This is a genomic window from Streptomyces sp. NBC_00258, assembly GCF_036182465.1.
In the GTDB taxonomy this organism is placed as follows: domain Bacteria; phylum Actinomycetota; class Actinomycetes; order Streptomycetales; family Streptomycetaceae; genus Streptomyces.
The window spans coordinates 2,350,508-2,407,115 of the sequence record NZ_CP108081.1 but is presented as its reverse complement, the minus strand read 5'-3'; the positions used below and the strand labels follow the sequence as shown (position 1 = coordinate 2,407,115).

At 70.5% G+C, this 56,608-nt stretch carries 53 protein-coding genes (2 of these 53 cut by a window edge); 27 read left to right on the top strand and 26 right to left on the bottom strand.

The features are described 5' to 3' along the window. Together OG718_RS11080 and OG718_RS11075 are read right to left on the bottom strand one after the other, a co-directional pair. Positions 1-300, bottom strand: the 5' portion of a protein-coding gene (locus OG718_RS11080; protein WP_328844042.1) for a squalene/phytoene synthase family protein. 627 nt of this gene lie to the left of the window's left edge; 300 of the gene's 927 nt are visible here — the first part of the coding sequence; the start codon lies at positions 298-300; its stop codon lies beyond the left edge, outside the window. Positions 301-361: 61 nt separating this feature from the next. Next, complete coding sequence (locus OG718_RS11075) at positions 362-1,276, bottom strand: lytic polysaccharide monooxygenase auxiliary activity family 9 protein (RefSeq protein WP_328844041.1); 915 nt, start codon at positions 1,274-1,276, stop codon at positions 362-364. Between the two features lie 138 nt (positions 1,277-1,414). Here OG718_RS11075 and OG718_RS11070 point away from each other — a divergent pair, with 138 nt between their 5' ends. Genes OG718_RS11070 through OG718_RS11060 form a run of 3 tightly spaced genes read left to right on the top strand, consistent with a single transcriptional unit; the run spans position 1,415 to position 3,715 of the window. Next, complete coding sequence (locus tag OG718_RS11070) at positions 1,415-2,095, top strand: ABC transporter permease (protein ID WP_143634788.1); 681 nt, start codon at positions 1,415-1,417, stop codon at positions 2,093-2,095. Next, positions 2,092-2,757 (top strand): ABC transporter permease, encoded by a 666-nt coding sequence (locus OG718_RS11065; RefSeq protein ID WP_328847732.1) that lies wholly within the window; start codon positions 2,092-2,094, stop codon positions 2,755-2,757. The genes OG718_RS11070 and OG718_RS11065 overlap by 4 nt, the downstream gene beginning before the upstream one ends. A gap of 22 nt (positions 2,758-2,779) precedes the next feature. After that, a complete protein-coding gene (locus OG718_RS11060) occupies positions 2,780-3,715 on the top strand; it encodes an ABC transporter substrate-binding protein (protein ID WP_328844040.1) in 936 nt (311 codons plus the stop codon). 93 nt (positions 3,716-3,808) lie between these two features. Here OG718_RS11060 and OG718_RS11055 read toward each other — a convergent pair whose 3' ends face one another. From OG718_RS11055 to rhaI, 7 genes are all read right to left on the bottom strand, one after another. Next, positions 3,809-4,963, bottom strand: a complete 1,155-nt coding sequence (locus OG718_RS11055; protein ID WP_306936220.1) for a betaine/proline/choline family ABC transporter ATP-binding protein — start codon at positions 4,961-4,963, stop codon at positions 3,809-3,811. A gap of 22 nt (positions 4,964-4,985) precedes the next feature. Next, positions 4,986-5,633, bottom strand: a complete 648-nt coding sequence (locus OG718_RS11050) for a LutC/YkgG family protein (RefSeq protein ID WP_328844039.1) — start codon at positions 5,631-5,633, stop codon at positions 4,986-4,988. Further along, the gene (locus OG718_RS11045) at positions 5,630-7,111 is read right to left on the bottom strand and encodes a LutB/LldF family L-lactate oxidation iron-sulfur protein (protein WP_328844038.1); all 1,482 of its coding nucleotides are present in this window, start codon (positions 7,109-7,111) and stop codon (positions 5,630-5,632) included. The genes OG718_RS11050 and OG718_RS11045 overlap by 4 nt, the downstream gene beginning before the upstream one ends. 49 nt (positions 7,112-7,160) lie before the next feature. Beyond that, positions 7,161-7,916 (bottom strand): (Fe-S)-binding protein, encoded by a 756-nt coding sequence (locus tag OG718_RS11040; protein ID WP_143634796.1) that lies wholly within the window; start codon positions 7,914-7,916, stop codon positions 7,161-7,163. A 165-nt stretch (positions 7,917-8,081) separates the two neighbouring features. After that, a complete protein-coding gene (locus OG718_RS11035) occupies positions 8,082-9,521 on the bottom strand; it encodes a rhamnulokinase (RefSeq protein WP_328847731.1) in 1,440 nt (479 codons plus the stop codon). A 23-nt stretch (positions 9,522-9,544) separates the two neighbouring features. Continuing rightward, positions 9,545-11,584 carry a bifunctional aldolase/short-chain dehydrogenase gene (locus OG718_RS11030; protein WP_328844037.1) on the bottom strand — a complete coding sequence of 680 codons (2,040 nt, stop codon included), beginning with the start codon at positions 11,582-11,584 and terminating at the stop codon, positions 9,545-9,547. Between the two features lie 146 nt (positions 11,585-11,730). Next, entirely contained in the window at positions 11,731-12,891 is a 1,161-nt protein-coding gene (gene rhaI / locus OG718_RS11025) for an L-rhamnose isomerase (protein WP_143634802.1), read from the bottom strand. Positions 12,892-13,198: 307 nt separating this feature from the next. On the opposite strand from rhaI, the gene OG718_RS11020 reads away from it, so the two are divergent. The 10 genes from OG718_RS11020 (at position 13,199) to sigJ (ending at position 24,081) form a co-directional block, all read left to right on the top strand. After that, positions 13,199-14,716 (top strand): sugar ABC transporter ATP-binding protein, encoded by a 1,518-nt coding sequence (locus OG718_RS11020; protein WP_143634804.1) that lies wholly within the window; start codon positions 13,199-13,201, stop codon positions 14,714-14,716. Beyond that, positions 14,713-15,753, top strand: coding sequence for an ABC transporter permease (locus OG718_RS11015; RefSeq protein WP_143634806.1), 1,041 nt, complete (start codon positions 14,713-14,715; stop codon positions 15,751-15,753). Before OG718_RS11020 ends, OG718_RS11015 begins: the two co-directional genes overlap by 4 nt. Further along, a complete protein-coding gene (locus OG718_RS11010; protein WP_306936217.1) occupies positions 15,746-16,738 on the top strand; it encodes an ABC transporter permease in 993 nt (330 codons plus the stop codon). Before OG718_RS11015 ends, OG718_RS11010 begins: the two co-directional genes overlap by 8 nt. Before the next feature lie 96 nt (positions 16,739-16,834). Further along, positions 16,835-17,920: a rhamnose ABC transporter substrate-binding protein gene (rhaS, locus tag OG718_RS11005; RefSeq protein ID WP_143634811.1), complete on the top strand. Its 1,086-nt coding sequence runs from the start codon at positions 16,835-16,837 to the stop codon at positions 17,918-17,920. Between the two features lie 28 nt (positions 17,921-17,948). Continuing rightward, positions 17,949-18,269 (top strand): L-rhamnose mutarotase, encoded by a 321-nt coding sequence (locus tag OG718_RS11000; protein WP_143634813.1) that lies wholly within the window; start codon positions 17,949-17,951, stop codon positions 18,267-18,269. Positions 18,270-18,348: 79 nt separating this feature from the next. Beyond that, positions 18,349-19,770 (top strand): BNR repeat-containing protein, encoded by a 1,422-nt coding sequence (locus OG718_RS10995; RefSeq protein WP_328844036.1) that lies wholly within the window; start codon positions 18,349-18,351, stop codon positions 19,768-19,770. Positions 19,771-19,848: 78 nt separating this feature from the next. Next, a complete protein-coding gene (locus OG718_RS10990; RefSeq protein ID WP_143634817.1) occupies positions 19,849-20,874 on the top strand; it encodes a LacI family DNA-binding transcriptional regulator in 1,026 nt (341 codons plus the stop codon). Between the two features lie 138 nt (positions 20,875-21,012). Then, positions 21,013-22,314 (top strand): alpha/beta fold hydrolase, encoded by a 1,302-nt coding sequence (locus tag OG718_RS10985; protein ID WP_143634819.1) that lies wholly within the window; start codon positions 21,013-21,015, stop codon positions 22,312-22,314. A 109-nt stretch (positions 22,315-22,423) separates the two neighbouring features. After that, a complete protein-coding gene (locus OG718_RS10980) occupies positions 22,424-23,158 on the top strand; it encodes a PIG-L deacetylase family protein (protein WP_143634821.1) in 735 nt (244 codons plus the stop codon). Continuing rightward, the gene (gene sigJ, locus OG718_RS10975; protein WP_260694966.1) at positions 23,155-24,081 is read left to right on the top strand and encodes an RNA polymerase sigma factor SigJ; all 927 of its coding nucleotides are present in this window, start codon (positions 23,155-23,157) and stop codon (positions 24,079-24,081) included. Before OG718_RS10980 ends, sigJ begins: the two co-directional genes overlap by 4 nt. Before the next feature lie 14 nt (positions 24,082-24,095). On the opposite strand, the gene OG718_RS10970 is transcribed toward sigJ, so the two are convergent. Then, positions 24,096-24,293, bottom strand: a complete 198-nt coding sequence (locus tag OG718_RS10970) for a DUF5999 family protein (RefSeq protein WP_143634823.1) — start codon at positions 24,291-24,293, stop codon at positions 24,096-24,098. 197 nt (positions 24,294-24,490) lie between these two features. Between OG718_RS10970 and OG718_RS10965 the strand changes: the two genes are divergently transcribed. Continuing rightward, on the top strand, positions 24,491-25,330 hold the full coding sequence (locus OG718_RS10965) for a pentapeptide repeat-containing protein (protein WP_328844035.1): 840 nt from the start codon (positions 24,491-24,493) through the stop codon (positions 25,328-25,330). Here OG718_RS10965 and OG718_RS10960 read toward each other — a convergent pair. Next, positions 25,298-26,821, bottom strand: coding sequence for a cytochrome P450 (locus OG718_RS10960; protein ID WP_328844034.1), 1,524 nt, complete (start codon positions 26,819-26,821; stop codon positions 25,298-25,300). The genes OG718_RS10965 and OG718_RS10960 overlap by 33 nt on opposite strands. A 108-nt stretch (positions 26,822-26,929) precedes the next feature. On the opposite strand from OG718_RS10960, the gene OG718_RS10955 reads away from it, so the two are divergent. Both OG718_RS10955 and OG718_RS10950 read left to right on the top strand, forming a co-directional pair. Further along, complete coding sequence (locus OG718_RS10955; protein WP_143634829.1) at positions 26,930-27,538, top strand: TetR/AcrR family transcriptional regulator; 609 nt, start codon at positions 26,930-26,932, stop codon at positions 27,536-27,538. A gap of 97 nt (positions 27,539-27,635) precedes the next feature. After that, on the top strand, positions 27,636-28,361 hold the full coding sequence (locus OG718_RS10950; protein WP_143634831.1) for a DUF2470 domain-containing protein: 726 nt from the start codon (positions 27,636-27,638) through the stop codon (positions 28,359-28,361). A 34-nt stretch (positions 28,362-28,395) separates the two neighbouring features. Here the strand turns inward: OG718_RS10950 and OG718_RS10945 are convergent, their stop codons facing one another. Together OG718_RS10945 and OG718_RS10940 are read right to left on the bottom strand one after the other, a co-directional pair. Beyond that, positions 28,396-29,466 carry a hypothetical protein gene (locus tag OG718_RS10945; protein WP_143634832.1) on the bottom strand — a complete coding sequence of 357 codons (1,071 nt, stop codon included), beginning with the start codon at positions 29,464-29,466 and terminating at the stop codon, positions 28,396-28,398. An 85-nt stretch (positions 29,467-29,551) separates the two neighbouring features. After that, a complete protein-coding gene (locus tag OG718_RS10940) occupies positions 29,552-30,799 on the bottom strand; it encodes an FUSC family protein (RefSeq protein ID WP_143634834.1) in 1,248 nt (415 codons plus the stop codon). A gap of 261 nt (positions 30,800-31,060) precedes the next feature. Between OG718_RS10940 and OG718_RS10935 the strand changes: the two genes are divergently transcribed. Next, positions 31,061-32,392: an erythromycin esterase family protein gene (locus OG718_RS10935; protein WP_328844032.1), complete on the top strand. Its 1,332-nt coding sequence runs from the start codon at positions 31,061-31,063 to the stop codon at positions 32,390-32,392. A gap of 13 nt (positions 32,393-32,405) precedes the next feature. On the opposite strand, the gene OG718_RS10930 is transcribed toward OG718_RS10935, so the two are convergent. Beyond that, positions 32,406-32,900 (bottom strand): FBP domain-containing protein, encoded by a 495-nt coding sequence (locus OG718_RS10930; protein WP_328844031.1) that lies wholly within the window; start codon positions 32,898-32,900, stop codon positions 32,406-32,408. A gap of 97 nt (positions 32,901-32,997) precedes the next feature. Between OG718_RS10930 and OG718_RS10925 the strand changes: the two genes are divergently transcribed. After that, positions 32,998-33,882 carry a DUF3626 domain-containing protein gene (locus tag OG718_RS10925; RefSeq protein WP_328844030.1) on the top strand — a complete coding sequence of 295 codons (885 nt, stop codon included), beginning with the start codon at positions 32,998-33,000 and terminating at the stop codon, positions 33,880-33,882. On the opposite strand, the gene OG718_RS10920 is transcribed toward OG718_RS10925, so the two are convergent. Both OG718_RS10920 and OG718_RS10915 read right to left on the bottom strand, forming a co-directional pair. After that, on the bottom strand, positions 33,879-34,529 hold the full coding sequence (locus OG718_RS10920) for a PAS domain-containing protein (protein WP_328844029.1): 651 nt from the start codon (positions 34,527-34,529) through the stop codon (positions 33,879-33,881). The two genes, OG718_RS10925 and OG718_RS10920, sit on opposite strands and share 4 nt — an antisense overlap. Positions 34,530-34,531: 2 nt before the next feature. After that, positions 34,532-34,912, bottom strand: a complete 381-nt coding sequence (locus OG718_RS10915; RefSeq protein ID WP_143634844.1) for a hypothetical protein — start codon at positions 34,910-34,912, stop codon at positions 34,532-34,534. A 254-nt stretch (positions 34,913-35,166) separates the two neighbouring features. Between OG718_RS10915 and OG718_RS10910 the strand changes: the two genes are divergently transcribed. Beyond that, the gene (locus tag OG718_RS10910; RefSeq protein WP_328844028.1) at positions 35,167-38,340 is read left to right on the top strand and encodes a bifunctional cytochrome P450/NADPH--P450 reductase; all 3,174 of its coding nucleotides are present in this window, start codon (positions 35,167-35,169) and stop codon (positions 38,338-38,340) included. A gap of 60 nt (positions 38,341-38,400) precedes the next feature. Continuing rightward, on the top strand, positions 38,401-39,369 hold the full coding sequence (locus tag OG718_RS10905; protein WP_328844027.1) for a phosphotransferase family protein: 969 nt from the start codon (positions 38,401-38,403) through the stop codon (positions 39,367-39,369). A gap of 71 nt (positions 39,370-39,440) precedes the next feature. On the opposite strand, the gene OG718_RS10900 is transcribed toward OG718_RS10905, so the two are convergent. The 4 genes from OG718_RS10900 to OG718_RS10885 form a co-directional block, all read right to left on the bottom strand. Further along, entirely contained in the window at positions 39,441-40,799 is a 1,359-nt protein-coding gene (locus tag OG718_RS10900; RefSeq protein WP_328844026.1) for a GH1 family beta-glucosidase, read from the bottom strand. Between the two features lie 47 nt (positions 40,800-40,846). Beyond that, positions 40,847-41,686 carry a carbohydrate ABC transporter permease gene (locus OG718_RS10895; protein ID WP_143635137.1) on the bottom strand — a complete coding sequence of 280 codons (840 nt, stop codon included), beginning with the start codon at positions 41,684-41,686 and terminating at the stop codon, positions 40,847-40,849. A 73-nt stretch (positions 41,687-41,759) separates the two neighbouring features. Next, a complete protein-coding gene (locus OG718_RS10890) occupies positions 41,760-42,749 on the bottom strand; it encodes a carbohydrate ABC transporter permease (RefSeq protein ID WP_328844025.1) in 990 nt (329 codons plus the stop codon). 7 nt (positions 42,750-42,756) lie between these two features. After that, positions 42,757-44,073: an ABC transporter substrate-binding protein gene (locus OG718_RS10885; RefSeq protein WP_143634854.1), complete on the bottom strand. Its 1,317-nt coding sequence runs from the start codon at positions 44,071-44,073 to the stop codon at positions 42,757-42,759. Positions 44,074-44,239: 166 nt separating this feature from the next. On the opposite strand from OG718_RS10885, the gene OG718_RS10880 reads away from it, so the two are divergent. Further along, the gene (locus tag OG718_RS10880; RefSeq protein WP_143634856.1) at positions 44,240-45,532 is read left to right on the top strand and encodes an ROK family transcriptional regulator; all 1,293 of its coding nucleotides are present in this window, start codon (positions 44,240-44,242) and stop codon (positions 45,530-45,532) included. A gap of 138 nt (positions 45,533-45,670) precedes the next feature. Then, positions 45,671-45,937 carry a hypothetical protein gene (locus OG718_RS10875; RefSeq protein WP_328844024.1) on the top strand — a complete coding sequence of 89 codons (267 nt, stop codon included), beginning with the start codon at positions 45,671-45,673 and terminating at the stop codon, positions 45,935-45,937. 116 nt (positions 45,938-46,053) lie between these two features. Here the strand turns inward: OG718_RS10875 and OG718_RS10870 are convergent, their stop codons facing one another. Together OG718_RS10870 and OG718_RS10865 are read right to left on the bottom strand one after the other, a co-directional pair. Next, a complete protein-coding gene (locus OG718_RS10870; RefSeq protein ID WP_143634860.1) occupies positions 46,054-47,043 on the bottom strand; it encodes an SDR family NAD(P)-dependent oxidoreductase in 990 nt (329 codons plus the stop codon). Positions 47,044-47,422: 379 nt separating this feature from the next. After that, positions 47,423-48,466, bottom strand: coding sequence for a PHP domain-containing protein (locus OG718_RS10865; RefSeq protein WP_328847730.1), 1,044 nt, complete (start codon positions 48,464-48,466; stop codon positions 47,423-47,425). 179 nt (positions 48,467-48,645) lie between these two features. Here OG718_RS10865 and OG718_RS10860 point away from each other — a divergent pair, with 179 nt between their 5' ends. From OG718_RS10860 to OG718_RS10840, 5 genes are all read left to right on the top strand, one after another. Next, complete coding sequence (locus tag OG718_RS10860; RefSeq protein WP_055617312.1) at positions 48,646-48,882, top strand: hypothetical protein; 237 nt, start codon at positions 48,646-48,648, stop codon at positions 48,880-48,882. A 318-nt stretch (positions 48,883-49,200) separates the two neighbouring features. Next, on the top strand, positions 49,201-49,566 hold the full coding sequence (locus OG718_RS10855; protein WP_306936197.1) for a hypothetical protein: 366 nt from the start codon (positions 49,201-49,203) through the stop codon (positions 49,564-49,566). Between the two features lie 3 nt (positions 49,567-49,569). After that, positions 49,570-50,310 (top strand): hypothetical protein, encoded by a 741-nt coding sequence (locus tag OG718_RS10850; protein WP_328844023.1) that lies wholly within the window; start codon positions 49,570-49,572, stop codon positions 50,308-50,310. A 2-nt stretch (positions 50,311-50,312) separates the two neighbouring features. Then, positions 50,313-50,684, top strand: coding sequence for a peptidase inhibitor family I36 protein (locus tag OG718_RS10845; RefSeq protein ID WP_186001096.1), 372 nt, complete (start codon positions 50,313-50,315; stop codon positions 50,682-50,684). Positions 50,685-50,918: 234 nt separating this feature from the next. Further along, complete coding sequence (locus OG718_RS10840) at positions 50,919-51,380, top strand: hypothetical protein (RefSeq protein WP_306936195.1); 462 nt, start codon at positions 50,919-50,921, stop codon at positions 51,378-51,380. 199 nt (positions 51,381-51,579) lie between these two features. Here OG718_RS10840 and OG718_RS10835 read toward each other — a convergent pair whose 3' ends face one another. From OG718_RS10835 to otr(A), 4 genes are all read right to left on the bottom strand, one after another. After that, a complete protein-coding gene (locus OG718_RS10835) occupies positions 51,580-52,851 on the bottom strand; it encodes a ricin-type beta-trefoil lectin domain protein (RefSeq protein ID WP_328844022.1) in 1,272 nt (423 codons plus the stop codon). 234 nt (positions 52,852-53,085) lie between these two features. Then, positions 53,086-53,709 (bottom strand): VanZ family protein, encoded by a 624-nt coding sequence (locus OG718_RS10830; protein ID WP_143634870.1) that lies wholly within the window; start codon positions 53,707-53,709, stop codon positions 53,086-53,088. Between the two features lie 302 nt (positions 53,710-54,011). Beyond that, positions 54,012-54,662 (bottom strand): DUF4230 domain-containing protein, encoded by a 651-nt coding sequence (locus OG718_RS10825; protein WP_143634872.1) that lies wholly within the window; start codon positions 54,660-54,662, stop codon positions 54,012-54,014. Positions 54,663-54,836: 174 nt separating this feature from the next. Next, positions 54,837-56,608, bottom strand: partial view of a tetracycline resistance ribosomal protection protein Otr(A) gene (gene otr(A), locus OG718_RS10820; RefSeq protein WP_328844021.1) — the 3' portion only. 166 nt of this gene lie beyond the right edge of the window; 1,772 of the gene's 1,938 nt are visible here — the last part of the coding sequence; the start codon falls outside the window, past its right edge — the gene reads right to left on this strand; its stop codon occupies positions 54,837-54,839.

The following is a 56,608-nucleotide window of genomic DNA, read 5'->3' as shown; positions in this document are numbered from 1 at the left end:
ATGCGCGGCGGTTCCCGTACTCAGTGCCGTACGCACCTGCTCGGCCCACGCGTCGTAGTGCCGCGTGCGTTCCTGGACCGTTCCCCGGTCGCAGACGTCGTCGGTGAACGACGCGAACGCGTACCCGGCCAGCACATGAGGCTGATGGGAGGCGGGCACCAGCAGCCGCACCGCCAGAAATCCGGCCGGCTCCCGCCGCTGCATGAACCGCGCGACCTTCATGTAGTCGTCACGCAGAGCGCCCTGGTGCGCTCCTGCCGATTCCAGACAACTCCGCCAGGTCCGCACGTACGCTCCCACGCGATGGTTCCTTTTTATAACTAAAGAACGCGCAGGCTATCAGTCACGGTTTTCGAGCTGCTCACCGGCGGCGGCGCAGGGTGAAGGCCGCGCCCGCCGTGATCAGCAGGCCGGCCGCACCGCCCGCGACAAGGGGCAGGGCCAGGGCCTGGTTGTCGTCGCCGGAGTCGGGCGAGGAGACCGCCTCGCCGGCCGCGTCGGTCACGGCGACCGACGGTTCCACGGGGGCGCTGGTGACATCGGCCGGGGACGCCGACGGTGTGGGAGTGGGCGCGGCCTTGGTGGGCGCGGCGTTCGTCGGTGTCGCCGCGGGCTTCTTCGACGCGGACCCGCCTTCCCCGGCCCCCGTGTTCTCCTTCGCCGCGGGGAAGACCACGTCCGAGCACGAGTAGTACGTGTCCGGTGTGCTCGTGTTCTGCCAGATCGTGTAGAGCAGATGGCGTCCGGTGCGGTCGGACGGCAGCTTGGCCTTGATCCGGTAGGCGCCGTTCACGAGCGCCGGGTCGGTGGCCGTGGCGAAGGGCTGCGACGGCAGGTCGGACCAGGTGAGGGGCTTCGTCGGGTCGTAGCCCTCCTTGGTCAGGAACAGCTTGAACGAGCCCGTGTGCGGAATCGTCGACCGGTAGGTGAGTGTCATGTTCGCCCCGCCGGTCAGTCTGGTCGACGGCCAGTCGGCGCGGGCCAGGTCGAGGCCCCGGTAGGCGGCGATGCCCCCGCTGCACAGCTTGCCGTCGGGGACGACCTGGCGGTCCCGGCCGTTGACGCCCGCGAGGCGCAGATTGTCGAAGGCCGCGATGCCGGAGGAAGCGGCCGCCCGGCACGCCGCCGACTGCGACTGCTGCCCGCCGGGGGAGCAGGCCACCACCCGGCTCACGGGGTCCGTCGGCGCGCCGTGCGCGGCGGCGGGCCCGGCGGCCCACACCGCGAGCAGGAGCGGGGCCGTCCCAAGGAGGGCGGCGGTGCGGTGTGCGGTCATGGGTCGGGTCCTCCTAGCACGGCAGACGGGTCGGGCCCGCTGCCCCTGAAGTACGGGGATCACGCGAGGCCCGTTCAACGCCCCCCGTACGGGCGATCAACACGCGCCCCCCGGCGCCCGCCCGGCTGGAATGGACCCGTGACCGCGCCCCCGGACGACTGCCTCGCGCGCAACGAGTGGATCTGCGGCGAATACCTCAGCACCCGCCGCGACATCCTCCTCGACGCGGTCGGCCAGCACCTCCAGCTGACGGCGCTCTCCGTCCTCATCGGGCTGGCCCTCGCCGTGCCACTCGCCGTGCTGGCGCGCCGCTGGGGCTGGGCCGCGGGCCCGGTGCTCGCCGTGACGACGATCCTCTACACGATCCCGTCGCTCGCCATGTTCTCGCTGCTCCTGCCGGTCTACGGGCTGTCGGCGGCCCTCGTCGTCGCCGGCCTCGTCCTGTACTCGCTGACCCTGCTCGTACGGAACATCCTGGCCGGACTGCGCGCCGTGCCCGAGGAGACCCGGCAGGCGGCCCGCGGCATGGGATACGGGCCCATCCGGCTGCTGCTCACCGTGGAGCTGCCGCTCGCCCTGCCCGCCGCCATGGCCGGGCTGCGGATCGCCACCGTCTCGGCGGTGTCGCTGGCCACGGTCGGCGCGATCGTCGGCTTCGGAGGGCTCGGCAACCTCATCTACTCGGGGATGAACACCTTCTTCAAGGCGCAGGTCCTCACCGCGTCCGTGCTGTGCGTCGTCATCGCCGTCGCCGCCGATCTGCTGCTGCTCGGCGTGCAGTGGCTGATCACCCCGTGGACGCGGGCGGCCCGGGCGTGAACACACTGGCCGACGCCTGGGACTGGCTCACCGACCCCGCGCACTGGGCGGGCGACGACGGCGTCTGGCACCGGCTCACCCAGCATCTCGTGCTGACCGTGGTCTGCCTCGTCATCAGCTGTCTGATCGCGCTGCCGGTCGCCCTCGTCCTCGGCCACCTCGGCAAGGGCGGTGCGCTCGCGGTCAACATCTCGAACGTCGGCCGCGCGATCCCCACCTTCGCCGTGCTCGTCCTGCTGCTCCTCACCCCCATCGGCAAGTGGGGCGAGGGCCCGACGGTCGTCGCGCTCGTCCTTTTCGCCGTGCCGCCGCTGCTCACCAACGCGTACGTCGGGATGCGCGAGGTCGACCGTGACGTCGTGCGGGCCTCGCGCGGGATGGGCATGACCGGGCGGCAGATGCTGTGGCGGGTCGAGGTGCCGCTGGCGATGCCGATGATCCTCAACGGAGTGCGCATCGCTGCCGTGCAGCTCGTCGCCACCGCCACGATCGCCGCACTCGCGGGCGGCGGCGGTCTCGGGCGGATCATCACGGCCGGGTTCAACCTCGCGAGTACGCCGCAGGTCGTCGCCGGAGCCGTCCTCGTGGCCCTCTTCGCGCTGCTCGTCGAAGGAGTCTTCGAGGTGGCCGAGCGACTGGCACCCAAGAGGGGCGCGCGATGAGGCGGAGCGAGAGGAGCGCACGATGAGGCGGTGCGCCGCCCTCGCGGGCCTGCTCCTGCTGACCGGCTGTGCCTCCGGTCCGTCCCTGGAGACCCAGGGCGAGGTCACCGCGCCACCCGGCGACAGCAAGCAGCTGACCATCGGCTCGGCCGGCTTCACCGAGAGCGATCTGCTCGCCACCATGTACGCGTTGCTGCTGAACCGGGCCGGCTACAAGACGTCGATGCTCACCGTCGCCAACCGCGAACTGTACGAACCCGCCCTGGAGTCGGGGCAGATCGACGTCGTCGCCGAGTACGCGGCGACCTTCGCCGACTGGCTCAACGCAAAGACCAACAGGGCGGACGCGCCGGCCGTCGGCTCGCCCGACCTGAAGGCCACCATGACCGCGCTGCGGAAGCTCGCCGCCCCGCGCGGGCTCACCGTCCTCGACCCTGGCAGAGCGGTCGACCAGAACGCATTCGCGGTGACCGCGGCGTACGCACGGCAGCACGACCTCAAGACCCTGAGCGACCTCGGGAGGTCCGGCCTGGAGGTACGGCTCGCGGCGGGCGACGAGTGCGTACAACGCCCTTACTGCGAACCGGGGTTGAAGAAGACATACGGCATCGACATCACCGGTGTGGACCCGAAGGGCGTCGGAACTACGCAGGCGAAACGGGCCGTGCAGAACGGCCAGGACCAGATGGTGCTCACCACCACGACGGACGCGACGCTCGACGAGTTCGGACTCGTCCTGCTCGCGGACGACAGGCATCTGCAGAACGCCGACTACATCGTGCCGGTCGTGAACCGCTCCCGGGCGGGCAGCGAGGGCGTCACCGGGGCACTGGACAGGCTCAACGACGTACTCACCACTGCCGATCTGGCGTCCATGAACGAGCAGGTCGACAGCTGGCGCCGTCTGCCGGAGGACGTGGCGCGTACGTACCTGAAGGACAAGGGCCTCCTCAAGTGACGGGTCTGTGCTCGGCAGCGGTCTCGTTGGGCTCAACGAGCGGTGGGCGTACGGACTGGTCGGGCGAGGGGCCACCGCACGCAAGGGCCGCGGTCAGGCGTCCGCCACCGAGTCGAACTCCACCTGACCCCGCGCCACACCCAGGGCGTCCGCGTCCACCGACCGCCGTAGCGCCTCGTGCAGCTTCGCGGGGGTCAGTACGCCGAGGAACCGCGCACCCTCCAGCACGGCCACCCACCCGGCGTCGTGCTGGAGCATCACACCGAAGGCCTGCTTCAGCGGGGCGCCCACCGGCACCCAGGAGTTCATCCGGTGGGCCAGGTCACCGACCGTGCCGCCCGCGGCCAGCTCGTCGACACCCACCCAGCCGTGCAGATCGCCGCCGGAGTCCAGGACGACGGCCCAGCGGGCGCCCTCCGTGTCCAGCCGGGCGGCGGCCCGCTCGGCCGGCTCGTCGAGGCGCGCGACCGGGGGCTGCTCCAGGTCGTCGGGCTCGATCTCGGTGACCGACAGCCGCTTCAGACCCCGGTCGGCGCCCACGAACTCGGCCACGTACGGAGTCGCCGGGGTGCCCAGCACCGCCCCGGGCGTGTCGAACTGCTCGATGCGCCCCTGCCCGTACACCGCGATGCGGTCGCCGAGCCGGACGGCCTCCTCGATGTCGTGCGTGACCAGCAGCACCGTCTTGCGCACGGCGGCCTGCATCCGCAGGAACTCGTCCTGCAACTGCTCGCGCACCACCGGGTCGACCGCACCGAACGGCTCGTCCATCAGCAGCACCGGCGGGTCGGCAGCGAGCGCCCGCGCCACGCCGACGCGCTGGCGCTGACCGCCCGACAACTGGTCCGGATAGCGCGAGCCGAACGTCTTCGGGTCCAGACCGACCAGGTCGAGCAGCTCAGCCGCCCGCGCGCGGGCCTTCGCCCTCTTCCAGCCCACGAGCGTCGGCACGGTCGCCGTGTTGTCGAGGACCGTCCGGTGCGGGAAGAGGCCCACCTGCTGGATGACGTATCCGATCCGTCGCCTGAGCTTCACGGGGTCCACCGCCGCGATGTCCTCGCCGTCCACGAGGATCCGGCCGGACGTCGGCTCGATGAGGCGGTTCACCATCATCATGGTCGTCGTCTTGCCGCAGCCGGACGGGCCCACGAGCGTGACGAGTTCGCCCTCGGACACCTCGAACGAGAGGCCGTCCACGGCCGTCGTGCCGTCCGGGTAGCGCTTGGTGACCTGCTCGAACCGGATCATGACCTCACGCTAACCGCGTCCGTCACTCTCCGCTCACCAGCACCACCTCCAGCGTGCGCGGACCGTGCACCCCCTCCACCCGGTCGAGCTCGATGTCACTGGTGGCGGAGGGGCCCGAGATCCAGGTCAGCGGGCGGGCCGGGTCCAGGCGCTCCAGCCCCTGGGGCACGGAGGACACGACCTGGCCGGGGACGCGTACGACACAGATGTGGTGGTCCGGGACCAGGGTGATCCGGCGACGGCCCTGGTCCGGGCCGCCGTCCAGGACGATGGTGCCGGTCTCGGCGATCGCGACCGCACACGCGGTGACGACGCTGTCGACGCGGTCCAGTTCGGCCGGGGTGCTGTCGAGCCGGTCCGGAACCCGCGTCACGTCGGCGGCCGCAAGCCACTCCGGGTCCAGGCCCGTCGGCGTGACGACCGACGTCGAACCCCGCTCGGCCAGCAGCCGGGCGATCGTCTCCGCCAGCCCGTCGGCGTCACAGCGGTGCACCCGCGCCCGGTAGTCCGCGAGGTTCTCCGCCAGCAGGTCCACCGTCTGCTCGACACTCCGGTCCCCGTGCTCGCGCAGATACCCGCGCTCGAAGGCCTGGTCGTACGGCGTGTCGTCTCGCGGTACGTCCGCGATCGCGCGCCGTACCCGGGCCAGGATCAGATCCCTGCTGCTCACTTCGACGCGTCCTTTCCACCGTGCGTCCGCTGCCACCAGTCGCGGAACGGCTCCGCGGGAACCGTCGGCAGCGCCCGGGTCTCGCTCCAGGCTTTACCGGGACCGGGCAGGGTCCGCGGATGGAAACGGCGGGTCCGGGAGGCGAATCGCTGGCCGGTGCGCAGCGCGCCCGGATGACCGAAGGCCCACCGCGCCGCGCGCATCGCCGCCCGCTCGGCGGCATGCCCCTTCGCGGGCTTGAGCACGACCTTGGCGCCGTCCCGGGTCACGACGCCGCCCTCGACGACCCGCTCCCGTAGATGCACCAGCACCTCCGGGATGTCGATGGCCACCGGGCAGACGTCGTAGCAGGCACCGCACAACGAGGAGGCGTACGGGAGCGACGCGTCGATCTCGCTCTGCGTGCCCCGGAGTTGAGGGCTGAGGATCGCGCCGATCGGGCCCGGGTAGACCGAGCCGTACGCGTGGCCGCCCGCCCGCTCGTACACCGGGCAGACGTTGAGGCACGCCGAACAGCGGATGCAGCGCAGGGCCTGGCGGCCCACCTCGTCGGCCAGCGTGTCGGTGCGGCCGTTGTCGATGAGGACCAGATGGAAGGTCTGGGGACCGTCCTCGTCCGTCGTGCCGGTCCAGGTGGAGGTGTACGGGTTCATGCGCTCGGCCGTGGAGGAGCGGGGGAGCGTCTGGAGGAAGACCTCCAGGTCCTGCCAGGCCGGCACGATCTTCTCGATGCCGACGACCGAGATCAGCGTCTCGGGGAGGGTCAGGCACATCCGGCCGTTGCCCTCGGACTCCACGACGACCAGCGTGCCGGTCTCGGCGACCATGAAGTTGGCGCCGGAGACACCGACCTTGGCGCGCAGGAACTTCTCGCGCAGATGCACGCGGGCGGCCTCGGCCAGTTCGGCGGGCGTGTCGGTGAGACCCTCCGGCGCGGGGCGGCCCCACTCGCTCATCTCGCGCGCGAAGATGTCACGGATCTCGCCGCGGTTGCGGTGGATGGCCGGCACGAGGATGTGGGAGGGCCGGTCCTTGCCCAACTGCACGATGAGCTCGGCGAGATCGGTCTCGTAGGCGTTGATGCCCTCGGCCTCGAGCGCCTCGTTGAGACCGATCTCCTGCGTGGCCATCGACTTGACCTTGACGACCTCGCTCTCGCCGGTCGCCTTGACGAGATACGTGACGATCCGGTTGGCCTCGTCCGCGTCGGCGGCCCAGTGCACCGTGCCGCCCGCCGCCGTGACCGACTCCTCCAACTGCACGAGATACCGGTCGAGATGACGGAGCGTGTGGTCCTTGATCTGTTTGCCGGCCTCGCGCAGCTCGGCCCAGTCGGAGACCTCCGCGACCGCGTTCGCGCGCTTGGCGCGGATGGTGTGGGTGGCGTGGCGCAGATTGCCGCGCAGGGTCTTGTTGTTGACGGCCTCGTGCGCGGCCTTGGGGAAGGACGGCATCCCGACGAAAGTCCCACCGCTCATGCGCTCGGCTCCTCTCCGCTGTGGCTGTTCATGCCGACGAACGTCCCGTTCATGAGAGGGGCTCCTCCTCCGTGCTCGCGAGGATCTCCGCGATGTGCACCGGACGCATGTCCGTCCTGAGCCGGGTCATGGTGCCGCCGATGTGCATGAGGCAGGAGTTGTCGGCCGCGCACAGCACGTCGGCGCCCGTCGACTCGGCGTTGCGCACCTTGTCGGCACCCATCGCCGCCGATACATCGGAGTTCTTGACGGCGAACGTGCCGCCGAAGCCACAGCACTCGTCCGCGCCGGGCAGCTCCTTCAGCTCAAGTCCCTTGACGGACTGGAGCAGTCGGCGCGGCCGGTCGCCGAGCCCGAGGCTCCGCAGCCCGTGACAGGTGGGGTGGTACGTGACGGTGTGCGGGTAGTACGCGCCCACGTCCGTCACCCCGAGCACGTCGACCAGGAACTCGGTGAGCTCGTACGTCTTCGGCACGACCGGCGCGAGCGTGGCTGCGAGGGTGTCCCCGCGGCCCTCGGCGCGCGCCCGCTCGCCCATCCGCGGATACAACTCCCGCACCATCGCGCCGCACGACCCCGATGGGGTCACGATCGCTTCGTACCCTCCGAAAACATCGGAGAAATGCCGGGCCATCGGCTCGGCCTGGTGACGGTAACCGGTGTTGTAGTGCGCCTGCCCGCAGCACGTCTGCGCCATCGGGAAATCGACGTCCACGCCCAGCCTGGTCAGCAGTTTCACCACGGCGCGGCCGGTATCCGGGTAGAGCGTGTCGTTGACACAGGTCAGGAACAGAGCGACACGCATCGCGGCTCCTTGGGATCGATCATCGGATGAGTGCAGCGTACGCGGCGATGCGCTTTGCTGGAATGAGGTGCGCTGACTGTTGGTTGTCGGCTGCCGGTCGGAGGTGGCCGGTCGCGCAGTTCCCCGCGCCCCTGTGGGGCGTCTGTGCTGGGGCGGGGATACATGTCATCGGCCTGCCGGGCGAGTCTCGGCCGCCTGCCATGCCGACGTGGTGCCGCGGGGTTCGTAGCGGGTCAACTGCTGGGTGCGTGCCAGTAGTTCGCGCATCGAGGTGCGGTCGCCGACCAGGCCGTGGGTGCGGGCCTGTACGAGGACGTTGCCCAGGGCCGCCGCTTCCGCGGGGCCCGAGACGACCGGGAGGCCGCAGGCGTCGGCGGTCAGCTGGCACAGGAGGGCGTTGCGGGTGCCGCCGCCGACGATGTGTACGACGTCGACCGGGTGGTCGGCCAGTTCCTGGGCCTGGGTGATCGCCCGGCGGTGGGCGAGGGCGAGCGAGTCGAGGATGCAGCGCGTGATCTCGGCGGGCGACTCGGGCACGGGCTGCCCCGACTCCCGGCAGGCGTCGGCGATCCGGGCCGGCATCCGGCCGGGAGCCAGGAAGGCGGCGTCTCCCGCGTCCACGACGGACCGCAGCGCCGGTACCTCGGCCGCGGCCGACAGGAGGTCCCCCAGATCGGGGTCCCCCCATTCCCGTACGCACTCCTGGAGAAGCCACAGGCCCATGATGTTCCGCAGATAGCGGACCGTGCCGTCCAGGCCGAGCTCGTTGGTGAAGTTGGCCGCGCGGCTCGCCTCCGTGAGGACCGGCGCCTCCAGTTCCAGGCCGGCCAGGGACCAGGTGCCCGTGCAGATGTACGCGAAGCGCTCGCCGCCCACGGCCGGAACAGCGGCCACCGCGGAGGCGGTGTCGTGCGAGCCGACCGTCGTCACCGGGACCGGACCGGTCAGCCCGGTCTCGTCCAGCACGCTCTGCCGGAGCAGCCCCGCCGGATCCCCGGGCCGCCGCAGGGGCGCGAACAGCCCCAGGTCGATGCCGAGGCGCTCCGCGACGCCGTACGACCAGTCGCGGGTCCGCGGGTCGATGAGCTGGGTCGTGGAGGCGTTGGTGAGCTCGGTGCCGGGCTCACCCGTGAGCCAGTACGTCAGCAGGTCGGGGATGAGCAACAGGCGGCGTGCGTGCGCCAGTTGGGACGACGAGCGGGCCGCCACCAGCTGGTACAGCGTGTTGAAGGGCGCGTACTGGAGCCCGGTCGCCGCGTACAGCTCGGCGGCAGGCACGGTGGCCCACACCTTCTCCGCGACGCCCTGGGTGCGGGTGTCGCGGTAGTGCACCGGGTTGCCGAGGAGCGCCCCGTCGGTGTCGAGCAGGCCGTAGTCCACGGCCCAGCTGTCGATGCCGACCGAGTCGACCTGCCCTGCCGCCCGCAGCCCGTCGAGGACGCCCGCGTACAGCGCGAGGATGTCCCAGCGCAGCCCTTCGGGCGTCCGAACCGGCCGGTTCGGGAAGCGGTGCGCCTCCGTCAGCTCCAGCGAGTCGGGGCCCACGCGGCCGACCATGACGCGCCCACTGGACGCGCCGAGGTCGACCGCGGCGTACGACTTCACAGCCGCCTCCTGAGTCACGTTCGTCACCGGAGGAACGCGGCGGCGACACCGGCGTCGACCGGGACGTGCAGACCGGTGGTGTGCGTGAGATCGCCGCCCGTCAGAGCGAAGACGGCGTTCGCGACATGCTCGGGCAGCACCTCGCGCTTGAGGATGGTCCGCTGGGCGTAGAACTCGCCCAGCTTCTCCTCCTCGATGCCGTACGTGGCCGCGCGCTGAGCACCCCAGCCGCCCGCGAAGATCCCGGAGCCGCGCACGACCCCGTCGGGGTTGATGCCGTTGACCCGGATCCCGTGCTCGCCCAACTCGGCGGCCAGCAACCGCACTTGATGGGCCTGGTCGGCCTTGGTGGCGGAGTAGGCGATGTTGTTCGGACCGGCGAAGACCGCGTTCTTGGACGCGATGTAGACGACATCCCCGCCGAGCCCCTGCGCGATCATCACCCGGGCCGCCTCGCGCGAGACGAGGAAGGAGCCGCGGGCCATGATGTCGTGCTGGAGGTCCCAGTCCTTCGCCGTCGTCTCCAGGAGCGGCTTGGAGATGGAGATGCCGGCGTTGTTCACGACCAGGTCGACGCCGCCGAAGGCGAGCACCGCCGCCTTGAAGGCCTCGGCGATCTGCTCCTCGGAGGTCACGTCGACGGTGACGGCGACGGCCTTGTCGGGCCCGCCGAGCGTGGTGGCGACGTCGGCCGCGTTCTCCGAGTTCAGGTCCGCGATCACCACGCACGCGCCCTCGGCCACCAGCCGCTCGGCGATCGCCTTGCCGATACCGCTGCCCGCACCCGTCACCAGCGCCACGCGCGTGGCGAGAGGCTTCGGCTTCGGCATCCGCTGGAGCTTGGCCTCCTCGAGAGCCCAGTACTCGATGCGGAACTTCTCCGACTCCTCGATCGGGGCGTACGTGGAGACGGCCTCGGCTCCGCGCATCACGTTGATCGCGTTGACGTAGAACTCGCCGGCGACCCGCGCGGTCTGCTTGTCCTTGCCGAAGGAGAACATGCCGACCCCGGGGACGAGCACGATCGCCGGGTCGGCGCCGCGCATCGCGGGGGAGTCGGGCAGGGCGTGCCGCTGGTAGTAGGCGGCGTACTCCTCGCGGTACTCGGCGTGCAGTTCCTTCAGCCGGGTGATCGCCTCGGCCGGCTCGACGGTCGGCGGCAGATCGAGGACGAGCGGCCTGACCTTCGTACGGAGGAAGTGGTCGGGGCAGGAGGTGCCGAGCGCGGCGAGCCGCGGGTGCTCGGCGCTCGCGAGGAAGTCGAGCACGACCTCGGAGTCGGTGAAGTGACCCACCTGCGGCCGGTCCTGCGAGGCCAGCGACCGGATCACGGGTGCGAGAGCGGCGGCCCTCTCCCGTCGCTCGACGCCGCCGAGAGCCGCGTACCCCTCCAGGACCGGCCCGAAGGGCTCGTCCTTCCCGCGCTCGGCGAGGAACTCCTCGGCGGTACGGATGATGTGCAGCGAGTTCCGCTCGCACTCCTCGGCCGTGTCGCCCCAGGCGGTGATGCCGTGCCCGCCGAGGACGCAGCCGACGGCCTGCGGATTCGCTTCCTTCACGGCGGCGATGTCAAGACCGAGCTGGAACCCGGGCCGACGCCACGGCACCCACACCACACTGTCCCCGAAGCACTCGGCGGTCAGCTTCTCCCCGTCGGCCGCACAGGCGAGCGCGATCCCGGAGTCGGGATGCAGATGATCCACATGAGCCGCGTCCACCAGCCCGTGCATGGCCGTGTCGATCGACGGAGCCGCCCCGCCCTTCCCGTGCAGGCAGTAGTCGAACGCGGCAACCATCTCGTCCTCGCGCTCGACCCCCGGATACACGTCCTTGAGCGCCAGCAGCCGGTCGATCCGCAACACCGCGAGGCCGGATTCGGTGAGGGTCCCCAGGTCGCCCCCCGACCCCTTGACCCACATCAACTCGACGTCCCCACCGGTCACGGGATCGGTGTCGGTGCCCTTCGCGGAGGTGTTCCCGCCCGCATAGTTCGTGTTCCGCGGATCAGAGCCAAGCCGATTGGACCGGGCCAGCAGCGCAGCGGCTTCGGGATGGGGTGCCATGTTCCTAGTCCTTAAGAAGAGTGCGTACGTGTGCCCGTGCCCCGTTAAGGGGCGCGGGGAACTGCGCGATCGGCCGAAGACGACCCGCAGTCAGTCACCGACCTGCAGTCCTACGGCGAGTGGGCCGGTCAAGCCCAGTGCAACGGCTACGCCCCCCACCCCGCTTGCTGCCCACCAACCCGCTCCGCAGCGATCTTCTCCGCCCACCCGGACCGCCGATACGCCGCCATCGGGTCGGCGTCCAACCCGAGCTCCTCACGGACCTCAGCCACCAACGGCCGCACATCCGTGTTGTACGCGTCCATGACGACAGCGTTCGCAGCAAGCACATCCCCCGACCGCTGGGCGACGACAAGAGCCTCACGGTCCACCAGGAGCGCCTTCGCCGTCGCCTCCTGCACATTCATCACGGAACGAATGATCGCCGGGATCTTCGCCTCGATGTTGTGGCACTGGTCGAGCATGAACGCCACATCCGGACTGAACCCACCCCCGCGGATCACCTCGTACATGATCCGGAACAGCTGGAACGGATCCGCGGCCCCGACCATCAGGTCGTCGTCGGCGTAGAACCGCGAGTTGAAGTCGAACGCCCCGAGCTTCCCCTCGCGCAGCAGCGTCGCGACGATGAACTCGATGTTGGTCCCGGGAGCGTGGTGCCCGGTGTCGACGACGACCTGCGCCTTGGGCCCGAGCTTCAGACAGTGGGCGTACGCCGTGCCCCAGTCCGGCACGTCCGTCGTATAGAAGGCGGGCTCGAAGAACTTGTACTCCAGCAGCATCCGCTGGTCGTCGCCGAGCCGCTCGTACACCCGGGCGAGGCCCTCGGCGAGCCGGTCCTGCCGCTCACGGATGTCGTCCTGGCCGGGATAGTTCGTACCGTCCGCGAACCACAGCTTCAGGTCCTTCGAACCCGTGGCGTCCATGATGTCGACGCACTCCAGCAGGTGGTCGAGCGCCTTGCGGCGCACCGCCGCGTCCGGGTGGCAGATGCTGCCCAGCTTGTAGTCGTCGTCCTGGAAGGTGTTGGAGTTGATCGCGCCGAGCTTCAGGCCGCGCTCCTCGGCGTGCTTCGCCAGAGCTGCGTAGTCCTCGACCTTGTCCCACGGAATGTGCAGCGCCACGGTCGGCGCGGCGCCCGTGAACTCGTGCACCTTCGCGGCGTCGTCCAGCTTTTCGAAAGGATCGCGCGGGACTCCGGGCTGCGCGAACACCTTGAAGCGGGTTCCCGAGTTCCCGTACGCCCATGACGGCGTCTCTACTGCCTGGGTCTTGAGGGCGGCCTTCACCGCGGCAAGCTCGGTCACTTCAGGGCTCCTGTGACTTCGGTTGTGACATCGGGTCCGAACGGCTTCAGCGCGACTTCCGCACGACGTGCAGTGCGAGGTTCAGTCTGAAACGATTCAGAAGGCTGAAGCTATGAGCAGCCCGAAAGGCTGTCAACCCCTCCGACGATTACGTCTCTCCGTGACTCGGTTGTGACCTTTGGCTATCGAAAATTTCGGCCTGTACCCATTGACGTGACCTGGGCTACCTGCCTAACGTCCCGGCAACCTAGTTGAAACCTTTCACGACGTCGTGAGGCCGCATCGCCCGCGTCGTTGAGGAGCCCTCATGACCCACCGGTCCGACGCGGGTCCGGCCCCCGTGCTGGCACTCAAGGACATCTCGAAGTCCTTCGGTGCCGTACGCGCCCTGCGGGACGTGTCCCTCGAACTCTTCCCCGGCGAAGTGCACGCACTCGCCGGAGAGAACGGCGCGGGCAAGTCGACCCTCATCAAGACGCTCGCCGGCGTGCACCGACCGGACGCCGGTCAGGTGCTCCTGGACGGCGAGCCCACCGTCTTCCACGGTCCCGCCGACGCCCGGGACGCGGGTATCGCGGTGATCTACCAGGAGCCCACGCTCTTCCCCGACCTGTCGATCGCCGAGAACATCTTCATGGGCCGCCAGCCGCGGCGCGCGCTCGGCCGGATCGACCACAAGGCCACGCACGCGTCGACGCTGGCCCTGATGAAGCGCCTCGGCGTCGAGCTCGACCCCGACCGCCCGGCCCGTGGCCTGTCCATCGCCGACCAGCAGATCGTCGAGATCGCCAAGGCGCTCTCCTTCGACGCCCGCGTCCTGATCATGGACGAGCCGACCGCCGCCCTCACCGGCAGCGAGGTGGCGCGCCTCTTCGGAGTCGTGCGCACCCTGCGCGAGCAGGGCTCGGCCGTGCTGTTCATCTCGCACCGGCTGGAGGAGATCTTCCAGATCTGCCGGCAGGTGACGACCCTTCGCGACGGCGCCCTGATCTCCAGCGAGCCGATCGACGGCATGACCGAGGACGACCTCGTCCGCCGCATGGTCGGCCGCGACCTCGACGAGCTCTACCCCAAGCAGGACGTACGGGCGGGCGAAGTCGCCCTGAGCGTACGGCGGCTGACCCGAGAGGGTGTCTTCACCGATGTCTCCTTCGACGTCCGCCGCGGAGAGATCGTCGGCCTCGCCGGACTCGTCGGCGCCGGGCGCACGGAGGTCGCCCGGGCCGTCTTCGGAGTCGACCGGTGGGACGCCGGAGAGGTCGAGATCGACGGCAGGAAGCTGAGGAACGGCGCGCCCTCCACGGCGATGGCCGCCGGGCTCGCCCTCGTCCCCGAGGACCGCCGCGCCCAGGGCCTGGTGATGGACATGTCCATCGAGCGCAACATCGGCCTGACCGGACTGCGTACGACCGTCAAGGCCGGCCTGATGGACCCGCGCGCAGAGCGCAGCCGCTCCCTCGACTGGGCCGTCAAGCTCCAGGTCAAGTACGCGCGGATCGCCGACACCGTCAACACCCTGTCGGGCGGCAACCAGCAGAAGGTCGTCCTCGCCAAGTGGCTCGCCACCGGCCCGAAGGTGCTGATCGTCGACGAGCCGACCCGTGGCATCGACGTCGGTACGAAGGCCGAAGTGCACCGGCTGCTCAGCCAGCTGGCCGCCGACGGGGTCGCCGTCCTGATGATCTCCTCCGACCTGCCCGAGATCCTCGGCATGGCGGACCGGGTCCTCGTCATGCACGAGGGCCGGCTCACCGCCGAGATCCCACGCTCCGACGCCACCGAGGAAACCGTGATGGCCGCAGCCACCGGGAGGGCAGCCGCGTGACGGTCACCGCTCCCAATCCCGCCCCCGCCGCCGAGGTGCCCAAGTCCAGTGGGACCCGGCTGGTGGACCGCGTCTTCAAGATGCGCGAACTCGCCATCCTGGTCGTCTTCCTGGTGATGATCGTCATCACCCAGATCGGCAACAGCGACTTCCTGTCCGAGCAGGGCATCAAGGACCTCCTGCTGAACGCGACCATCCTCGTGCTGGTCGCCACCGGCCAGTCGCTGGTCGTCATCACCCGCAACGTCGACCTGTCGGTCGGTTCGACGCTCGGCATCAGCGCCTTCGCCGCGGGCACCTACCTCCAGGGCGGCGGCAACTCCGTCGTCGCCGTGGTCCTCGCGGTCCTGCTCGGCATCGGCTGCGGACTGGTCAACGGACTGCTCGTCAGCCTCGGCCAGGTGCCCGCGCTGGTCGTCACCCTCGGCACGCTCTACATCATCCGCGGCATCGACTCCATCTGGGTCGGCTCCCGGCAGATCACAGCGGCGGGCCTGCCCGACGGATTCATCGACTTCGGCTCCGGCGGCCTCTCCGCCGTGCCGTGGCTGGCGATGATCGCGCTGGCGGTGCTGATCGCGACGGCGTACTACCTCAAGCACTTCGGCAGCGGCCGCGAGCTGTACGCGCTCGGCTCCAACCCGGAGGCCGCCCGCCTCGCCGGCATCCCCGTACGCAAGCGGATCCTCGCCGCCTACACCTTCTGCGGAGCCCTGGCGGGACTCGCGGGCGCGCTGTACCTCGCCCGGTTCGGCAACGTCGACTCCGGCACCGGCAACGGCTACGAACTCACCGTCGTCAGCGCGGTCGTGGTCGGCGGCGTCGTCTTCACCGGCGGCTCCGGCAGCGTCTACGGGGCGGCCCTCGGCGCGCTCCTCCTGACCTCCATCAACAGCGTGCTGCCCGCCCTCGGCGTCAGCTCGGTCTGGGTGCTCGCCATCAACGGCATCCTGCTCATCCTCGCCATCGCGGTCGACCGGATCGTCGCCCTGCGCGTGGCGACCGCCCTGAAGAAGAGGAACGCCCGCCATGGCTGACTCAGCTCTCGCGCGCGCCGTCCGCTGGGACACGGTCGTCGGCGCCCTTCTGATCGTCGTCCTGCTGCTGTCCTTCACCACCGTGGACGGCTTCGGCAACGCCCTCAACCTGTCGTTCCTCATCGGCAACACGCTGCCCATCGCGCTGATCGCCCTGCCGATGACCCTGCTCGTGGTCTCCGGCGAGATCGACCTGTCGGTCGCCTCCACGGCCGGTCTGTCCGGCGCGGTGATGGGAGCCCTGTGGAACCAGGGCATGACGATCGAGACGATCATCCCGATCTGTCTGCTCCTCGGCGTGGTGTGCGGACTGATCAACGGTCTGCTGGTGACGCGGCTCGGACTGCCGTCCCTCGCCGTCACCATCGGTACCCTCGCCGCCTACCGGGGCATCGCGCAGATCGTCCTCGGCTCGGACGCGGTGACCGACTTCCCCACCCAGTACCTGGACTTCGCGTCCGGACGCATCGGCGACACCTTCATCCCGTACGCGTTCCTGCCCTTCCTCGTGCTGCTCGCGATCGCCGTGGTCGCCCTGCACGCCACGCCGTTCGGGCGCTCGCTGTTCGCGATCGGTGCCAGTGAGGAGGCCGCGCGCTTCGCCGGCATCCGCGTCAAGCGGCAGAAGCTGATCCTGTTCACCCTGACCGGTCTCATGGCCTCGCTGACCGGCATCTTCTGGGCGCTGCACTACGCGAGCGCCCGCTTCGACAACGCCACCGGACTCGAACTCTCCGTCGTGGCGGCCGTGTTGCTGGGCGGTATCGACTTCGACGGCGGCAAGGGCACGCTCGGCGGCGCGATCGCCGGGGTGTTTCTGCTCGGGGCGCTGCAGAACGTGATGAGTCTGCAGGACGTCTCGGCTCAGTCGCAGATCGTCGTCACCGGTGTCCTGTTGGTTCTGTCCGTGCTCGGGCCGCGGGTTGCGCGGCAGATCTCCATCGCGCGGGCGGGGCGCAGAGCGGCGCAAAGTTCCACTGGTTAGGCAGTTCGTCGGCTGCGGGTCCGTTGTGGCTGGTCGCGCAGTTCCCCGCGCCCCTTCGGGGCGCACCACCGTACTCACCCTTGTAAAGGACCCACCATGCGCAAGTCATCCCTCCGCCGAGCCTGTGCGGTTCTCGCTGCCACCACCTCGTTGGCCCTGGCTCTCACCGCCTGCGGTGGCGGAACCTCCAAGGACGACGTCAAGGAAGAGGGCGCCTCGAACGCCGCGGCCGGCAAGGCCGACCCGAACGCGGCCACCAAGAAGGGGTTGACCGTCGGCTTCCTGCCCAAGGCGGTCAACAACCCGTACTTCACCACCGCCGACAAGGGCGGCGAGAAGGCCCTCACCGAGCTGGGCTCGAAGTACAAGGAGGTAGGCACCAGCAGCGCCACGGACACCTCGGGCCAGGTGAGCTACGTCAACACGCTCACCCAGCAGCAGGTCGACGCGATGGCCGTCTCCGCGCAGGACCCGGGCGCCCTGTGCACCGCGCTCAAGCAGGCCATGAAGAACGGCGTCAAGGTCGTCACGTACGACTCCGACACCAAGGCCGACTGCCGCAACGCCTTCGTCTCGCAGGCCAGCGCCGAGGCCCTCGGCCGTACCGAGGTCCAGCTCCTCGCCGAGCAGATCGGCTACAAGGGCGAGATCGCGATCCTGTCCGCCGCGCAGACCGCGACGAACCAGAACACCTGGATCGACTTCATGAAGGACGAGCTCAAGGACCCCAAGTACAAGGACATGAAGCTGGTCAAGGTCGCGTACGGCAACGACGACGCCCAGCAGTCCTTCCAGCAGACCCAGGGCCTGCTCCAGGAGAACCCGAACCTGAAGGGGATCATCTCCCCGACCACGGTCGGCATCAAGGCGGCCGCCCAGTACCTGTCGGGCTCGAAGTACAAGGGCAAGGTCAAGCTCACCGGCCTCGGCACCCCGAACGACATGCGCAAGTACGTGAAGAACGGCACGGTCGAGGCCTTCGAGCTGTGGGACCCGGCGAAGCTCGGCGAGCTGGCCGCGCGTACCGCCGTCGCGCTGTCGTCCGGTCAGATCACGGGCAAGGAGGGCGAGACCTTCAAGGCCGGCGACATGGGCACCTTCACCATCGGCAAGGACGGCGTGATCGACCTCGGCAAGCCGACCGTCTTCGACAAGAAGAACATCGACCAGTTCAACTTCTGATCCCCCCTCACCCCGGGAGTTGCCCTTCATGCAGCGCGTCTGTTTCCTGCTCAAGGTCCGCGAGGACCGGCTCGACGAGTACCGCGAGCGGCATGCCGCCGTGTGGCCCGAGATGCTTCAGGCGCTCTCGGCCACCGGCTGGCACAACTACTCGCTCTTCCTTCGCGAGGACGGCCTGCTGGTCGGCTACTTGGAGACCGAGGACTTCGCGGCCGCGCAGGCAGGGATGGAGGCCGCCGAGGTCAACGCCCGTTGGCAGGCCGAGATGGCGCCGTTCTTCGAATCGCTGGACGGCGCCAGGCCCGACGAGGCCATGAAACCCCTCACCGAAGTGTTCCACCTCGCCTGATCCACCGTGCTCTTCCCCGCTCTCCCCGCTCTTCCCCTCGCTCGTTCTCCTCCTCCCCGCACGATCAGGAGCCCCGAACATGAAGAGACGCACCCTGCTGGCGACCGCCCTGCTCAGCAGCGTGGCGGCACCCGGCATCGCCGGTACCGCCCGGGCCGCCGACCCCGGTCCCTCGGTCACCCAGACCGGCAACACCACGCTCGACGCCCAGGCCATCTTCTTCGTCTCCTACGACGGCCTCGTCAACAACAACTCGTTCCAGAAGAACGGCCTGCTGACCTACAAGGGCTACCAGTACGCCGTCTGGTACACCGCCGACCGCAACGCCGTCGTCGGCCGTCGTGTCCTCGGCTCCGGTACCTGGTCCACGGTCAAGGTCGGCCACACCCTGCGGTACAACGACTCCCACAACGTCATCTCGATGGGCGTCTCCAAGGTCGACGGCCGCCTCCACCTCAACATGGACTCCCACAGCGACGGCTTCACCTACGTGAAGTCGGTGGCCGGGCTCATGGACAACCCGGCCGGGCTGAGCTGGACCACGAGCCGCTTCGGAGCACCGCAGTCCACCCTCGACGGACTCGCGCTCACCTCGCAGTTCACGTACCCGCAGTTCATCTCCACGCCCGACGGAAAGCTCCAGCTGAGCTACCGGGTCGCGGTCTCCGGCAACGGCCGCAACGCCCTGGCCGAGTACGACGGCACGTCCTGGACCGGCCTCGGCGAGTGGACCAGCTCCACCGGCACCTACACCAGCGAGCACGGCTCCAGCACCGTCCGGAACATGTACCTGCACGGCATCGACTACGACAGGAACGGCCGGCTGCACTCCTTCTTCACCTGGCGCGAGCAGAACGGCGCCGTGATGTGCAACGGCGGCGGCATCACCAACCACGACACCGGCTACGTCTACTCGGACGACCGCGGCCGGACCTGGCGCAACAACGCGGGCACGGTGGTCGGCACCACCGGCGGCTCCGACAAGGTAGCCGTCACCGACGGCGGACTGGTGATCGACGCGATCAACCCGGACCACTCCCTGATGAACCAGGAGAGTCAGTTCACCGACTCGGCGGGCCGTCCGCACGCGATCATCAGCTACGTACCGGGCCGCTTCGGCCAGTGCACCACCAACTACGTCGCCGACCGGACGGCCAACGGCCGCGCCTTCCACGTCCGCAAGACGGCCACCGGCACTTGGCGCAAGACCGAGATCCCGGTCGCCCTGAACTCCAGCCAGCGCACCAAACTGGTCCTGGACAAGTACGACAACGCGTACGCGATCCTGCCCTTCGGACGGATCGTCGCCGCGTCGGCCGCCTCCGGGCACACCGACTGGACGACACTGTTCGACGGCAGCGGCCTCAACGCGTTCGGTGAGGTCGTGGTCGACGAGACCCGGATCGCCCAGGACGGCGTGCTGTCGGTCCTCTACCAGGTGAAGTCCAGCGGTACGACGCCGTCGGCGCTCCATGTCGTCGACTTCAAGCTGCCTGCATGACGGAGTCCGTTCCACGTGGGCACGCGGGTAATCTGACTGCGTGCCCACCACTCCCCGTTCCCCGGAGGTAACCGCCTGATGTCCCAGTCGGTGGGTATCAAGGACGTCGCACGAGTCGCCGGAGTCTCCGTCGGCACGGTCTCGAACGTCATCAACCGCCCGGACACGGTCGCCTCCGAGACCCGTGCCCGCGTGCTCTCCGCCATCGACAGGCTCGGCTACGTCCGCAGTGAGTCGGCCCGGCAGCTGCGCGCCGGACGCAGCCGGATCATGGGCCTGCTCGTCCTCGACATGGGCAACCCCTTCTTCGTGGACGTGGCCCGCGGCGCCGAGCGGGCGGCCCGCGAGGCCGGGCTCGGCGTGATGGTCTGCAACAGCGCGCAGAGCGCCGGCGAGGAGGCCGACTACCTTTCGCTCTTCGCCGAGCAGCGCGTCCGGGGCGTCCTGCTGACCCCGGCCGACGCGACCGGACGCAACATAGAGACGTTCCGCCGCCACGGCATCCCCTTCGTGCTCGTCGACCGGGTCGCCGAGGGCACCACCGAGTGCTCGGTGTCGGTCGACGACGTGGCGGGCGGCGCCCTGGCCGTACGACATCTGATCGACGCCGGTCACCGCTCCATCGCGTACGTGAGCGGGCCGCCCGGCCTGAACCAGGTCAGGGACCGTCGTACGGGCGCCCTGAAGGCCCTGGACGAGGCGGGGCTCGGCCCGGAGTGCCTGCGCGAGCTGCCCACCGAGCGGCTCGACGTGGCCGCGGGCCGTGACGCCGGTGCCCGCCTCCTCGGCCTCGGCGACCGCCCGACCGCCGTGTTCTGCGCCAACGACCTGCTCGCCCTCGGCGTCCTGCAGGCCATGTTCGCGGCCGGTGTGAGTGTCCCGGACGACCTCGCGATCGTCGGCTATGACGACATCGAGTTCGCGGCCGCGGCGGCCGTCCCGCTGACCTCCGTACGGCAGCCCGCCGTGACGATGGGCGCGCTCGCCGCCTCGCTCCTCCTGGAGGAGACCGAGGCCGAGACGGCACCCACCCCGCACGAGCACCAGCGCGTCGTGCTCCAGCCGGAGCTGGTGGTGCGGGGCTCCAGCCTCCCGCCGCGCTGAGCGGTCGTTCAGTATGTGCGTGCTGCCCGGCCTGATCGGCCGGTCAGTACGAATTTCTTGATCCCCGGGCTCGGCTCGCCGGAGAACTTGTGCTGAACTGGTTCGCGGTCAGGAATCCGTCCGTCTCGGGAGCCCCTTTTGAGTGCCAGCTACCGTCAGCCCGGTGTCGTCCTCGGCGACCGCCGTTTCACCGTGCCCCTCGATCACGACAACCCCTCCGGGGAGACGATCGAGCTGTACGCCCGTGAAGTGGCCGGCAGCGACAAGGCGGACCAGGACCTGCCCTGGCTGGTGTACCTCCAGGGCGGTCCCGGCTTCGGGGCGAATCGTTTCGTCGGCAAGCAGGCCTGGCTCGGCCGCGCCCTCGACGACTACCGCGTCCTGCTCCTCGACCAGCGCGGCACCGGCAGCTCCACGCCCGCCAACCGGCAGACCCTCCCGCTGCGCGGCGGCCCCCGCGAACAGGCCGACTACCTCTCGCTCTTCCGCGCCGACTCCATCGTCCGCGACTGCGAGGCGATCCGCCCGGCCGTCACCGGCGGCGCCCCCTGGGCCGTCCTCGGCCAGAGCTTCGGCGGCTTCTGCGCGACCCACTACCTCTCCACCGCGCCCGAAGGCCTCAGCACCGCCCTGATCACCGGCGGACTGCCCACCCTCGACGGCCACGCCGACGACGTCTACCGGGCCGCGTACCCGCGCATCGAGCGCAAGGTCGCCGCCCACTACGCGCGTTACCCCCAGGACGTCGAGCGGGCCCGGCGCATCGCCGAGCACCTGCTGCGGCACGAGCCCGTTCTGAACGGCGGCTACCGACTCACCGTCGAGGCCTTCCAGTCCCTCGGCATCCTCCTCGGCGGCAGCGAGGGCAGCCACCGCCTGCACTACCTCCTGGAGAACGCCTTCGTCCGCACCGCCCAGGGCCCGGCTCTCTCCGACGCCTTCCAGGAGGACGTCCAGTCCCTCCTCTCGTACGCCGGCCACCCGCTGTACGCACTGGTCCACGAGGCCTGCTACGCCCAGGGCGACCGCCCCACCGCCTGGTCCGCCGAGCGGGTCCGCGCCGACTTCCCGCAGTTCGACGCGGCCAAGACCCTCGCGGGCGACGGCCCGGTCCTCTTCACCGGCGAGTCCGTGCACCCCTGGACCTTCGACTGCGACCCGGCCCTGCGCCCCCTCCGCGAGACGGCCGACCTCCTCGCCGAACGCACCGACTGGCCCTCGCTGTACGACCCCGACCGCCTCGCCGCCAACGAGGTCCCCGTCGCCGCGGCCGTCTACCACGACGACATGTACGTCGACACCGACCACGCCCTGAGCACGGCCCGCACGATCCGCGGCCTGCGCACGTACGTGACGAACGAGTTCGAACACGACGGGGTAAGGGCGGGCGGCCCACGGGTCCTGGACCGTCTGATCGACCTGGCGCGGGACGAGGCCTGACGAGAGGGCGCGGGCGAGTGTTTTCAGGGGCGCGGGGGACTGCGCGCCCAGCCACATGCGGCCCGCAGACTTCCAACGACATGGTCACTTAAACGCATAACCTATGACTATGACTGAGCCGACGAACAACCAGCTCAAGCCCATGCCCGAGGACTGGAAGCGCGCACTTGCCGTCGTCGCCCACCCCGACGACCTGGAGTACGGCTGCTCCGCGGCGATCGCGTCATGGACGGACGGCGGCCGCGAGATCGCCTACGTTCTCGCAACGCGAGGCGAGGCGGGGATCGACACCCTGGAGCCGGAGAAGTGCGGCCCGCTGCGCGAGCAGGAGCAGCGGGCCGGCGCGGCCGTCGTGGGCGTCACCGAGGTGGAGTTCCTCGACCACAAGGACGGCGTCGTCGAGTACGGCACCGCCCTGAGGCGGGACATCGCGGCCGCGATCCGCAGGCACCGCCCCGAGTTGGTCATCACCCTCAACCACCGCGACACCTGGGGCGGGGTCGCCTGGAACACCCCCGACCATGTCGCCGTGGGCCGGGCCACCCTGGACGCGGCCTCGGACGCAGGCAACCGCTGGATCTTCCCCGAGCTGGGCCTGGAGCCCTGGGACGGAGTGCGCTGGGTCGCCGTGGCGGGCTCCAACGCCCCCACGCACGCCGTGGACGCGACCGCGGGCATGGAGCGCGCGGTGCTCTCCCTCCTCGAACACCGCACGTACATCGAGGTGTTGACGGACGAGGACCCCGATACGTACGTACGCTCCTTCCTCACCGGCTACGCGCAGACCACCGGCGAACGCTTCGGTGGGAAGCCCGCGGTCGCCTTCGAGCTCTTCAGCCGATGAGTGAGAACGAGCGCCGGACGCGGACGGCCATGGGTGAAGATCTGGCCCTGGCCTTCGAGACCCACCGCGGCCGGCTCCGGTCCGTGGCCTACCGGATGCTCGGCTCGCTCAGCGAGGCCGACGACGCCGTCCAGGAGACCTGGCTCAGGCTCAGCCGCTCGGACACCTCGCAGGTGAACAGTCTGGCGGCCTGGCTGACGACGGTGGTCGGCCGGATCTGCCTGGACATGCTGCGCTCGCGCACCTCACGGCGCGAGGAGTCCCTCGACACCCACGTCCCGGACCCGGTGATCGACCGGCTCGACAGGACCGGCCGGCTCGACCCCGAGGAGGAGGTCGTGCGGGCGGACTCGGTCGGGATCGCCCTGCTCATCGTCCTGGAGACACTCGACCCGGCCGAGCGTCTCGCGTTCGTCCTGCACGACATGTTCGCGGTGCCGTTCGACGACATCGCGACGATCGTGGACCGAAGCCCGGCCGCCACGCGTCAGCTCGCCAGCCGCGCCAGGCGGCGGGTGCAGGGGGCCGCCCCGGTGCCCGACCCCGACCTGTCGAAGCAGCGGACGGTGCTCGACGCGTTCCTCGCCGCCTCGCGCGGCGGCGACTTCGAGGCGCTGGTCGCGGTGCTCCACCCGGACGTCGTGCTGCGTGCCGACTCGGGCGCCCTCGTCGGCGGCGCGGCGGTGTCGAAGCTGGTCCGCGGTGCCAAGGCGGTGGCCGAACAGGCGCTGCTGTTCCGGCAGTTCGCCGAGTACGCCAGGCCCGCCCTCGTCAATGGCGCGGTGGGGGTCGTCACGGCGCCCGACGGGCAGCCGCTGTCGGTCACCGCGCTCACGATCGTGGACGGGAGGATCGTCGCCATGGACATCCTGTCGGACCCGGAGCGGCTCGCGAGCCTGGAGTTCGGCGGCGTACTGACGTGAGGTCCCTTTCGCGCTCAGGCGGCAACCGGCTCGCGCATCGTGCGCAGCGGGCCCACGATCCGTCCGTCCGGCAGGAGCTCGCCGGTGTCGTCGAAGACGATGGTGCCGTTGCACAGCAGGTTCCAGCCCTGTTCCGGGTGGGCGGACACGATGACCGCGTCGTGGTGGTCGGGGCTGTCAGCGGTGGGGCATGTGGGCCAGTGGGTGCACATGACGTCTCTCCGGGGTCTGTGAAGGGGCTCTTCCTCCGTGGTAGCGGAGTTTGTTTTCAGCTGTATTAGAGACGCCTCCCGCGCCGAAAACTCATCGGTGAGTTCGTTGCCCGCAAGGGAGTTGGATGTCCGGGAGGCCGAACGGCCTCACGGCCGCCGGTGATCGGCACGGGCGCGTGCTGCGTAGGGTGGGGGACATGCAAGACGAAACAGGCACCGCGGTATCCGCCCTCGCCGAACTGAAGGCGGACTGCGCCCAGTGCTTCGGACTGTGCTGTGTGGCGCTGCCCTTCGCCGCCTCGGCGGACTTCGCGATCGACAAGGCAGCCGGAAGCCCCTGCCGGAACCTCCGGACGGACAACCGCTGCGGCATCCACACGGAGTTGCGGCAGCGCGGCTTCAACGGCTGCACGGTCTACGACTGCTTCGGCGCGGGGCAGAAGGTCTCGCAGGTCACCTTCGAAGGCGCGGACTGGCGCTCGGGCTCCGGGGAGCGGGCCCGGCTGATGTTCGACGTGTTCCCGGTCGTACGACAGCTGCACGAGCTTCTCTGGTATCTCACCGCGGCGTTGGAACTGCCCGCGGCCCGCCCGATCCACCCCGAGCTGCGCCGCGAGCTCGACAGGACCGAAGCGCTCACCCGCCGGGCCCCGGAAGAGCTCACCGGGCTGGACGTGTCGTCGGTCCGCCAGGACGTCAACGTCCTGCTGCTGCGCGCCAGTGAGCTGGCGCGTGCCGGTCTCGGCCGGGGCAGGAAGAAGGAGCGCCGGGGCGCCGACCTCATGGGAGCCCGGCTCAAGGGCGCCGATCTGAGGGGCGCCAACCTCCGCGGCGCCTACCTCATCGCCGCCGACCTGACGGGCGCCGATCTGCGGAGCGCGGACCTGATCGGCGCCGACCTGCGCGACACCGATCTCACGGACGCCGACCTGACCGGCGCGCTCTTCCTCACCCAGCCGCAGGTCAACGCCGCGAAGGGCGGCCCCGGCACCAGACTTCCGGCGTCAGTCACCCGCCCCGGTCACTGGACACCGTGAGGCCGAGGACGTCTCCGACACCGCCGGGACCTCCGGCTGCGCGGGAGCCGCGGGGGAGCGGTGGTCGAGGTGCAGGGTCAGCCCCTCCGGCATCAGCGTGAGCCGTTCGGCCACCCGCAGCCGGTACGCCGGATCCGGCCGCAGCTCGTAGCGGCGCAGCAGCAGCCCCAGCACCAGCGTCGCCTCGTGCAGTGCGAACTGCCTCCCGATGCACGCCCGCGCACCGGTGCCGAACGGCTTGAACGTGTGGGCGGGCCGGGCCCGTACGGCCCCCGGCTCGAAGCGGTCGGGGTCGAACCTCTCCGCGTCCGCGCCCCACACCTCGGGGTCGCGGTGCAGCAGTGGGATCAGGACCAGGGCCCACGCGCCCCTGCGCATCGGATGGACACCGTCGAGGACCGTGTCCTCCTTGGCCTCGCGGGCATACGCCGGCGCCGTGGGCCACAGGCGCAGCGACTCGTCGAGCACACGCCGTACGTACCGGAGCCTGGCGACCTGGTCGTAGGCGGGTCGGGGTGTGTCGCCCCAGACGCGGTCGACCTCCGCGCGGGCGCGGGCGGCGATGTCGGGGCGCTGCGCGAGGTAGTGGAGTGCGAAGGAGAGCGCGCCGGACGTCGTCTCGTGGCCCGCGATCAGGAAGGTGATGACCTGGCGGCGGATGTTCTCGGGAGTGAGGCGCTCGCCCGTCTCCGGATGGGCCGTGTCCAGCATCCGGTCCAGCAGGTCTCCCTCCCCGGCAGGCCCGTTGATGCGGGCCTCGACCACGTCGTCGACCGTGCGGTTGAGGTACGCCACGTCCGCTTCGTTGCGGCGCGTGGCGGAGCGCATCAGCACCGGGGCCAGCGGGACGGGGACGACGTTGAGCCGCTGCGCGTACATCAGGGCGCCCACCATGGCCGTGACGAAAGGGTGCGGCCGGGTGCGCTCGAAGGAGCCGAAGTCGTGGCCGAAGCCGGTGCGGGCGATCGTCTCCAGCGTCAGCTTGGTCATGTCGCCGGGCACGTCGACGGCCCGGCCCGCCGCCCGCTCGACGTCCCAGCGGTCCGTCAGCCGGCCCGTCACCTCCAGCATCATCGCGTGGTAGCTCTCCATCGCGTCGCGGCTGAAGCCGGGCGCCAGCACGTCGTGTGCCAGCTGCCAGTTGGGCTCGTGGTTGTACGCGGTGAACAGGCCGTCCCCGGCGACCGGCCGGAGGTTGGCGACGCCCAGCCCCACGTGCTTGGCGAACCGCGACTCGTCAGCCATCTCGCCCGAGAGCTTCGCGCCCCACACGAAGACGATCTCCTTGCCGAACCCCTTGCGCCGGAAGATCGGCCCGAGCTGTCGCCCGACGCGCAGCGAATCCTGCAACGGAGTGCGGAGGTTGACCCCGACGACGTCACCGAGCAGCGGCACGCGGTGCGGCGGACGCGGTATGCGGTGCAGCTCGGGCCAGCCCAGCTCGGCGCTGCGGAACCCCTTCGGCAGCGTGCTCCTCGTCGACTCCGCCATCACGCCATCTCCCTTGTCCCGACTGCCGGTTGGGCTTGTTGTACGCGGATTCAATAGCGACTGTCAGTGTGATCCCGCTGTTGAATCGACGTCAAGTAAGGTGCGGACATGGCCGCCAACGAGGGGGAGCGCACACGCCGTCGGCTCAGCACGGAGGAGCGCCGTGAGCAGTTGCTCTCGGTCGGGGCGCGGCTGTTCTCGGAGAGTCCGTACGAGGACGTCTGGATCGAGCAGGTCGCCGAACTCGCGGGCGTCTCACGTGGCTTGCTCTACCACTACTTCCCCACGAAACGGGACTTCTTCGCGGCCGTCGTGGAGCGCGAGAGCAAGCGGATGCTGCGGGTCACCTCCGCCGTGCCCGGCGTGCCGGTGCGCGAGCAGATCGACGCCGGACTCGACACCTTCCTGGAGTACGTCCAGGCCCACGCGCACGGCTTCCGCGCATTCCACCGAGCCGAGGCGGCGGGGGACCAGGCGGTGCGCAGGGTGTACCGCGAGACGCTCGCCGCGCAGCAGCGGCAGATCCTCGATGCGCTCGCGGCGGACCCGGAGACCGCCTGGACAGAGGAGGACCTCCCGGCGCTGCGGATCGCCGTGCGGGGCTGGCTGGCCTTCATGGCGGCGGCCTGTCTGGAGTGGCTCAAGGAGCCCGGCCTGTCCCGGGATCAGGTGCGCGACCTGTGCGCGCGGGCGCTGTTGGGTGCCATCACTCCGTGAAATCCCCGTCACCAAGGTGCGACGACCGGTGCCGCGTGGTTGGCGTACACCCCGATCTTCGATAGGTTAGGCAAGGCTTACCTAAGGGAGGTTTGGGATGGGTGACCGTCACAGCTGGACGGCCGCGCCGGCCACGGCACAGCGTGCCCGGTCGGTGCTCGCCGCGGCATGGTCCTGCGCGGTGACCGCGGAGGGCGGTCGGGAGGAGTTCATCGGCGTCCACACCGTCGCCGAGGACGGCCGGGTGCTGCTGCACCTGCCGGACGACAGTACGCTCGCCGCGGCCGCGATCTGCGCGCCCCGCGGAGAGCCGTCCGCAGTCCTGGAGTTCGCCGACGTGGCGCCCGTCCCCGTACGGAACCGGATCCGCGCCAGGCTCTGGATGGCCGGCTGGTTCGCGCCCGCCGACGGGCACTTGGCGTTCCACACCACGCGCGCCGTGCTCCGCGAGCCCGGCGGGGCGGTCGTCGTCGACCTCGACGAGTTCGCCATCGCCGAACCCGACCCGCTGGCCCTCGCGGAGGCGCAGTTGCTGACGCACCTCGCCGACGCCCACCCGGACGCGGTCGAGCGGCTGACCCGCCTCGTCGAACCGGACAGCCTGCACGGCGCCGTGCGCGTACAGCCGCTCGCCGTCGACCGGCACGGACTGACGCTGCGCATCGAGCGTGCGCGCGGCCACGGCGACGTACGGCTGCCCTTCCACCGGCCCGCCGACAACGTCGGACAGCTCACCGAGCGCATGCACGTCCTGCTCACACAGGCGAGCGGCGCGAGCTGCCCGCGTGCGCTGCAGCGACAGCGCACGGAGGGCGACGGGTGAGGCGAACACTCCGGCCGCGGGGCCGGAGCCCGTTTCACCAGTCGCCGTCCACGACGGGCTTGCCCGGCGCGTCTCCCAGCGGCTCGACCTGCTGGGGTGACGGCGGTTGCCACGGCGTGTGGTCGTCGCCGAGCCAGTCGCCGACCGGCTTGACCTCGCCGAGTGTGTCCGTGGGAGCGAGGTCCGCGGCGTCCTGGTCGTAGTAGTCGAACCAGGGCAGTCCGGCCCGGGTGTAGGCCGCGCGGTCGACAGGCGACGGCGGGGGCGCCTCGCCCGTGATGCGGCGCCACTCGGGCGGCGTCACGAGGTGGACGAAGACACGGCCGGCCGCCGTGGTCGCCCAGTCCGACAGCGGACGGTCGTCCTTGTAGACCTCCTGGCGCATCGAACCGCCGACGCCGAGACCCATCGCGGCCGCGGCGCGCGGCGCACTGCCCGCCTGTGCCGGAGCGGGAGGGGGAGCACCCCACTGGGGCGCGGAACCGGGCGCCATGGGCATCGCCGCACCGTAACCACCCGCCTCGGCGCTCCTGCGTCGCTGCTCCGCCGCCTCCGCCAGCCGGCGCTGCTCCTGACGCCAGGCGTGCAGGGCGGTGTCGTTCAGCGGGAACGACTGCAGCTGTACGCCGCCCCACACCTCCTCGCCGGTGACCTGGCCCTCGACCGTGGCACCGAGACCGAGCGGGACCGCCACGAACTGACGGACCGTGCCCTTCCCGGAGTTGATGCCGTCGAGCCACGGCTGGCGGGGCAGCACCACGTAGTTCTGCGGGTTCCGTGCCGGCCGAGGGCTCCACGGCTTCCCGGAGACCGCGCACACCTTTCCGACGCCCACCTGGAGAGCGGCCGGTTCCGACGTACCGCCGAAGCTCAGCCACATCGCTTCGCGCAGATACACCGGCAGCATCACCCCGCCGCGCGCGAGCCACTCGGCGGGCACCGTCTCCGGGTAGTCCTCCACACGGCGCAGCGGGAACTCGCCGAGCCCCGGGGGCAAGGGATGCGTGCCCGTCTCGGGCAGGCGCAGGGTGCGGATGAACCGGACCTGCACACCGCCGGCCAGCCGTAGTGAGTTCCCGTCGATCCGCACGGTGCCGTCGGCCATCCGTAACTCCCTTTGTCGTCATGTGGACATGTCGTTCTGTGGTCGCCGTCTGTGTCCATTGGGACGTTGTGCGGCGATCGGCACGTCACGTAGTACGACGTGAGGGGGCGGTACGGTTCCGTCGTGCCGAGCGCAGCCGTCGGCGGAGGCGGTCCAGGCGGGGCATGCGCTCGCGCTGTTCCTGCGTGCAGCGGTCCAGCTCCTCCAGGAGCCGGCGCGACCGGTGCTCCATGTCGAGTTCGTCGAGCATCCGCGTGACCTCGGTGAGGACGGCCCCATGCAACTGCCACTGCCGGGCGTCCCGCTGGACCTCCTCCAGAAGGAGCTGGGCCAGCTTGTCGCGGGTGGCGGTCGCGGCGACGAGTTCGGAGGCGAGCCGGGACTCCGCCGACTCGGCGCTGTGACTGACGTCCGAGGTGACCAGGACGGCGAAGCTGACCACGGCGTCACCGACCTCCGCCAGCAACTGCTCCAGGGTCGCGCCGATCTCCGCCTCGAACAACGGCTCGGGCGCCCGTTCCTTGGCGAGGTCGGTGAGGGTTCGCGCGAGGACCCGCAGCACCACCGTGCAGATCTCCAGCGTGTCGAGGCCGGTGCGCAGCACGACCCGGTGCAGGAGTCCCTCCCGGACACGCGGATTGAGCCGCAGGCTGTCCTCGGCCTGTTTGAGGGCCGCGTCCACCTCGACGATGTCGTGGTCGAGTTCCCGTGCCTCGTGGAGCCGCGCCGCGGCGACCGCCACCGGAGTGCGGCCGGCGGCCTCCTCACCGACGCGCAGCAGCAACTGCCGCATCCGGCGCGCCAGATCCTCGATGGACTCGCCGGCCGCGCCGACCCACACCGGGGGAGCGAACAGCAGATTGCAGCCGAACCCCACCAGAGCGCCGATCAGCGTCTCCAGGATCCGCGCCCAGGCCGTGTCGCCGACCCGGGTGACGCCGAGGACCAGCATGGCGCTGATCGCCACCTCGGGCACGAACTCGCTGACCCGCACCAGGTGACCGACGGCCAGTGAGGCGAGGATGAGCAGCCCCAGACTCCACCAGGTCAGCCCCACGAGCGCGCTGAAGCCGATGGCGATGAGGACGCCCGCCACCACGGCGTTGACCCGTCGTATGCCGGTGGTGAGGGTGGCGTAGAGCGTGACCTGGACGACGAGGAGCGCGGTCAGGGGAGCGGTGAGCGGAGCGGCCTCGGGACTGAACCGCAGCGCCACCACGTAAGCGATCGTCGCGGCCGCCGCGGAACGGACCGTCTGGACGATCACTGGCTCCTGGCGCCACTTCGCGACCCGGGCCCTGCCCGCGGCCCACGCCTCACGTACATCTCGCATCCTTGGGCACTTCCCGTTCCACAGCCGCACCGAACTCGTCCAGACGGCGCAGCTCACCCGAGACGACGGCAAGGAGGCACAGGCCGAGCGGCCAGTCTGACACGGCCGGGAACGCGTTGACCACGGCCGATCGTGTCCCGCCCGCGACGCATCCGGCGACTGCCCTGAGGAAAACCACAGGTGTGCGCACGTGGTTGACCACAGGAGAGATCGGGGGTGTGCCGGATGGTCCGGGCCGTGCCCGCGCGCGAGCATTGGATCATGAAATGGCATAGGTCAGGATTCGTCTTAGCCCTGCTCGTCTCCCTCGGCATCGTGGCGTCCGGCACGACACCGGCGTCGGCCGGGCCCACCACGGACAGGGAGGTCGTCGAGGCCCTCCAGCGCGGCGTCCATCCGCTGCGTACCGTCGAACCGCGCGGCGACACCCGCGATCTCCACCCCCTCGCCCGCATGATCGGCGACGCACGTGTCGTGGGCCTGGGCGAGGCCACCCACAGCTCGCACGACTTCTTCGCCATGAAGCACCGCGTCTTCCGCCACCTCGTCGAGGAGAAGGGCTTTCGCACCTTCGCCCTGGAGGCCAGCTGGAGCACGGGGCTGCGCCTGAACGACTACGTCCTGTACGGCAAGGGCGACCCCCGGCGCATCATGCGGGACGAGTTCCAGCGCGACTACCGGCTGTGGAACAACTCCGAATACCTGGAACTCGTCGAGTGGATGCGCGCGTACAACCGCCAACACCCCGAGGATCCGGTGCGGTTCATGGGCGACGACTTCGCCTACAACGGCCCCGAGCTGTACGACATGGTCACCGACTATGTGGCCCGCAACCACCCCGACCTGCTGGACCGTGTCAACGGGCTCTACCGCGGCCTGCGCCCGACCGTCCAGGCCGGCGAGTACATCGAGCGGTACCTGAACCGCCCGCTCGCCGAGCGCAGGGAGATGGCGGTCAGGACCAGTGAGGCTCTTGAGCTGATCAAGGGGGCCGGTGGGACCGGCCCGGCGTACGACTGGGCGGTCCAGCACGCGACGGCCGTCGACCAGACGGCGCGCGGGTACGACTTCGACGCCGAGGACCCCGAACAGGTCGCCGCCTGCATGCTCTACCGCGACCGGATCATGGCCGACAACGTGGCCTGGTGGCAGCGACACACCGGCACCAAGGTCCTGCTGTCGGCACACAACGCCCACGTCGGCTATGTGACGCACGAGCCGGAGCGCTACCCGAAGATGCAGGGCGCGTTCCTGCGTGACGAACTCGGCAGTGCGTACGCCAGTGTCGGATTCACGTTCGACCGGGGCTCGTTCAACGCGACAGGACCGGACGGCAGGCTCCAGCGCTTCACGGTGGGTCCGGCGGCCCCGGGGAGCAACGAAGCCACGCTGGACCGGGTGCGCCACCGCGACTACGTACTCGACCTGCGCACCACCCCGGCCGCAGCTCGTACCTGGCTGTCGACGGCCAGGCCGACACGCAGCATAGGAACGGACTACCCGGAGGCGGACCGCGACATCGCACTCGCCCCGAGCCACGACATCCTCATCCACCTTCACCGGGTGGAGGCCTCGCGGCTGCGGGACGGCTAGGCGCCGCGACCCGTCAGGCGTACAGCCTGTCCAGGAAGGCCGACAGATGGCCCGTCGCGCGGGCGATCTGCTGCTCCAGGGTGAGGCTCTCCTCGATGCGGGACCCGGAATCGAGCTGCTTCTTGCCGCGTACGTAGAGGGAACAGGCGAGGTCGGCGCACATGTAGATGCCGACCGAGTTGCCCTCGCGGCCGGCCGCGCCCGCCTTGCGTGCCGTCATCAGGGAGACGCCGTTGCCCGGGTGGGTCGTCAGACAGACCGAGCACATGCTGCGGTGCAGGACACCCCGTTGCCGGGAGGGGAAGCGCAGGGTCACACCGGTGAGCCGGCCGGCCCGCTCGGTCACCAGACAGCTGCGGTCGGGCGCTCCGGGATCTCGCCAGCCCAGGAAGTCCAGGTCGTCCCACGGTCGTTCCGCCAGATCGCGCGGTATCGACAGCCGTTTGGCCTCGCCTTTGGAGCAGTTGACAAATGAGTTGCGGATGTCCTGCTCGGTGAGTGGTCTCATCGTGACGAGTTCTCCTTGGTGAATCGTGACCGGCGATGCCAAACCTAGTGGGACTAGGTTCTGGCCTAGGGTAGGTAGCCATGTCGAGGGAGATCCAGTGAATTTCGGGGACACCCACTCACCGCGGGCGCGGGCCCTGCGTCATGTCGCGGCGCTGTCGTCCGGGCCGGCCGTCGACCCGGCACTGCGTGTGACCCTGAATCTGCACCCGGACCGCGTGGTGTGCGGGCGTCCGATCCTGGAGGCGCTGGCCGAGGACGGCACGTACCACTCGCAGTTCGTCACGGGCACCAGCAACGGAGGGCTGACGGCACATCCCGGCGGCGACCGCCGGCGCTGGGAGAGCCGGATGTTCGGCGGGGCGTACGACGCGGCGGACGCGCAGGAGCGGCCGGTGTACGGCGCGTTGAACTTCCGCCATCAGGCGGTCGGCGCCGCACCGAGGTTCGGGTCCGCGCACTTCCGGCTGGTTGCGGACGCGCTGCGGCGCGCCACGTTCTGCTACCCGGACAGCTCCGTCGATCCGACGGCGTTCGGGGTTGCCGACGGGATGTCCCTCATCGGCCTGGCCGAGGCGGACGACCGGGACGCCCTCGACGACTACATCGAGGCGCAGGTGCACGGGCGGGTCGCCCTGGGCCGGGACATGGAGGCGCTTGTCCTGGACCCCTGCTACCGCGGCACCGCCGTCGAGGCCGAGGCCCGGCGGCTGCCCTGCCCGGTCGAGTGGCACTCCGGGTACCGGCTCTCCGTCGAGGAGTTGAGCCGCCACCCGGACTTCCGCGGTCCGCGGTACGTCGAACTGGGGGCCCGGATCGCCGAGGACGGGTACCTCGACCCTCGGGTCATCGGCGACGCCGCCCGAACGGGGCGTCACGACCCGCAGGACCTGAAGAAGGTGTGGCACTGCCTGGCCAGGTTCGGGGCGCCCGTCGGGCGACCTGCCCCGACCGGCGAGTCGGTGGGCCGGGCGGCCCGCTAGTCGAGGGGAGCGGCCGACGGCGGCCAGGTGCCGGGGGTGAGCACGCCCAGGGCGTAGGCGCGAGCGACCAGTTCCGTACGGTTGGCCGCGTTCCAGCGGCGGGTCAGGCGGCGCAGATGGTAGTTGACGCCGTCCACGGTGAGGCCTGTCTCGCGGGCGGCGTGCGCGGTGGTCGCGCCGCCTGCGAGCAGGGCCAGGATGCGGGCCTCGGCCGGAGTGGCCGGCGGATCGGCGGGAGGCGGTGTCGGCGTGCTCGGTTCGTGTTCGCCGAGCACCCGTAGCAGGACGAGCAGGGTGGTGGTCGCGTCGACGGTGTCGCTGACCGGGTCCGCCGTCAGCTCGCCGTACCGCTCGGTGCCGCCGGGAGTCCGCCAGCGGACCGAGATCTGGTAGCGCGAGCGGTGACGCAGGCGCAGTGCCTCGGCGATGCGCTCCACCTGCGTCGCCTCCTGGGGCCGGAAGAGATCCAGTACGTCCCGGCCCCGGAGGCCGCCCGGAGTCGCACCCCATTCCGCCGCCATCGCCGGGTTGGCCAGGATGATCGCCCCGTAGACGTCGCACACCGCGATGGGCATGGGGATGCGGTCGAAGAGGGTCATGGAACGGTTGCGCCAGACCACCGCTGACTCGGGAGGCACGTCGGACATGGTCAGGCGTCGTCGTCGCTGTCGTCGTCCGTGTGCGAGTCCGAGTTGGACAGGCGCAGCGCGAGGGTGCGCAGGAGTTCGGTGCTCTTGACGTCGGTCCGGCCCGTGTCGTGGACCTCGGCGAGTTCCGAGAACAGGAAGGCGAAGGCGCCGACCAGGGAGATCGCCGCGGGCATCAGGGCGTCGATGACGGCCTGACCCGCCTCTGCCGGGGTCGCGTCGCCGGGGACCTCCACCGCCGGGAACACCTCGGTCACCAGCCTGCCGAGCTGTGCCTCTCCGGCGTCTATGTCGACCTCGACGTCCTCGTTGAGCCTGCGCACCATCTCCTGGGTCTCGGTCAGGACGCCGATGGCTCGCAGGATGATCTCGCTCTGTTCCATGTGACGGAGCCTATGCGCTCCGCTTATTCGGCGGGGGAGACGGCTGGGCGTTGTGATTCGGGTGCGGGTCGGATTGGGTTGGTCGCGCAGTTCCCCGCGCCCCCAAAGGGGCGGGAAGGGGCGAGCGGTGTTGCAAGGGGTACCGGGTGGAAAGTGCTACACGATTGTGTAGTCCCGTGGTGTGGGACGTTCCGGGGGCTGGTTGAAGCTGGGACGGCAGTGACTTCCGTACCACGAAAGGCAGTTGTCGCGTCATGCCCCCCACCGTGCCGCTTCCGCAAGTTGTCGGAACCCTTGATGGTGTCCCTGTCGTCGATATTTCCGCCGTTGGACCCGGCCGCACCCCACTGCAGCAGGTCATGGAATTGAGCCGGGTCCACGGACCGGTGCTCGTGCGGCGGCTGCACGGGCGGGACACCCTGTTCGTGAGCGACCTCGAGCTGGTGACCGAACTCGCCGACGAGACGCGGTTCGCCAAGCATGTCGGGCCCGCTCTGGAGAACGTGCGGGAGTTCGCCGCGGACGGGCTCTTCACGGCGTACAACGACGAGCCGAACTGGGCCAAGGCGCACGACATCCTGATGCCGGCCTTCGCACTCGGGTCGATGCGGACGTATCACCCGGTGATGCTGAAGGTGGCGCGCAGGCTGATCGAGTCGTGGGACCGCGGAGCCCGTGCCGGAGCTCCGGTGAACGTCCCCGACGACATGACGCGGATGACGCTCGACACCATCGGTCTTGCCGGGTTCGGCTACGACTTCGGATCCTTCGAGCGGGACGAGCCGCATCCGTTCGTCGAGGCCATGGTCAGGTGCCTGGAGTGGAGCATGACCAGGCTGAGCCGCCTCCCCGGCCAGGACCAATCCGCGGCCGACGCGGCCTTCCAGGGCGACTCCGGCTACCTGGCGCAGGTGGTCGACGAGGTGATCGAGGCCCGGGTCTCCGAAGGAGAGAGCACCGCCGAGGACCTGCTCGGGCTCATGCTCTCGGCCGAGCACCCCGTCGACGGCACCACGCTCGACACCGCCAACATCCGCAACCAGGTGATCACCTTCCTGATCGCGGGCCACGAGACCACCTCCGGCGCCATGTCGTTCGCGCTCCACTACCTCGCCAAGCACCCCGCCGTGCTCCAGCTCGTACAGCGCGAGGTGGACGCGCTGTGGGGCGACACGGCCGACCCCGAGCCGACGTTCGACGAGGTCGGGCAGCTCTCGTACACCCGGCAGGTGCTCAACGAGGCGCTGCGGCTGTGGCCCACGGCCGCCGTGTTCGGGCGGCACGCGCGTGAGGACACACTGCTCGGCGGGCGGATCCCACTGAGTGCCGGGCAGGGCGTCATGGTGCTCGCGCCGATGCTGCACCGGCAGCCGGTGTGGGGCGACAACCCCGAGCTGTTCGACCCCTCGCGCTTCACACCGGAGGCGGAGGCCGCGCGCTCCCCGCATGCGTTCAAGCCGTTCGGCACCGGTGAACGCGCTTGTATCGGACGGCAGTTCGCGCTCCATGAGGCGACCATGCTGCTTGCGATGCTCGTCCACCGCTATCGGCTGAACGACCACGCCGACTACCGGCTCACGGTCAAGGAGACGCTGACGCTGAAGCCCGACGGCTTCACGCTCACGCTCACCCCGCGTACGACGGCCGACCGGGAGCACGCCCAACTGCCGGGCGCCGCGCGGAAACAGGACACCGTGGCCGAAGAGAAGACGCTGCCCGCCCGGGTGCGCCCCGGCACCCGAGCGCTCTTCCTGCACGGCAGCAACTACGGGACCTGCCGCGAGTTCGCCGCCCAACTGGCCGACGAGGCAGCAGCGTTGGGCTGCGAGACCGAGGTGGCGGCGCTGGACGCGTACGCCGGCGGGCTGCCCACCGACCGCCCCGTCGTCATCACCGCGGCGTCCTACAACGGCCGGCCCACCGACGATGCCACCGCCTTCGCCGCCTGGCTCGACGAGGCCCCGGCCGCGCCGGACCTGACGTACGCCGTCCTGGGCGTCGGGGACCGCAACTGGGCCGCCACCTATCAGCACTTCCCGACCCGCGTCGACGACCGGCTGGCCGAACTGGGCGGTACCCGGCTCCTGGACCGCGCGGCCGCCGACGCCTCGGGCGACCTCGGCGGAACCGTCCGCGGCTTCACCGCCAAGCTGCGCACGGCCCTGCTGGAGAAGTACGGCGACCCGGACGCCACGGACGACACCGCATCCGACGACACGGGGGCGGCCTACGAGGTCCGTACGCTGACCGGCGGCCCCCTCGACGCGGTCGCCGCCCGGCACGACCTGGTCCCGATGGCGGTCACAGAGGCCCACGACCTCACCGCCCCCGGGCACCCGCGGACGAAGCGCTTCGTGCGGCTCGCGCTGCCCGACGGCACCACCTACCGCACCGGCGACCACCTCACCGTGCTGCCCGTCAACGCTCCGGAACTCGTCGAGCGGGCAGCGGCCGCGCTCGGCGTGGATCCCGACGCCGTGCTCGACATCCGGGCGAGCCGTCCGCGCCGCGACGGAATCGCAGTGGACAGGCCGTTGACGGTCCGTCAACTGCTCTCTCATCACGTGGAGTTGCAGGAGCGCCCCACCGCCGACCGGCTGGCCGTACTCGCAGCCGCCAACCCGTGTCCGCCCGAACGGGCCGCCCTCGCCAACGTCCAGGACTCCGATCCGCGGACGCTGATCGAGCTCGTCGAGGCGTACCCCGCACTGCGCGGAGCACTGGACTGGCCGCGGTTGCTCGAAGAGATCCTCACGCCGCTGCGCCCCCGCACCTACTCGATCTCGTCCTCACCCGCCACCGACCCCTCCCACGCCGACCTGATGGTCTCGCTGCTGGAGGCGCCGGCCCGCTCGGGGCACGGCATCTACACGGGGACCGGCTCCGGCCATCTGAGCGCGGTCAAGCCGGGCGACACCGTGCTCGCCCGCGTCCAGCCGTGCCGGGAAGCCTTCCGTGTCGACCACTCGGCGCCGGTCGTCATGGTGGCCGCGGGAACGGGCCTCGCCCCCTTCCGCGGAGCCATCGCGGACCGCGCCGCGGAGAACACCCAACTGGCTCCTGCCCTTTGCTACTTCGGCTGCGACGACCCGGACGCCGACTTCCTGCATGCCGAGGAACTCCGCACCGCCGAGACCGCCGGAGCCGTCTCCCTGCGCCCTGCCTTCAGCGCGGCTCCCGTCGACGGCGTGAGCTTCGTCCAGCACCGGATCGCCGCCGAGGCGGACGAGGTGTGGGACCTGATGAACTCCGGTGCCCGTGTCTATGTCTGTGGCGACGGTTCACGGATGGCCCCCGGGGTGCGCGACGCCTTCCGTACGCTGTACCGGGACCGTACGCGGGACGCCGACGAGGAGGCCTGCGAGCGGTGGCTCGACGAGCTGATCGCGGCGGGCCGCTATGTGGAGGACGTCTACGCGGCCGGGTGAGTCGCCGCGGCGGCGGATCGCCGGCCGGGCGGCGCAACGACGGGAACGGGGTGGGGCGGAATGTCGGAGGAGCGGGCCGGACGGATCCTGGAGGCGGCCGGGCTTCCGCCCGGCAGCCTCGTAGGCTGCCGTCCGATGAGCGGCGGGACGTACAACACCGTCGAAGAATTCCGCCTCACCGACGGCAGCCGGTACGTGCTGAAGATCCCGCCCCCGTCGACCGTCCCCGGCATGAGTCACGAGCGTGAACTCCTCGTCTCGGAAGCGGAGTTCTACCGCGCCGCCGCCACGGTCGACGTACCCGCGCCGCGAGTCGTGCACGTGTGCCTCGACGAGTCCGCAGGCTCCCATCTCCTGATGACGGCCTGCCCCGGCGATTCGTGGGACACCTACCCGGATGCCGAACAGGCGGTGCTGCGCCGGGAGTTGGGGCGACACGTGGCCCGTCTCCACCAGGTGACGGGCCCCGGCTTCGGCTACCCGTCAGGTGCTCTCGGCCCCTTGTCCGCCGACTGGCGTACGGCCTTCACCGGCATCTACGACGCAGTCCTGGAGGACGCCCGCCGGTACGAGGCCTGGCTGCCGCGTCCGGTGGACGAGGTGGCCCGCGCGGCCAAGTCGGCGTACGACGCCCTGGACGAGGTCACGGTCCCGCGCCTGGTGCACTTCGACCTGTGGCAGGGGAACATCCTGGTCGACCGCCCGGCAGGCGGCGGCGAGCCCAGGATCGGCGGACTGATCGACGGCGAGCGCATGTTCTGGGGAGACCCGCTCGCGGACTTCGTCTCCCTGGCGCTCCTCGGTGACATCAGGAAGGACCACGACTTCCTGACGGGCTACCAAGAGACGGGCGGACGAGCCGAGTTCACCCACTCGGCCCGTCAGCGCCTCGCCCTCTACCGCAGCTATCTCTACCTGATCATGCTCATCGAGACCGTCCCGCGCGGCGCGGGGGACGAGCAGGTCGCCTGGGCCAGGGAACGCGTCGCCCCGGAACTCACCGCGGCCCTGGACGAACTCGGCCAGTGAGCCTCGGACTCGGTCGGCGAGGCTCGGACCGACTCTGTCGGTGAGCCTCGGACGCACTCGGCCAGTGGGACTCAGGCCGCCTTCCGCTCCCTTGCACGGTGCTCCCGGACGATCTCCGCATACCGTCGCCCGCTGCCCTTCACCGAGCGCCGCTGCGTCCGGTAGTCGACGTGCACGAGCCCGAAACGCTTGTCGTAGCCGTACGCCCACTCGAAGTTGTCCAGCAGCGACCAGGCGAAGTAGCCCGCCAGCGGAGCCCCCTTGCGGACGGCCGACACGCAGGCAGCCAGATGCTGTTCCAGGTACAGGGTGCGCTCGGGGTCGTCGACCGTGCCGTCGGCGCGGACGACGTCCGGGTAGGCGGAGCCGTTCTCGGTGACGTACAGCCGCCGGGCGCCGTAGTCGTCGGTGAGGCGCAGCAGCAGGCCCTCGATGCCGGACGCGTCGACCTCCCAGTCCATGCCCGTGCGCGGGACGCCCGGCCGGCGGACCGACTGGGCGAAGGGGGCCGGGCCGTCGGGGTCGTCGATGACGGCCGACGGGAAGTAGTAGTTGAGGCCCAGCCAGTCCAGTGGCTGGGCGATGGTCGCCAAGTCGCCCGCCCGCTCGGGGAGTTCGACTCCGTACACCTCGCGCATGTCCGCAGGGAAGCCGCGGCCGTGCACCGGGTCGAGCCACCAGCGATTGGTGTGGCCGTCCATGCGCCGGGCCGCCGCGATGTCCTCGGGGCGGTCGGTGGCGGCCTCGATGCTGGAGAGGTTGTTGACGATGCCGACCTCGGCGCCCGGGGCCGCGGCCCGGATCGCCTGGGTGGCGAGGCCGTGGCCGAGGAGAAGGTGGTACGAGGCGCGGACGGCCGCCGTGAGGTCCGTGAGGCCGGGAGCCATCCGCCCCTCCAGATGGCCGATCCACGCCGAGCACAGGGGCTCGTTGAGCGTCGTCCAGTGCCGGACCCGGTCACCGAGGCGCTCGGCGACGGCCGTCGCGTACGCCGCCAGGTGGTACGCCGTGTCGCGCTCGGGCCAGCCGCCCCGGTCCTGGAGCACCTGCGGCAGGTCCCAGTGGTAGAGCGTCACCGACGGAGTGATCCCGGCCTCCAGCAGGCCGTCGACCAGCGCGTCGTAGAAGTCGAGCCCCTTGGCGTTCACCGGACCGTCGCCGCCCGGCACGACCCGCGGCCAGGCCACCGACAGCCGGTACGCGTTGGTGCCCAGCTCCTTCATCAGGGCGATGTCCTCGCGCCACCGGTGGTAGTGGTCGCAGGCGACGTCCCCGTGGTCGTCGCCGTCCACCTTTCCCGGCGTGTGCGAGAAGGTGTCCCAGATGGAGGGCGAGCGGCCGTCCTCGGCGACGGCACCCTCGATCTGGTACGCCGACGTGGCCGTCCCCCATACGAAGTCCTGGGGGAGTGCGGCGAGGTCGATGGTCACAGAAGTCCTTTCGGAGGAGGGGGAGTTGGGGCGCAGGGAGGAGTCGGTCACTTCACGGCCCCGGCGGTGAGCCCGGCGACCAGATAGCGCTGCAGCAGCAGGAACCCGGCGACCACGGGGACGCTCACGACGAGCGAGGCGGCCATGACCTGGTTCCAGTACACGTCGTTCTGCGTGGCATAGCCCTGGAGGCCGACGGCGAGTGTGCGGGTGGTGTCGTTGGTCATCACCGACGCGAACAGCACCTCGCCCCACGCGGTCATGAACGCGTACACGGCGACCGCGACGATCCCGGGGACCGCGGCGGGCACGACGACCCGGAAGAGGGCGCCGAGCGGCCCGCAGCCGTCCACCATCGCCGCCTCGTCCAGATCCCGCGGCACCGACTCGAAGTACCCGATCAGCATCCAGATCGAGAACGGAAGCGAGAACGTCAGATACGTGAGGATCAGACCGAGCCGCGAGCCGAAGAGCGCGATGCCGGTGGCGTTGCCGATGTTCACGTAGATCAGGAACAGCGGGAGCAGGAACAGGATCCCGGGGAACATCTGGGTGGACAGCACGGTCACGGTGAACAGGCGCTTCCCGCGGAAGCGATAGCGGCTCACCCCGTACGCGGCGAAGATCGCGATCACCACCGAGAGGACCGTCGCCGCGCCCGCCACGATCAGCGAGTTGACGAAGTACTTCGCCAGCGGAACGGTCGACCAGATGTCGATGTAGGGGCGGATCGTCAGCCCGCTGGGCACCCAGCGGAACTCCCCCGACACGTCCTGCAGCGGTTTCAGCGAGCTGGACAGCATCACGTACACCGGAAGCAGGACGAAGCCGGTCAGCAGGGTGAGGAAGATCCGGCGCGACCAGAGGAAGGAGCGTGGCGCGGCCATCGGAGACCGCGGCGCCGGCAGCGACCGCCTGGACGGCGACTTCCTGGACGGCGACTGCTTGGAGAGGGACTGGCTAGACATCGGCGGCCCTCCGTCCGCGCGAGGTCACGACGAGATAGACGCCCGTCACGACCAGCAGGAACAGCAACAGCAGCACCGACATCGCCGACCCCGTCCCGAAGTTCCACGTCACGAACGACGACTGGTAGATGTGGATCGAGATCAGGTCCGCCGCCTCCGGCGCCGCCTTGCCGAACAGCACGTACGGCGTGTTGAAGTCGTTGAACGTCCACAGGAAGAGCACCAGGACCAGCACCTGGTTGACCGGGCGCAGCGAGGGCAGCGTGATGCGGCGGATCTGCTGGAGCATCCCGGCACCGTCGATCGCCGCCGCCTCGTACAGCTCCTTGGGGATGTTCTGCAGGCCCGCCATCACGATGAGGAAGGCGAACGGCCAGCCCTTCCACACCGACACGACGAGCAGCGCCACGAAGCTGTTGTCGCCGATCAGCCAGAAGGACGGGCTGTCGGTGAGGCCCAGCTGGTCGTGCAGCACATGGTTTACCAGGCCGTTGTCGCGCTGGAACATGAACGCCCAGGTGATGACGGCCGCGTACACGGGAAGCGCGTACGGGACGAGGAAGACCGCGCGCAGGAAGCCGCGGCCGCGGAACGTCTCCTGCATGTAGACCGCGGCCGTGGTGCCGAGCAGCCAGCACAGGCCGACGGACAGCACGGTGAAGGCACAGGTCACGAAGAAGGAGTGGAGCAGCGCCTCGCCGACGGGCGCGTCGAAGTCCACGGACAGGCTGTAGTTGTCGAACCCCGCCCAGGGCGCGGCGCCCCAGTCGCGGATGTAGAACTGCGTGAGCTCCTTGAAGCTCATCACGATGCCGATGACCATCGGCACCAGATGGACGAGGAGTTCCAGCAGCAGGGCGGGCAGCAGGAGCAGATACGGCAGGGCGATACGGCGTACTCGCCCGGTGCGGCGGCGCGGGGTGGGCCCCGTCGCACCGGGCAACGCCTCTTCCCCGACCGCGGGTTGAGCGGTCACGGTCATCGAACGCTCACTTCTTCGGCATCTGCTGCTGAGCCTCGGAGAGCTTCTCCTTGACCGAGGCGGTCGTCACCGGCCGTCCGGCCGCCGCGTCCGCGAACAGCTCCTTCACGGCCGTGCCGACCGCCGTCTCGAACTGCGACTCGTTGGGCACCTGGGGCAGTGGGGCCGCGCTCTTGGCGAGCGTGTCCCTGATCACCTTCAGCGCGGGCGTGTTGAACGCGGGGTCCTCCTGGGCCGCCGTGACCGGCGGGATGGATCCGTACGTCTTGTTGAGCGTCTTCTGCTCGGCGTCGCTCGTCATGAACTTCACGAACTTCAGGGCGCCGTCGATGTTGTCGGTGTTCTTGAAGACGGCCAGGTTGATGCCCGCCACCATCGAGTTGACGGCGGTGTCCGCCCCCGGGCTGCCGGACTGGACGGGCACCGGCGCGACGCCCCACTCGTCGTCGCTCATGCCGTGCGCCTTGAGCGTGGTCGCGGCGGTCTGCCACATCACCATCGCCGTCTTGTCCTTGGCGAAGTCCTGCAGGGACTGGTTCTGCGCGTACTCGGCGTTGCCGGGCGCGACGACCTTGTCCCTGCCCATCAGATCGACGTACTGCTTGACCGCCGCGACGGCCCCGTCGGAGGTGAAGTCGGGCTTCCCGTCGGCGTCGAAGAAGTCGGCGCCGTGCTGCTTGCCGAGGACGAAGACGTGGTGGATGTTCTCCGACGGGTTCGAACCCTCGGCGCCCAGCGCCCACTTGCCGTCCTTGGAGATCTTCTTCCCGTCGGCGACCAGCTCGTCCCAGGTGGCGGGCGGCCCGGATATCCCTGCGTCCGCGAACATCTTCTTGTTGTAGTAGAGCGCGTACGCCATCGAGTACAGCGGCACCGCCGCCGGATCCGAGCCGCTCGCCCCCGCCGAGCCGAGCGCCGACCCGACGAACCGGTCCTTGCCGCCGATCTTGTCGAAGTTCTTGGCGTCCCAGGGCAGCAGGGCACCCGTCGCCTGGAGCGAGGCCGACCAGGTGTTGCCGATGTTGAGGACGTCCGGGCCCTGGCCCGAAGTGGTCGCGGCGAGAATGCGGTTGAGGAGGTCGGACCAGGGGACGACCTCCAGCTTGACCTTGATGCCGGTGTCCTTCTCGAACTTCTTCAGCTCGGGCGTGAGGATCTTCTTGTCGGCCTCGATGCTCGGACCCTGGTTGGAGGCCCAGTAGGTGAGCGTCTTCGGCGAGTCGTTGGACCCGCCTTCCGTCGACGAGCCACCGCCGCAGGCGGTCACGGCGGCCAGCAGTGAGACGGTGACCGCGCTCGCGGCCGCGGCTCGGGTTCTGCGCATGACGTCTGGCGTCCCTTCCCGGAGGGCGATGCGCAAGGGCGCCGCGTTCACTTCCCGAACGCCCTCACGGCTTAATTTAGAACGTGAGTTAAGACCCGGAAGAAACTCGCGTCAAGGGATGGCGCAGCGGTATCTTGCAGGTCGGGGGACGACGGGAAGGATCCACATGGCGGGGCGGAACGGGCGCACGGTGCGTGACCTGCGGCGGGGCAATCGCACAGCCGTGCTGCGGCGGCTCTACTTCGAAGGGCCGATGAGCCGTTTCGAGCTCGGCCCGGCCACCGGACTGAGTTCCGGTTCCATCAGCAACGTCGTCGCCGAGCTCGTCGCCGACGGTCTGGTGGAGGAGGCCGGCAGTGTCGACTCCGACGGCGGCCGCCCACGCACCCTGCTGCGGGTCGCCCCCGGCAGCGGCCACATGATCGGCGTGGACGTCGGCGAGACCCGTGTACGCGTAGAGCTCTTCGACCTGACCCTCACCGAACTGGCCCGCACGGAACGGCCCTTGGAGCATCAGGGGTACGACGTCGACGTCATCGTCGGTCACATCCGTGACGGCATCACGGAGGTCCTCGCCGCAGCGGAGATCGCCCCCGAGCGGCTGCTGGGCGTGGGCATCGGAGTGCCCGGCATAGTGGAGCGCACTCCGGCCGAGGGCGCCGTGGTGCACGGCCAGACCATCGGCTGGCCGGCCGTCCCGCTGGAGTCGCTGCTCCGCACCGCCTGCGGGCTCCCGGACTCCGTCCCGTACTTCACCGACAACGGCGCCAAGACGCTCGGCCAGGCCGAGATGTGGTTCGGCGCCGGACGCGGCGCGGACAACGCGGTCGTGGTCCTCTTCGGCTCCGGCGTCGGCGCCAGCCTCGTCACGGACGACGTGGAGCGCGGCCGGGCCGTGGAGTGGGGCCATCTGACCGTACGGGTCAGGGGGCGCCGCTGCCGGTGCGGCGCGCTCGGCTGCCTGGAGGCCTACGCGGGCGCCGAAGCCCTCCTGGAGCGCTGGGAGGAGGCGGGCGGACAGCCGCCGAAGCGGGTCGACGAGGAGACCGCCCTCACCGCGATGCTCGCCGCCGCCTATCCGGCCGACGGCTCGGCGGCCGACCCGACGGCGCTCGCCGTGCTGGAGGAGACGGCCGAGTACCTGGGCGCGGGCCTGTCCGACCTGATCAACCTCTTCCAGCCCGAGCGCATCCTCATCGGCGGCTGGGCCGGGCTCCAGCTGGGCACCCGCTTCCTGCCCGCCGTCCGCGAACACGCCGTCTCGTACGCGCTGCGGCATCCTGCCGAGCGGGTCACCATCGAACTCGGCGCCCTCGGCCCCGACGCGGTCACGGTCGGCGCGGCGATCCTCCCGCTCGCCGACTTCTTCGCACACGGCGGACGGCGCCCGGGCCCCGAACCGGGCGACACCCAGCTCCCGGCCTGGCGTGCGGCCATGGAGGAACGCGCTCCGCATTGACGCCTTCCGGGGGTTTCACCGGTCGCGTCGGCAGGTACCCGCACCAGGGCCGACAAGGAGTTCCGTCCGACGACGCATTCCGTCGGACGAGGAGTTCCGCCCGGCCAGGAGTCACACCGACGAGGAGGGGAGCGCGCCGTGAGCGACGACCGGACGAAGAAGCCGGAGGAGGACGCAGGTCCCGTCCCCCGGGACCTGCCGGACCAGCAGGCCCAGGAGGGCGGGGACCGCTGGGACATCACGCCCGCCGACCCCACCCGGCGCGAGGGCTCCGACGAGGACGTGCCGGAGCCGCACACCGACATCCCCGACACCGACGAGGCGGGCACGCGACGGCGGGGCGACGAGGACTCCAGCAGCACCGTGCACCCCGAACACCCCGGGCCGGAGGAGTCCCCGGCCTGAGCCGACACCTCGGCCGGGGCCGTTGATGTCCGTGGGTCGACCGTGGCCGGTCGCGCGGCGGAGCGGCGTGGTGTCACCGCTCCGCGCCCGCCAAGAGGGCTGCAGCGAATCGGACGTCACCGGCCCGCGCCGTCGTGTCGAGACACTCGGGCGAAGGCGTTCACGCCGGTGAGTTCCGCGGAGAGGGCCCACAGGCGGGCCGCGGACACCGGGTCGACGGCGTAGTCGCGTACGCCGACGCGTTCGCCGTCGGCCGGAGCGGGATCGGAGATGTCGCAGTCCTCGCAGTAGACACCGCCCATGCCGGACAGCTGGGGCGAGGTCGCCGCCCACACCTGGGTGGCCGCGCCCTGCTCGGGGGTCTTGAAGCCCGCCGGGTTCAGCGGGGTGCCGTTCTCGTCGATCCAGCCGCGCTCGACCATCTCCTCCTTGGGGAGGTGCCGCTGGAGCGGGGTGAGGATGCCGCCCGGGTGCAGCGAGAAGGCCCGTACGCCGGAGTCCTTGCCGAGGGCGTCGAGCTGTACGGCGAACAGGACGTTGGCGGTCTTCGCCTGCCCGTACGCCTGCCACTTGTCGTAGCCCTGCCGCCAGTGCGGGTCGTCCCAGCGGATGTCGGAGTAGTGGTGGCCGGCCGAGGAGACGGAGACCACGCGGGCACCGCCCGGGGCGAGCGCCGGCCAGAGCCGGTTCACGAGGGCGAAGTGGCCCAGGTGGTTGGTCGCGAACTGGGCCTCCCAGCCGGGGCCGACGCGGGTTTCCGGGCACGCCATGATCCCGGCGTTGTCGATGAGGATGTCGATGGTGCGGTCCGAGGCGAGGAACCTCTCGGCGAAGGCGCGGACGCTGTCCAGGTCGCCGAGGTCGAGTTCGTCCACCTCGACACCGTCGACACCGGCGACCGCCTCCTCGGCGACCGACCTGCGCCGTGCCGGGACGACGACTCGGGCGCCCGCCTTGGTGAGCGCTCGCGTCGTCTCCAGGCCGAGCCCCGAGTAGCCGCCGGTGACGATCGCCAGCTTCCCCGTGAGATCGATGCCGTCCAGCACGTCGTCCGCGCTGCTCCGGAGGTCGAATCCCGAACCGATCTTGTGCTGTGCAGTGGTCATACGGCCGACGCTACGAATTGGAGCGTGCTCGAAGTCAAGCGCAGCGCGGCGTGGCGGAAGAGGCGCTCGCGGAGAAAGGGAAAGGCCCCGACCGGACGGGGGAATCACGGTCGGGGCCGTCTGTGGGTGGCCACGGATGGCGGTCGCCTCTCGGCGGAGTGCTCCACAGGGCTTCAGCCGAACGATCTTCCCTGTGGGCGGAAGGTGAGGCCCGGGGACACTGTCCCATCCGCACCCACAGCTGATTTAACGGGAAACTACCGGTGAGTGTTCCCAGGTCCACACGGCGTTTCCCGTGACGTGCATCACGACCGTGGAGGCGCGCGTGACGAGGAGGCGGAGCGGCCGCGGCCGATGAGCCGCCGTGGGCGGGCGGCGGTCAGCGACCGGGCACGCCCGACGGGGTCTCACGGCGTCCTGTCCACGCCAGCAGCTCCTCCGCGGCCCAGGTATTGACCACGCGCTCCGGAGGCACCCCGCACTCCTCGGCCCGCGCGCATCCGTACACCTGCCAGTCGAGCTGTCCGGGTGCGTGGGCGTCGGTGTCCACGGAGAACAGCACACCCGCCTCGACCGCCCTGCGGAGCAGGCGGCGCGGCGGGTCGAGCCGCTCCGGGCGACTGTTGATCTCGACCGCCGTGCCCGTCTCGGCACAGGCGGCGAAGACCTCGTCCGCGTCGAACTCCGACTCGGGCCGCCCGCGCCCGGTGACCAGCCGCCCCGTGCAGTGCCCCAGCACGTCGGAGTGCGGATCGCGTACGGCTGCGACCATCCGGCGCGTCATCGCGGCCGCGTTCATCCGCAGTTTGGAGTGCACGGACACGACCACGAGATCGAGCTGCTCCAGCAGCTCCGGCTCCTGGTCCAGGGAGCCGTCGTCGAGGATGTCGCACTCGATACCGGTGAGCAGCCGGAAGGGAGCCCAGCGCTCGTTGAGTTCCGCGACGAGGGCGAGCTGTTCCCGCAGCCGCTCGGGGGACAGACCGCGCGCCACCGTGAGCCGCGGGGAGTGGTCGGTGAGCACCGCCCATTCGTGCCCGAGCCGCGCCGCCGTACGGCCCATCTCCTCGATGGGGCTGCCGCCGTCGGACCAGTCCGAGTGCAGATGACAGTCGCCGCGCAGCAGCGCCCGCAGCTCCTCACCGCCCTGGACGAGAGGGCCCGCGGCCTCCTGTTCCCGTTCCAGCTTCTCCAGGTAGCCCGGCGTCCGTCCGGCCAGTGCCTCGCGCACCACCTGCGCGGTCTTGGGCCCGATGCCCTTCAGCGACTCCAGCGACCCCTCGGCGGACCGCCGGGCCACCTCGTCGGCGGGCAGCCCCGTGACCACGCCCTCCGCCGTGCGGAACGCCTGTACGCGATAGGTGGGGGCCAGGGACCGCTCCAGCAGGAACGCGATCCGGTCCAGGGCCTCGGCCGGGTCCATGTCTCCAGCCTGGCGCAGCCCGCCGCCGCCCGCACGGCAGCCGACCGGGGCTCCTTGTGCCACCATGAACTGCGACCTCGTACGGACGCCGGCCACGTCGGCGCCGCCGAGTGCCACGACGACCGACAGCGCCGCCCGGGCAGGCTTATCGGCGGCACGCGTGTGGAACCGGTGGGATCATGACTGAAATCGCAAGCCCCCACATCTCGTACCCGCGGATCACGGTCCTGGGCGTTCAGCCCGGCGATCCGCCCTTCCGCATCGTGGAGATCGACGGCGCGGTCATCGGCGAGGCCAGGAGCTTCACGGACGTCCTGATGGCCGCCGCGGCGTACGGCATTCCGGTGCATGACGCCGATGACCCTGCCGTGGTGCGGTGGGTCGGGGGCGACAAACTGACCTGGCATCTGCGTTAGCGCTCCGCTGGCGGCGTGGGTACACCGCGGGCCGGTGGGGGTTGATCGCGCAGTTCCCCGCGCCCCTACAGGGGCGCGTTGTGGTTCTCGCCCGCTGTTCGGGTGAACGTGCTCGGGGGAGCGCGTGGACCTGGGGTTTTCGCGCCGTGGTGAGCCGTCGCGGACCGGACGGCTTCGTGCATCGGCAGGTACCGGGAGGCGAGTGCGGCCGTGCATGGGCCCGCTCCCACGAGGGCACTTTGATCTTGGCAGTCACCGTGATCACGATCCGGCCCGGTTGCCCTGCGCGTATCCCTCCCTCGTACGACTGGAGTCGTCATGTTCCGTCGCCTCGCCCTGCCCGCGGCCCTGCTCGCCGCCGTCGCCGTTCTGGGCGCCGCTCCCGCCACGACGGCCGCGCCCACGGCACCCGCCGCGGGCTCCGTGTGCTTCTGGACCGGGGCCGGACAGCACGGCACGTCCTGGTGCTACACACCACCGGGCTATACGGACGTACCGGAGTCGCTCCACGACAAGGCGGCCTCGTTCCGCTCGGACGCGGACACCGCCGTGTACGCCATCGACTGGGCCCGCGGCACCTGCTACCACCGGCTGATCCGGGCGCACGACCTGGCCGACAACTGGCCCTGGGGCGCCCGCCTCGACGGGGTGTCCGACACCACGATGGGCTGCGAGGCCGGCTGAGCCGTGCGACTGCTGCGTGCGCTCGGCGCCGCCCTTGTCGTAGTGACCCTGCTGACACTGGGCGGGTGCGCCACGCCGACCGGTGCGGGACGGGACACGCCTGCGCTTCCCAGGACCGAGCGCGGGCGGGACGACCTCATCAAGGCCGCTCAGCAGGTTCTCGTCGAACGGTGCCTGGCCCGGCGAGGGCTGTCCTCGAAAGGAGCCGCCGAAGAACGGCGGGAGAACGGAACCGATGACGCCGAGGATCGGCGGCTGCAGGGCGCCCTCTTCGGCCGCGGCCGTCCCGAGCTCTCCATCACCCTTGCCACCGGATACACCGTCAAGGCGCACACCGACGGCTGCCTCGCCGCCGCTCAGCGCGAGCTGTACGGGGACGAGCGGCGCTGGTTCCGCGCCCAGGTCGTCGTGAACAACCTCCGCGCGGAGGTCGGGCTGCGACTGAAGGACGACTCCGACTACCGGGCGGCGCAGGGCCGTTGGGCCAAGTGCGCCACACCGGACGACGGACCCGGGCCCGAGCGGCCCGCCCCGGCTCTCGCCGCGCGCTGCGCACGCGAGAGCGGCCTCGACGAGGTGCGCGCCCGGCTGGAACCCGCCCTGCTGGACCAGGTCCGCACCGAGCGGCGCCACCAGTTGACCACCTACCGGCAGCTGCGCACCCGCGCACTGCACCGCGCGGCGGATCTGTACGCCGAGCGGACCGTTCCGGAGAACCAAGAGAAAGGCAGTACCCCTTCGTGATCATCAAGCGCTTCGCCGTCTCCGCCGCCGCGGCCGTCCTCGCCCTGAGCGGCGGTCTGGCCCTGGCCTCGCCCGCCGGCGCCGCCAGCTGTCCGAGCGGTGAGTTCTGCGTCTGGGAGAACGCGAACTTCGCCGGTCAGCGGGCCAACTGGTCGGGCGACGACGGCTGGTGGGAGAGCTGGATCGCCGACACCGACTCCTCCTGGGCCAACCACGGCATCTCCGGACCCGGCATCAAGGACCACGTCCGGGTGTACGAGAACTCCGGGCAGGGCGGCGACATGACGATCTGCCTCACCCCCGGACAGGAGGTCGGCTACAACGGCGTGGCCAACGACCGCGGCGACTCGCACACCTGGGCCATGAACTGCTGACAGCCGCCGGCCGCGCGCCCGGCGGGTGACCTCAGGAGGGGAGTGGCACGCCCGAGAGATCGGGCGTGCCACGTGACGAACGGGTCGCACGACGGAGTGCGTGACGAATGTGCAGTAAATGTCCGGGAACGGAAACAGCGACGGAGGAGAGCACAACGCCCGCCGGGGGTGGCGGGTCTGCTCCTGTGACCAGCCCAACTCATGGGCACAGCAAGGAAAAACGGGGTACCTCACATGTTCCGCACCGTCACGCGCCCGACCAGGCGCGTCGCCCTCGCCCTCGGTTGCGCGGCCGTCCTCGGTCTCGGACTCGCTTCCACCGCACCGGCCTCCGCCGCACCTTCCGTGGACCCGAACGGCCGCTACACCGCCGAGGAGATCCACACCTTCCTCGGCGACTTCTACGGCGACCACGGGCCCGGCGACTTCGCCCGGAAGTACGGCATCTCCGAGCACCTGAAGGAGAAGGTCGCGCAGAGCGAGGGCGTCGACGTCCTGCTCTGCGCGCAGAACGAGCCGCGGTCCATCGACATCGGCCCGGTCAGCACGGCCCAGTCCGCGGGCGTCGGCTACGCCACGGTGACCACGCACTGGGGCGAGCAGGGTGAGGACACGGCGACCTTCACGGCGTACGTCGGCCTGGACGCCACGCGGCCGATCCAGCTGCAGGACACCGACTGCGAGGCGACCGACTGACGCGGAGCCCGGGTCGTGCACCCGGGGCCCGAACGGGCTGTGCGCAGTGGGCCTGTGCCCGAACGACCTGAGCCCGGCCGGTGGTCCCGGCCGGGCTCGATTCGGGCCGGTGCGGGCGCACGGCCGACCCCCCGCGTCAGCCGGCCGTACGCCCGCACCGGCGGGTGGTGCTCCCGCGTCGGTCAGTTGTTCCGCCCCGTCAGCCGACGGTCCACTTCTGGTTGGCTCCGCCCGAGCACGTCCAGATCTGGAGCCGCGTGCCGTTGGCGGAGCTGTTGCCCGTCACGTCCAGGCACTTGTTGGCCTGTGGATTCACGATGTCGCCCGCCGCGCTGACCACCCAGCGTTGATTGGCCCCGCCCCCGCAGTCCCAGAGCTGCACGGTCGAACCGTCCGCCGTGCCGTTGCCCGTGACGTCCAGGCACTTGCCCAGCGCACGGATCGAGCCGTCGGAGGCCACGGTCCACTGCTGGGCGGCGGAGCTGTTGCAGTCGTAGAGCTGAACGGGCGTGCCGTTGGCGGAACTGGCGCCCGCCACATCGACGCACTTGCCCGCGAGCCCTCTGACGGGCGCACCGCCTCCGGAGCCGTCGCTCGTCGTCACCTTCACCTCGTCCACGACGAGTTGCTGCGGGAACGAGGTCGAGCCGTCCGGGTCGCCCGGCCAGTAGCCGCCGACCGCGAGGTTGAGGATCAGGAAGAACGGCTTGTTGAACACCCACTGCCTGCCGCCCAGATCGGCGGGGGTGCGCCGCTGGTAGACATTGCCGTCCACGGACCAGGTGACCGCGTCGGGGCTCCAGTCGATGGCGAAGGTGTGGAAGGCGTCCGCGAAGGCCTGGCCGCCGGGCAGCGAGTAGGCGCCGCCGATGCCGCCCGAGCCGGAGTAGCCGGGGCCGTGCAGGGTGCCGTGGACCGTCGAGGGCTCGAAGCCGACGTTCTCCATGATGTCGATCTCGCCCGAGTTCGGCCAGCCGACCTGCCCTATGTCGTTGCCGAGCATCCAGAAGGCGGGCCACATGCCCTGCCCGCGCGGCACCTTCAGGCGGGCCTCGACCCGGCCGTACGTCGTCGTGAACTTGCCCGCCGTGTTGAGGCGGGCCGAGGTGTACTCACAACGCCCGTACCAGCACTGGTAGTTGTTCGGGTTCTCGCGTCGGGCCGTGATCACCAGGTGGCCCTGGCCGTCCAGGGCCGCGTTGTTGGCGCCGGACGTGTAGTACTGCCGCTCGTGGTTGTTGACGTTGTCGCCGGTCTCGATCTGCCATTTCGAGGAGTTGACGGCCGAACCGGCGGCACCGTCGAAGGTGTCCGAGAACGTCACGGCCGCGGCGGCCTTCGGCTCGGGACCCGCCTGCCCTGTGGCGGCCTGCCCCGTATCCGCCTGTGCGGGCAGAACCGCGGCGGATGCGAGGAGCACGGCGGACAGGGTGGCGAGGAGGCATCTGCGGAGCAGGCGTGGCGAGTCCACGACTCTCCCTTCCGTACGGCGATCCCTGTGGGGGATGGATGCCGACTGAGGTGGGGGGTGCGCGCTTCGACTCTTGATTTAAGAGGTGAGCTAAGGGAGCGTCAAGGCTTTGGTACGGACCATTCCTTCACGCCTCGCACACCTCGACGCGCACCCTCACGCCCTCAAGCCCCCGCGCCTCCTCGCTCCGGGCTCCGTGCGTTCACGCCTTCACGGCTTCAAGCCTTCAGCCCTTCACGCCTCCGAGTTCTTGCGGCGGCGCTTGCGCGGATGCACCGCACGGTTCAGCCGGCGGCCGAGGAGCAGGTAACCGACGAGCGCCCCGCTGGTGTTGAGGATGACGTCGTCGACGTCGAAGGCTCGTCCGGTGATCACCGCCCCCTGTACCAGCTCGACCATCATCATCACGGCCGCCGTGAGGAGGAGCACTCGCAGGATCCCGCGTGCCTTGGGGACCAGGACGGGAAGCAGCACTCCGAAGGGGATGCCGAGGAGGAGGTTGCCGCCGATCTGCTTGAACGCGTCCCGCAGTTCGGGCTGGTCCAGATAGGCGCGCAGGGAACGGCCCGGATGCAGGTTGCTGTGCGTCAGGGCCTCGGAGGCCGGTGACGGCTGCAGTGTGATCCGGGCCAGCGCGGCGGCGAAGGCCACCATGGCGGCGAAGGCTACGAGCATGACCAGGAGCCGTACGACAAAGGGAAGCGGTCGTCGTTCGCCCGGAGCCGTCGACGAGCGGGGGTCGGACTTGGCGTCGGGGGAACGCGACTTCTTGGTGCGAGGGCTGGTCTTCTTGGCGCCGGAATGAGAGGTGGAGCGAAGGCGTAGTGCGATGCGCGGGCGTGACACTGCGCGGGCCATTCAACCCTCCAGTTTTCAACTGTCGTCCGATGACAGGCGAGTACCCCCGAAGGGGTCGAAGATGCCGACGACATGTGTGCGGGCCTGTGATGTCGTCGGCGGGGGAGGGGCGTGAGCGCCCCGGTGCCGCCGTGCCCCGCCCTCCGCTGAAACCGTTGCGGGATTCCCGGCCCTGAGCCGCCGATCGCCCCGGCTTTCGTTGCTGCTGCCGGGGCGATCGGTGTGCTCGGGCCGGAGGGGCGACGGAGGCGTCGACGAGCGTGCGCGGGCCGAGGTCACGGTCCGGAGTCACGGGCCGAGGCTCATGACCCGTACGTCACCTTCACCTCCTTGAAGCCCAGGGAGCCGAGCAGCCCCTTGAGCATGGCGGTGGTGTTCTCCTCGGCGCGGGCGGTCAGCTCGGTCTTCTTCGCGGCGTCACCGATGTGCCGGGCGGCGAGCCGCTGGACGGCCCGCTCGTCGTTCGGGTTGTCCGAGAAGACGTCGCCGAGCCGGTCGAGGAGACCGCGCTGCTTGGAGACGGCGTAGGACTGGTCGGGGTCGAGTGCGGGCTTGCCCAGGGCGGCGTGGGGGAGCCTGAGCGTGGCCGACGTGCGGTCCTTGTTGACCTTCACGTCCTCGTCGCGGATCTTTCCGAGGTCGACATAGGAGTCCACGGTGCCCGCGCCCACGTACAGGGTGCGGGTGCCACGGACCGCGTCCGGCAGGTACTTGGTGTCCTTCTCCAGATCCACCACCACCTGGAAGTTGCCCGAGGCGGCTTCGTAACGGCTCATGTCCTGAATGGACTTGAGGAGCGTGGGTCCTGTCCGGTCGTGGGTTTCCTCGCGGAAAACGTCACGCAGTCCGGGCAGCAGGCTCAGCTGCAGGCCGGCACCGAGTATCACCAGAACCAGCACGACCGCGCTCAGGATCTTGGCCCATCCGGGCATGCGCTTCAGGGACGTCGTCATGTGGCCGCCCTCCTTCCTCCTTCCTAGTGCCCCTCAAATCCTCGGCCAGACAGGCGTGTTGACCGAATGGTTGACTGCGTAAGGACCTCGGTGACTGCCTGGTGCGAGGGCTGTTGCCCGGGACGCACCACGAGCAACGGCCGGTCACACAAGGGGTCTTCCGCCCCTTTGCCCTCAGGCGTCACGCGAGCCTTCACGAGTCCGGGCAGGCTCCTCACGGCCCGGCTGCCGAACCGGACGATCCCCCGAGGGCCGCGACCACCACACCCCCTCGCCGTGCGTCAGCCCGGGCAGCCGCAGCTCGATGTCGCGGACGTGCCGGGCCGGCAGCTCACCGGTGACCAGCCACGATGTATGCCCTCCCGTGGTCTCCTCGAACTCCGAGCCGTATGCGGCGAGTCGGGCGGTCACCGGAGCGAGCGCGTCGAGGGGGAGATCGGCCTCGAAGGAGTGGAACGGCTCGTACACCCGCGTCCCCGCGCGCCGCAGGGCCCGGCGCAGCACCACCGGCGTGAGCCCGCGGAAGTCGCCCGCCGTACTGAGCGGGGCGGCGAAGCCGGAGCGGACGAGCGTGACCCGGCAGTCCGTCACGGGCCATCCTCGCGGGCCGCCGGAGAGGAGCGTGGCATGGACCGTGTCCTCGATCGCCTGGTGGAAGGCGCGGGGCAGCGCGCCGAGTTCGGTCTCGTACGCGAAGACCGTGCCCGAGCCGCGCGGGCCCGGCTCGACGCGGAGCCCGACCGTCGCCCAGAACCCGGTGTGGCCGTGCCGCTGGATCTCCTCGTACGCCTCACCCGTGCCCGCGGGGCGCTCCAGGTACCGGACGCGGCTCGGCTCGAACTCGGCCTCGATGCCGAAGTCCTGAGCGAGTGTCGCGGCAAGGACCTCCTTCTGCACCTCGCCGTACAGCAGCAGCACGGTGCTGCCCGAGGGGCCGGGCCGCGCGTGGATCAACGGGTCCTGGTCGGCCAGGGCGAGCAGCGCGGTACGCAGCGGTGCCGCACACTCCGGCCGCCGCGCGCGGACCAGCGTCTCCAGGGTCGGGGCGGCGAACTGCGGGGCGCGGTCCGGGATCCGGCCGAGGCGGTCGCCGACACGGATGCCGTGCAGGCCGGTCACCGCGGCGATGTTGCCCGCGGTGAGCGGTCCCGGCCGGCCCACCACGTCGAGCCCGAGGGCCCGGCCCGGCACCTCCGTGCCACGGCCGTCCGCCTCGCGCCGCAGGAACATGAGCCGCTGACGCTGCCTCACCTCACCCTCGTACAGGCGGAGATAGGCGGTTCGCTCACCGGTGGGTCCGGTGCGTACGGCGAAGACCGTGCCGCGTGGTTCCACGGCCTCGCGCGGGTCGGCCGGGTCGGCAGCGGGCTTCGGCGGGATCAACCGCGGCAGGGCTTCGACGAGTTCCGCGACGCCCTGGCCGCCGAGTGCGGACCCGAACAGGACCGGGTGGAGCGAGCCGTCGGCGGTGCGCGCGGCGAGTGCGGTACGCAGCGCGTCCGGTGTCGGCGGCGGACCGTCCACGACCGCCGCGAGGATGCCGGGGTCGACCTCGGCGAGCGCCTCCGCCGTACGGGCCTCGTCCGGCGAGCGCGGTACGACGTGGGCGTGGGCGGTGCCGATGGCGCGTACGCCCGTGAGGGGGACGAGGTGCGGGGTCAGCCTGCGCCGGATGTCGTCGAGCAGACCCTCCTCCCGCGCGCCCGCACGGTCGATCTTGTTGACGAAGACCAGCGTGGGCAGGCGCAGTCGGCGCAGGGTCTTCATCAGGGCCCTGGTCTGCGCCTGCACACCCTCCACGGCGGACAGCAGCAGCACCGCACCGTCGAGGACCTCCAGGGCGCGCTCGACCTCCGCGATGAAGTCGGAGTGCCCGGGGGTGTCGATGAGGTTGATCTGGACGTCCGCGGTGGTGAAGGAGGCGACGGCCGAGCGGATCGTGATCC

Coding starts and splice junctions, on each gene's coding strand:
- OG718_RS10980 (WP_143634821.1), top strand. CDS start 22,424: ATGACTGAGCCGACGAACAACCAGCTCAAGCCCATGCCCGAGGACTGG.
- OG718_RS10935 (WP_328844032.1), top strand. CDS start 31,061: ATGAAATGGCATAGGTCAGGATTCGTCTTAGCCCTGCTCGTCTCCCTC.
- OG718_RS10855 (WP_306936197.1), top strand. CDS start 49,201: ATGTTCCGTCGCCTCGCCCTGCCCGCGGCCCTGCTCGCCGCCGTCGCC.
- OG718_RS10955 (WP_143634829.1), top strand. CDS start 26,930: ATGGCCGCCAACGAGGGGGAGCGCACACGCCGTCGGCTCAGCACGGAG.
- OG718_RS10865 (WP_328847730.1), bottom strand. CDS start 48,466: ATGGACCCGGCCGAGGCCCTGGACCGGATCGCGTTCCTGCTGGAGCGG.
- OG718_RS11045 (WP_328844038.1), bottom strand. CDS start 7,111: ATGAGCGGTGGGACTTTCGTCGGGATGCCGTCCTTCCCCAAGGCCGCG.
- OG718_RS10885 (WP_143634854.1), bottom strand. CDS start 44,073: ATGCGCAGAACCCGAGCCGCGGCCGCGAGCGCGGTCACCGTCTCACTG.
- rhaS (WP_143634811.1), top strand. CDS start 16,835: ATGCGCAAGTCATCCCTCCGCCGAGCCTGTGCGGTTCTCGCTGCCACC.
- OG718_RS10970 (WP_143634823.1), bottom strand. CDS start 24,293: ATGTGCACCCACTGGCCCACATGCCCCACCGCTGACAGCCCCGACCAC.
- OG718_RS10965 (WP_328844035.1), top strand. CDS start 24,491: ATGCAAGACGAAACAGGCACCGCGGTATCCGCCCTCGCCGAACTGAAG.
- OG718_RS10940 (WP_143634834.1), bottom strand. CDS start 30,799: ATGCGAGATGTACGTGAGGCGTGGGCCGCGGGCAGGGCCCGGGTCGCG.
- sigJ (WP_260694966.1), top strand. CDS start 23,155: ATGAGTGAGAACGAGCGCCGGACGCGGACGGCCATGGGTGAAGATCTG.
- OG718_RS10910 (WP_328844028.1), top strand. CDS start 35,167: ATGCCCCCCACCGTGCCGCTTCCGCAAGTTGTCGGAACCCTTGATGGT.
- OG718_RS10905 (WP_328844027.1), top strand. CDS start 38,401: ATGTCGGAGGAGCGGGCCGGACGGATCCTGGAGGCGGCCGGGCTTCCG.
- OG718_RS10880 (WP_143634856.1), top strand. CDS start 44,240: ATGGCGGGGCGGAACGGGCGCACGGTGCGTGACCTGCGGCGGGGCAAT.
- OG718_RS10950 (WP_143634831.1), top strand. CDS start 27,636: ATGGGTGACCGTCACAGCTGGACGGCCGCGCCGGCCACGGCACAGCGT.
- OG718_RS11075 (WP_328844041.1), bottom strand. CDS start 1,276: ATGACCGCACACCGCACCGCCGCCCTCCTTGGGACGGCCCCGCTCCTG.
- OG718_RS10870 (WP_143634860.1), bottom strand. CDS start 47,043: ATGACCACTGCACAGCACAAGATCGGTTCGGGATTCGACCTCCGGAGC.
- OG718_RS10840 (WP_306936195.1), top strand. CDS start 50,919: ATGTTCCGCACCGTCACGCGCCCGACCAGGCGCGTCGCCCTCGCCCTC.
- OG718_RS10830 (WP_143634870.1), bottom strand. CDS start 53,709: ATGGCCCGCGCAGTGTCACGCCCGCGCATCGCACTACGCCTTCGCTCC.
- OG718_RS10895 (WP_143635137.1), bottom strand. CDS start 41,686: ATGGCCGCGCCACGCTCCTTCCTCTGGTCGCGCCGGATCTTCCTCACC.
- OG718_RS10945 (WP_143634832.1), bottom strand. CDS start 29,466: ATGGCCGACGGCACCGTGCGGATCGACGGGAACTCACTACGGCTGGCC.
- OG718_RS11000 (WP_143634813.1), top strand. CDS start 17,949: ATGCAGCGCGTCTGTTTCCTGCTCAAGGTCCGCGAGGACCGGCTCGAC.
- OG718_RS11030 (WP_328844037.1), bottom strand. CDS start 11,584: ATGGCACCCCATCCCGAAGCCGCTGCGCTGCTGGCCCGGTCCAATCGG.
- OG718_RS10920 (WP_328844029.1), bottom strand. CDS start 34,529: ATGTCCGACGTGCCTCCCGAGTCAGCGGTGGTCTGGCGCAACCGTTCC.
- OG718_RS10825 (WP_143634872.1), bottom strand. CDS start 54,662: ATGACGACGTCCCTGAAGCGCATGCCCGGATGGGCCAAGATCCTGAGC.
- OG718_RS11010 (WP_306936217.1), top strand. CDS start 15,746: ATGGCTGACTCAGCTCTCGCGCGCGCCGTCCGCTGGGACACGGTCGTC.
- OG718_RS10995 (WP_328844036.1), top strand. CDS start 18,349: ATGAAGAGACGCACCCTGCTGGCGACCGCCCTGCTCAGCAGCGTGGCG.
- OG718_RS11055 (WP_306936220.1), bottom strand. CDS start 4,963: ATGATCCGGTTCGAGCAGGTCACCAAGCGCTACCCGGACGGCACGACG.
- OG718_RS10860 (WP_055617312.1), top strand. CDS start 48,646: ATGACTGAAATCGCAAGCCCCCACATCTCGTACCCGCGGATCACGGTC.
- OG718_RS10990 (WP_143634817.1), top strand. CDS start 19,849: ATGTCCCAGTCGGTGGGTATCAAGGACGTCGCACGAGTCGCCGGAGTC.
- OG718_RS11040 (WP_143634796.1), bottom strand. CDS start 7,916: ATGCGTGTCGCTCTGTTCCTGACCTGTGTCAACGACACGCTCTACCCG.
- OG718_RS10890 (WP_328844025.1), bottom strand. CDS start 42,749: ATGACCGTGACCGCTCAACCCGCGGTCGGGGAAGAGGCGTTGCCCGGT.
- OG718_RS11020 (WP_143634804.1), top strand. CDS start 13,199: ATGACCCACCGGTCCGACGCGGGTCCGGCCCCCGTGCTGGCACTCAAG.
- OG718_RS11060 (WP_328844040.1), top strand. CDS start 2,780: ATGAGGCGGTGCGCCGCCCTCGCGGGCCTGCTCCTGCTGACCGGCTGT.
- OG718_RS10915 (WP_143634844.1), bottom strand. CDS start 34,912: ATGGAACAGAGCGAGATCATCCTGCGAGCCATCGGCGTCCTGACCGAG.
- OG718_RS10960 (WP_328844034.1), bottom strand. CDS start 26,821: ATGGCGGAGTCGACGAGGAGCACGCTGCCGAAGGGGTTCCGCAGCGCC.
- OG718_RS10930 (WP_328844031.1), bottom strand. CDS start 32,900: ATGAGACCACTCACCGAGCAGGACATCCGCAACTCATTTGTCAACTGC.